General features: G+C 73.7%; 52 protein-coding genes, 1 tRNA gene and 1 pseudogene (2 of these 54 running past the window's edge). 13 read left to right on the top strand and 41 right to left on the bottom strand.

Annotation, left to right across the window (positions count from 1 at the left end; translation table 11 throughout):
- Positions 1–2,200, top strand: the 3' portion of a protein-coding gene (locus ACNHYB_RS00795; protein ID WP_418276485.1) for a cellulose binding domain-containing protein. It extends 143 nt beyond the left edge of the window; 2,200 of the gene's 2,343 nt are visible here — the last part of the coding sequence; its start codon lies off the left edge, out of view; the stop codon is at positions 2,198–2,200.
- A gap of 71 nt (positions 2,201–2,271) precedes the next feature.
- The gene (locus tag ACNHYB_RS00790) at positions 2,272–2,736 is read left to right on the top strand and encodes an N-acetyltransferase family protein (protein WP_418276484.1); all 465 of its coding nucleotides are present in this window, start codon (positions 2,272–2,274) and stop codon (positions 2,734–2,736) included.
- 6 nt (positions 2,737–2,742) lie between these two features.
- On the opposite strand, the gene ACNHYB_RS00785 is transcribed toward ACNHYB_RS00790, so the two are convergent.
- From ACNHYB_RS00785 to ACNHYB_RS00770, 4 genes are all read right to left on the bottom strand, one after another.
- The gene (locus ACNHYB_RS00785) at positions 2,743–3,804 is read right to left on the bottom strand and encodes a DUF2804 domain-containing protein (RefSeq protein WP_418276483.1); all 1,062 of its coding nucleotides are present in this window, start codon (positions 3,802–3,804) and stop codon (positions 2,743–2,745) included.
- A gap of 61 nt (positions 3,805–3,865) precedes the next feature.
- Complete coding sequence (locus ACNHYB_RS00780; RefSeq protein ID WP_418276482.1) at positions 3,866–4,858, bottom strand: NAD-dependent epimerase/dehydratase family protein; 993 nt, start codon at positions 4,856–4,858, stop codon at positions 3,866–3,868.
- A 58-nt stretch (positions 4,859–4,916) separates the two neighbouring features.
- The gene (locus tag ACNHYB_RS00775) at positions 4,917–6,245 is read right to left on the bottom strand and encodes an MFS transporter (RefSeq protein ID WP_418276481.1); all 1,329 of its coding nucleotides are present in this window, start codon (positions 6,243–6,245) and stop codon (positions 4,917–4,919) included.
- 80 nt (positions 6,246–6,325) lie between these two features.
- Positions 6,326–7,069, bottom strand: a complete 744-nt coding sequence (locus ACNHYB_RS00770; RefSeq protein ID WP_418276480.1) for a hypothetical protein — start codon at positions 7,067–7,069, stop codon at positions 6,326–6,328.
- Positions 7,070–7,237: 168 nt separating this feature from the next.
- On the opposite strand from ACNHYB_RS00770, the gene ACNHYB_RS00765 reads away from it, so the two are divergent.
- Positions 7,238–7,900, top strand: coding sequence for a pyridoxine/pyridoxamine 5'-phosphate oxidase (locus ACNHYB_RS00765; protein ID WP_418276479.1), 663 nt, complete (start codon positions 7,238–7,240; stop codon positions 7,898–7,900).
- A gap of 168 nt (positions 7,901–8,068) precedes the next feature.
- The gene (mqo, locus tag ACNHYB_RS00760) at positions 8,069–9,562 is read left to right on the top strand and encodes a malate dehydrogenase (quinone) (protein WP_418277960.1); all 1,494 of its coding nucleotides are present in this window, start codon (positions 8,069–8,071) and stop codon (positions 9,560–9,562) included.
- Positions 9,563–9,647: 85 nt separating this feature from the next.
- Here mqo and ACNHYB_RS00755 read toward each other — a convergent pair whose 3' ends face one another.
- From ACNHYB_RS00755 to ACNHYB_RS00705, 11 genes and pseudogenes are all read right to left on the bottom strand, one after another.
- The gene (locus tag ACNHYB_RS00755; RefSeq protein ID WP_418276478.1) at positions 9,648–10,220 is read right to left on the bottom strand and encodes a ketopantoate reductase family protein; all 573 of its coding nucleotides are present in this window, start codon (positions 10,218–10,220) and stop codon (positions 9,648–9,650) included.
- On the bottom strand, positions 10,121–10,546 hold the full coding sequence (locus ACNHYB_RS00750) for a ketopantoate reductase family protein (protein WP_418277959.1): 426 nt from the start codon (positions 10,544–10,546) through the stop codon (positions 10,121–10,123). The genes ACNHYB_RS00755 and ACNHYB_RS00750 overlap by 100 nt, the downstream gene beginning before the upstream one ends.
- Positions 10,547–10,571: 25 nt before the next feature.
- Positions 10,572–11,978, bottom strand: a complete 1,407-nt coding sequence (gene pntB / locus ACNHYB_RS00745) for a Re/Si-specific NAD(P)(+) transhydrogenase subunit beta (protein WP_418276477.1) — start codon at positions 11,976–11,978, stop codon at positions 10,572–10,574.
- Positions 11,975–13,549, bottom strand: coding sequence for a Re/Si-specific NAD(P)(+) transhydrogenase subunit alpha (locus ACNHYB_RS00740; protein WP_418276476.1), 1,575 nt, complete (start codon positions 13,547–13,549; stop codon positions 11,975–11,977). Before ACNHYB_RS00740 ends, pntB begins: the two co-directional genes overlap by 4 nt.
- Before the next feature lie 159 nt (positions 13,550–13,708).
- Positions 13,709–14,581 carry a formate/nitrite transporter family protein gene (locus ACNHYB_RS00735; RefSeq protein WP_418276475.1) on the bottom strand — a complete coding sequence of 291 codons (873 nt, stop codon included), beginning with the start codon at positions 14,579–14,581 and terminating at the stop codon, positions 13,709–13,711.
- 200 nt (positions 14,582–14,781) lie between these two features.
- Positions 14,782–15,201, bottom strand: a complete 420-nt coding sequence (locus tag ACNHYB_RS00730; protein WP_418276474.1) for a hypothetical protein — start codon at positions 15,199–15,201, stop codon at positions 14,782–14,784.
- 75 nt (positions 15,202–15,276) lie between these two features.
- Positions 15,277–16,740 (bottom strand): PepSY-associated TM helix domain-containing protein, encoded by a 1,464-nt coding sequence (locus ACNHYB_RS00725; protein ID WP_418276473.1) that lies wholly within the window; start codon positions 16,738–16,740, stop codon positions 15,277–15,279.
- A gap of 137 nt (positions 16,741–16,877) precedes the next feature.
- Positions 16,878–17,564 carry a hypothetical protein gene (locus ACNHYB_RS00720; RefSeq protein ID WP_418276472.1) on the bottom strand — a complete coding sequence of 229 codons (687 nt, stop codon included), beginning with the start codon at positions 17,562–17,564 and terminating at the stop codon, positions 16,878–16,880.
- Between the two features lie 89 nt (positions 17,565–17,653).
- A pseudogene (locus ACNHYB_RS00715) lies at positions 17,654–19,035 on the bottom strand (aldehyde dehydrogenase family protein).
- A gap of 11 nt (positions 19,036–19,046) precedes the next feature.
- Positions 19,047–20,270 (bottom strand): ectoine hydrolase, encoded by a 1,224-nt coding sequence (gene doeA, locus ACNHYB_RS00710; RefSeq protein WP_418276471.1) that lies wholly within the window; start codon positions 20,268–20,270, stop codon positions 19,047–19,049.
- 24 nt (positions 20,271–20,294) lie between these two features.
- A complete protein-coding gene (locus ACNHYB_RS00705; RefSeq protein WP_418276470.1) occupies positions 20,295–21,539 on the bottom strand; it encodes an aspartate aminotransferase family protein in 1,245 nt (414 codons plus the stop codon).
- 205 nt (positions 21,540–21,744) lie between these two features.
- On the opposite strand from ACNHYB_RS00705, the gene ACNHYB_RS00700 reads away from it, so the two are divergent.
- Positions 21,745–22,074: a cupin gene (locus ACNHYB_RS00700; protein WP_418276469.1), complete on the top strand. Its 330-nt coding sequence runs from the start codon at positions 21,745–21,747 to the stop codon at positions 22,072–22,074.
- 72 nt (positions 22,075–22,146) lie between these two features.
- On the opposite strand, the gene ACNHYB_RS00695 is transcribed toward ACNHYB_RS00700, so the two are convergent.
- The 5 genes from ACNHYB_RS00695 to ACNHYB_RS00675 form a co-directional block, all read right to left on the bottom strand.
- A complete protein-coding gene (locus tag ACNHYB_RS00695; protein ID WP_418276468.1) occupies positions 22,147–23,355 on the bottom strand; it encodes an MFS transporter in 1,209 nt (402 codons plus the stop codon).
- A gap of 180 nt (positions 23,356–23,535) precedes the next feature.
- Positions 23,536–23,608, bottom strand: a tRNA-Ala gene (locus ACNHYB_RS00690).
- Positions 23,609–23,645: 37 nt separating this feature from the next.
- A complete protein-coding gene (locus ACNHYB_RS00685) occupies positions 23,646–24,332 on the bottom strand; it encodes a histidine phosphatase family protein (RefSeq protein WP_418276467.1) in 687 nt (228 codons plus the stop codon).
- A gap of 4 nt (positions 24,333–24,336) precedes the next feature.
- Positions 24,337–24,777, bottom strand: a complete 441-nt coding sequence (gene rsfS, locus ACNHYB_RS00680; protein WP_418276466.1) for a ribosome silencing factor — start codon at positions 24,775–24,777, stop codon at positions 24,337–24,339.
- Positions 24,774–25,010, bottom strand: coding sequence for a hypothetical protein (locus ACNHYB_RS00675; RefSeq protein ID WP_418276465.1), 237 nt, complete (start codon positions 25,008–25,010; stop codon positions 24,774–24,776). The genes rsfS and ACNHYB_RS00675 overlap by 4 nt, the downstream gene beginning before the upstream one ends.
- A gap of 97 nt (positions 25,011–25,107) precedes the next feature.
- Between ACNHYB_RS00675 and ACNHYB_RS00670 the strand changes: the two genes are divergently transcribed.
- The gene (locus tag ACNHYB_RS00670; protein ID WP_418276464.1) at positions 25,108–25,821 is read left to right on the top strand and encodes a hypothetical protein; all 714 of its coding nucleotides are present in this window, start codon (positions 25,108–25,110) and stop codon (positions 25,819–25,821) included.
- A 204-nt stretch (positions 25,822–26,025) separates the two neighbouring features.
- Here ACNHYB_RS00670 and nadD read toward each other — a convergent pair whose 3' ends face one another.
- The 7 genes from nadD to rplU all read right to left on the bottom strand — a co-directional run bounded on the left by nadD (position 26,026) and on the right by rplU (position 31,644).
- Complete coding sequence (gene nadD, locus ACNHYB_RS00665) at positions 26,026–26,598, bottom strand: nicotinate-nucleotide adenylyltransferase (RefSeq protein WP_418277958.1); 573 nt, start codon at positions 26,596–26,598, stop codon at positions 26,026–26,028.
- A 46-nt stretch (positions 26,599–26,644) separates the two neighbouring features.
- Positions 26,645–26,797 (bottom strand): hypothetical protein, encoded by a 153-nt coding sequence (locus ACNHYB_RS00660; protein ID WP_418276463.1) that lies wholly within the window; start codon positions 26,795–26,797, stop codon positions 26,645–26,647.
- A gap of 57 nt (positions 26,798–26,854) precedes the next feature.
- A complete protein-coding gene (locus tag ACNHYB_RS00655) occupies positions 26,855–28,195 on the bottom strand; it encodes a glutamate-5-semialdehyde dehydrogenase (protein WP_418276462.1) in 1,341 nt (446 codons plus the stop codon).
- 10 nt (positions 28,196–28,205) lie between these two features.
- Positions 28,206–29,360, bottom strand: a complete 1,155-nt coding sequence (proB, locus tag ACNHYB_RS00650; RefSeq protein ID WP_418276461.1) for a glutamate 5-kinase — start codon at positions 29,358–29,360, stop codon at positions 28,206–28,208.
- Positions 29,361–29,384: 24 nt separating this feature from the next.
- Positions 29,385–30,908: a GTPase ObgE gene (gene obgE / locus ACNHYB_RS00645; protein WP_418276460.1), complete on the bottom strand. Its 1,524-nt coding sequence runs from the start codon at positions 30,906–30,908 to the stop codon at positions 29,385–29,387.
- A 112-nt stretch (positions 30,909–31,020) separates the two neighbouring features.
- Positions 31,021–31,272 (bottom strand): 50S ribosomal protein L27, encoded by a 252-nt coding sequence (gene rpmA, locus ACNHYB_RS00640; protein ID WP_418276459.1) that lies wholly within the window; start codon positions 31,270–31,272, stop codon positions 31,021–31,023.
- A gap of 63 nt (positions 31,273–31,335) precedes the next feature.
- Positions 31,336–31,644 carry a 50S ribosomal protein L21 gene (rplU, locus tag ACNHYB_RS00635; protein ID WP_418277957.1) on the bottom strand — a complete coding sequence of 103 codons (309 nt, stop codon included), beginning with the start codon at positions 31,642–31,644 and terminating at the stop codon, positions 31,336–31,338.
- A gap of 335 nt (positions 31,645–31,979) precedes the next feature.
- Between rplU and ACNHYB_RS00630 the strand changes: the two genes are divergently transcribed.
- The gene (locus tag ACNHYB_RS00630; RefSeq protein WP_418276458.1) at positions 31,980–34,079 is read left to right on the top strand and encodes a BCCT family transporter; all 2,100 of its coding nucleotides are present in this window, start codon (positions 31,980–31,982) and stop codon (positions 34,077–34,079) included.
- A gap of 55 nt (positions 34,080–34,134) precedes the next feature.
- Complete coding sequence (locus ACNHYB_RS00625; RefSeq protein WP_418276457.1) at positions 34,135–34,785, top strand: protein-L-isoaspartate O-methyltransferase family protein; 651 nt, start codon at positions 34,135–34,137, stop codon at positions 34,783–34,785.
- Here the strand turns inward: ACNHYB_RS00625 and ACNHYB_RS00620 are convergent.
- The 3 genes from ACNHYB_RS00620 to ACNHYB_RS00610 all read right to left on the bottom strand — a co-directional run bounded on the left by ACNHYB_RS00620 (position 34,775) and on the right by ACNHYB_RS00610 (position 40,315).
- The gene (locus ACNHYB_RS00620) at positions 34,775–35,623 is read right to left on the bottom strand and encodes a hypothetical protein (RefSeq protein WP_418276456.1); all 849 of its coding nucleotides are present in this window, start codon (positions 35,621–35,623) and stop codon (positions 34,775–34,777) included. The two genes, ACNHYB_RS00625 and ACNHYB_RS00620, sit on opposite strands and share 11 nt — an antisense overlap.
- A 164-nt stretch (positions 35,624–35,787) precedes the next feature.
- A complete protein-coding gene (locus ACNHYB_RS00615; protein WP_418276455.1) occupies positions 35,788–36,381 on the bottom strand; it encodes a thymidine kinase in 594 nt (197 codons plus the stop codon).
- A 43-nt stretch (positions 36,382–36,424) separates the two neighbouring features.
- Positions 36,425–40,315: an Rne/Rng family ribonuclease gene (locus ACNHYB_RS00610; RefSeq protein WP_418276454.1), complete on the bottom strand. Its 3,891-nt coding sequence runs from the start codon at positions 40,313–40,315 to the stop codon at positions 36,425–36,427.
- 484 nt (positions 40,316–40,799) lie between these two features.
- Between ACNHYB_RS00610 and ACNHYB_RS00605 the strand changes: the two genes are divergently transcribed.
- From ACNHYB_RS00605 to ACNHYB_RS00585, 5 genes are all read left to right on the top strand, one after another.
- Positions 40,800–42,299 carry a cytochrome ubiquinol oxidase subunit I gene (locus ACNHYB_RS00605; RefSeq protein WP_418276453.1) on the top strand — a complete coding sequence of 500 codons (1,500 nt, stop codon included), beginning with the start codon at positions 40,800–40,802 and terminating at the stop codon, positions 42,297–42,299.
- Between the two features lie 27 nt (positions 42,300–42,326).
- Positions 42,327–43,376 carry a cytochrome d ubiquinol oxidase subunit II gene (cydB, locus tag ACNHYB_RS00600; protein WP_418276452.1) on the top strand — a complete coding sequence of 350 codons (1,050 nt, stop codon included), beginning with the start codon at positions 42,327–42,329 and terminating at the stop codon, positions 43,374–43,376.
- 1 nt (position 43,377) lies between these two features.
- Complete coding sequence (cydD, locus tag ACNHYB_RS00595; protein ID WP_418276451.1) at positions 43,378–45,165, top strand: thiol reductant ABC exporter subunit CydD; 1,788 nt, start codon at positions 43,378–43,380, stop codon at positions 45,163–45,165.
- Complete coding sequence (gene cydC, locus ACNHYB_RS00590; protein WP_418276450.1) at positions 45,158–46,927, top strand: thiol reductant ABC exporter subunit CydC; 1,770 nt, start codon at positions 45,158–45,160, stop codon at positions 46,925–46,927. The genes cydD and cydC overlap by 8 nt, the downstream gene beginning before the upstream one ends.
- A gap of 156 nt (positions 46,928–47,083) precedes the next feature.
- Positions 47,084–48,028, top strand: coding sequence for an NAD(P)-dependent oxidoreductase (locus ACNHYB_RS00585; RefSeq protein WP_418276449.1), 945 nt, complete (start codon positions 47,084–47,086; stop codon positions 48,026–48,028).
- 1 nt (position 48,029) lies between these two features.
- On the opposite strand, the gene ACNHYB_RS00580 is transcribed toward ACNHYB_RS00585, so the two are convergent.
- The 11 genes from ACNHYB_RS00580 to ACNHYB_RS00530 all read right to left on the bottom strand — a co-directional run.
- Complete coding sequence (locus ACNHYB_RS00580; protein ID WP_418276448.1) at positions 48,030–48,350, bottom strand: hypothetical protein; 321 nt, start codon at positions 48,348–48,350, stop codon at positions 48,030–48,032.
- 89 nt (positions 48,351–48,439) lie between these two features.
- On the bottom strand, positions 48,440–49,417 hold the full coding sequence (gene mutM / locus ACNHYB_RS00575; protein ID WP_418276447.1) for a bifunctional DNA-formamidopyrimidine glycosylase/DNA-(apurinic or apyrimidinic site) lyase: 978 nt from the start codon (positions 49,415–49,417) through the stop codon (positions 48,440–48,442).
- Positions 49,410–50,132, bottom strand: a complete 723-nt coding sequence (gene rnc / locus ACNHYB_RS00570) for a ribonuclease III (RefSeq protein ID WP_418276446.1) — start codon at positions 50,130–50,132, stop codon at positions 49,410–49,412. Before rnc ends, mutM begins: the two co-directional genes overlap by 8 nt.
- A 2-nt stretch (positions 50,133–50,134) precedes the next feature.
- Entirely contained in the window at positions 50,135–50,329 is a 195-nt protein-coding gene (gene rpmF / locus ACNHYB_RS00565; RefSeq protein WP_418276445.1) for a 50S ribosomal protein L32, read from the bottom strand.
- Positions 50,330–50,331: 2 nt separating this feature from the next.
- Positions 50,332–50,883, bottom strand: a complete 552-nt coding sequence (locus tag ACNHYB_RS00560; RefSeq protein WP_418277956.1) for a YceD family protein — start codon at positions 50,881–50,883, stop codon at positions 50,332–50,334.
- Positions 50,884–51,038: 155 nt separating this feature from the next.
- Positions 51,039–51,590, bottom strand: a complete 552-nt coding sequence (locus ACNHYB_RS00555; RefSeq protein WP_418276444.1) for a hypothetical protein — start codon at positions 51,588–51,590, stop codon at positions 51,039–51,041.
- Between the two features lie 10 nt (positions 51,591–51,600).
- On the bottom strand, positions 51,601–52,092 hold the full coding sequence (gene coaD / locus ACNHYB_RS00550; protein WP_418276443.1) for a pantetheine-phosphate adenylyltransferase: 492 nt from the start codon (positions 52,090–52,092) through the stop codon (positions 51,601–51,603).
- Positions 52,093–52,114: 22 nt separating this feature from the next.
- The gene (locus ACNHYB_RS00545; protein WP_418276442.1) at positions 52,115–52,822 is read right to left on the bottom strand and encodes an RsmD family RNA methyltransferase; all 708 of its coding nucleotides are present in this window, start codon (positions 52,820–52,822) and stop codon (positions 52,115–52,117) included.
- A 20-nt stretch (positions 52,823–52,842) separates the two neighbouring features.
- Positions 52,843–53,838, bottom strand: a complete 996-nt coding sequence (locus ACNHYB_RS00540; protein ID WP_418276441.1) for an endonuclease/exonuclease/phosphatase family protein — start codon at positions 53,836–53,838, stop codon at positions 52,843–52,845.
- Between the two features lie 16 nt (positions 53,839–53,854).
- On the bottom strand, positions 53,855–56,122 hold the full coding sequence (locus ACNHYB_RS00535) for an ATP-dependent DNA helicase RecG (protein ID WP_418276440.1): 2,268 nt from the start codon (positions 56,120–56,122) through the stop codon (positions 53,855–53,857).
- On the bottom strand, positions 56,119–57,671 hold the 3' portion of the coding sequence (locus ACNHYB_RS00530) for a DAK2 domain-containing protein (protein ID WP_418276439.1). 256 nt of this gene lie beyond the right edge of the window; only the last 1,553 of its 1,809 coding nucleotides appear in the window; the start codon falls outside the window, past its right edge — the gene reads right to left on this strand; it ends in the stop codon at positions 56,119–56,121. The genes ACNHYB_RS00535 and ACNHYB_RS00530 overlap by 4 nt, the downstream gene beginning before the upstream one ends.

Here is a 57,671-nt window from a genome sequence, read left to right as displayed (position 1 = left end):
GGCCACGGGCCGCGCGGTGATCAGCACGCCGACCGAGAAGGGCAACGTCGTCAGCTGGCGCCTGCTGTCCACCGACGGCGCCGGCACAGCCTTCCAGGTGTACCGCGACGGCGAGGCCGTCGGCTCCCCCGTCGACGGGGCGACCACGTTCCTCGACACGGACGCCGCGGACGACGCCACCTACACCGTCGTGCCGGCGAGCGCCGGTTCCGGCGCGGCGCAAGCCTCAGTCCGGGCGGTCGCCGACTCGCTGACGTTCACCCCCGTCGCGGGCGCCGAGGCCGGCAGCCTCGACGTGCCGCTCGACCGTCCGGCCGGCGGGAGCACCCCCAGCGGGAGCTTCACCTACGCCGCCAACGACGCCTCCGTGGGCGACCTGGACGGCGACGGCGAGTACGAGATCGTCCTCAAGTGGGACCCCTCGAACTCCAAGGACAACTCGCAGTCGGGCTACACCGGCAACGTGCTGCTGGACGCCTACGAGCTCGACGGCACCCGCCTGTGGCGCATCGACCTCGGCCGCAACGTGCGCGCCGGCGCGCACTACACCCAGTTCCAGGTCTACGACTACGACGGCGACGGCAGCGACGAGGTGGCGCTGCGCACCTCCGACGGGACGGTCTCCGGCACCGGCCAGGTGATCGGCAGCGCATCGGCCGACCACCGCAACTCCAGCGGCTACGTGCTCAGCGGTCCCGAGTTCCTCACGGTGTTCCGCGGCACGGACGGCGCCGAGCTCGACTCGGCCGACTTCGCGCCCGCCCGCGGCAGCGTCGGTTCCTGGGGCGACACGTACGGCAACCGGGTGGACCGCTTCCTCGCCGGGACGGCCTACCTCGACGGCTCGCGACCCAGCATCGTCATGGGCCGTGGCTACTACGCCCGTTCTGCGGTGTCCGCCTGGGACTTCCGCGGCGGCGAGCTCACCCGCCGCTGGACCTTCGACTCCAGCTCGTCCACCAACGGGCCGGACTGGACCGGACGCGGCAACCACCAGCTCTCCGTCGCCGACGTCGACTCCGACGGGCGCGACGAGATCCTCTACGGCTCCATGGCCATCGACGACGACGGCAGCGGGCTGTGGCAGAACGGCACCCACCACGGCGACTCGTACCACGTGAGCGATCTGGTGCCGTCCAACCCGGGCCTCGAGGTGTTCAAGCCGTCCGAGTCCGGCAGCGACCCCGCCCACTGGGTGGCGGACGCACGCACCGGCCGGATCCTGTCCAGCGCCGACCCCGTCGGCAGCGACAACGGTCGCGGCGTCGCCGCCGACGTCACGGCATCCAACCCCGGCGCCGAGGTGTGGTCGTCGGCCGTGTCGCAGCTGCGCAGCGCCACCGACAACTCCCCGGTGGGCCGCAAGCCCGGGTCGACCAACTTCGTGATCTGGTGGGACGGCGACGGCCAGCGCGAGCTCCTCGACGGCACCCACATCGACGAGTACGGCGAGTCCGGCGACACCCGGCTGCTCACGGGCTCGGACGTGTCGTCGAACAACGGCACCAAGTCCACCCCGGCGCTGCAGGCCGACATCCTCGGTGACTGGCGCGAGGAGGTCATCTGGCGCACGAGCGACAACAGCGCGCTGCGGATCTACACCTCCACGATCCCGACGAGCATCTCGCACCCGTCGCTCATGGAGGACCACCAGTACCGCATGGCCGTCGCCTGGCAGAACTCCGCGTACAACCAGCCGCCGCACGCGAGCTTCGCGACGGTGACGGGCAGCGCGACGCCCTCCCCCACCCCGACGGCGAGCGAGGAGCCCAGCGACGACCCGTCGAACGAGCCCAGCGACGACCCGTCGAACGAGCCCAGCGACGACCCGTCGGACGAGCCCAGCGACGACCCGTCGGACGAGCCGACCGGCGAGCCCGCCGACGCCCGGTGCGCCGCCTCGTACGAGGTCGTCGGCCGGTGGCAGGGCGGATTCCAGGCCCAGGCGACCCTGGTGAACACCGGCGACGAGCCGATGACGTCGTGGGAGCTCACCTGGGAGTTCACCGGCGGCGAGACCGTCCAGCAGGGCTGGGGCGGCGGCCTGACCCAGTCCGGCACCACGGTGACGGCGACCGCGCCGGGATGGCACACCGACCTCGCTCCGGGCGAGTCGGCCTCCGTGGGGATCATCGGCTCCGGCACCCCCGCGGCCGTCACCGCGATGTCCGCCGGCGACCAGGAGTGCACCGTCTCCTGACGCCCGCCCCACGCCGTCGCGCACCGCGAGCGGCAACCGTCACGGTCCGGACCACTGGTACGGTCCGGACCGTGACGGTCCCCGCCCCCGCCGGCCTCGTCCTGCGCCCCGCGCTGCGCGCCGACCTGCCCCGCATCGTCGAGCTGATCGCCGACGACGCCGTCGCGGCGACGCGCACCGGCAGCTTCGGCCCCGCGCACGTCGCCGGGTTCGAGGCGATCCAGGCGAGCACCCAGGACGAGCTCGTCGTCGCCGAGCTCGACGGCCAGGTCGTGGGCTGCATGCAGCTGACCTTCGTCCCCGGCATCTCCCGCAACGGCGCGAGCCGCCTCCTGGTGGAGGCCGTCCGCGTCGCCGAACCGCTGCGCGGCCAGGGCCTGGGCCGCGTCCTGATGGAGCACGCGCACGCCCGCGGGCGCGAACGGGGGTGCAGCCTCGCGCAGCTCACGTCCGACAAGCGGCGTCCCGACGCCCACCGGTTCTACCGCGCCCTGGGGTACGCCCAGTCGCACGAAGGCTTCAAGCTCCCGCTCTGACAGCCCTCACCAGCGCTGCCGGACGTCCTCCGCCCAGCCCTCCAGCCGTTCCACGACCAGGCGCTCGCCGTCGTCCGTCTCGACGCTGCCGGACCAGGTGCCGAAGCACTGGTCGGTCGCCGAGGCCACCACGCCCAGGTTCGTGCGGGCCACGCGGTTGAAGAACGGCCGGAACGTCAGGTCGACCCGCGCGCCCCGCACCCGCCACGGGGCCAGGTAGTCGCGGCGGTCCACCTCCCACTCGAGCTCGTCGTGGATCTTGTGCAGCCGGCCGTCCACGACGAGGGCGTTCTCCGTCGTCGGACCCGCGGCCGTCCACGTGCCGCCGAGCTGCACCCCCAGGCTGCGGGACCCGCGCCCGGCGCGGCCCCCGTGCCCGGAGCGCCCGCCGGCAGGGACGCGGCCGAACCCGACTCCCCACTGCCACGTCGCCGAGTACGGCCATCGGCCACGCCCGTGGTCGAGGACCGCCCACGCCGGGTCCCGGACCTCGTGGGTCGTGCCGTCCACCCGCAGCGTGCCGGTCACGGGACGCCCGACGTCCTTGACCGTGTACTGAAACTGCCGGTCGGACCACGGCACGACCACGCCCAGCACCTCGTGACCCTCCGGCCTCGCCACGAGCACGTCGAGCTCGACGTGCTCGGTGCGCGCCCGCAGCCGCGTGGCCGCCGGGGCGTCGCCGCGCGCCACGAGCTCGTCGACCTCGATCGCGACGCGTCGCGTGCTGGCACGGACCGGCCCCGCGCCCAGCGACGCGGGCAGCTCGACCGAGCCGGACAGCGGCGCGACCACGAGGGCGCCGCGCTCGACACCGGTCGACTTCTCGAGGACGTAGACCTGGTGGAGCGCGGCGTAGTCGAGGGCCGACGTCGTGATCCCCACGACGTGGGTGGGGGTGACGACGGCCCAGTACTCCCAGCGCTTGGTCCTGCCGCGCCCGCGCATCCCCCGGCCGAGCCCGGAGGTGTCGTGCTGCGGGGTCCTCGACCACCCGACGGCGTCCGGGTTCAGCGTCCCGTCCGGTCGGCACAGCACGACAGCCTCGACGATCTCGCGCTCCGTCACTGATCGACCGTAGCCGGACATCCCGGCGGGCACGGCCCTGGACGTGCTCCGGCGTGCAGTTTCACCCGGCGGCGGCCTGCCGCAGCACCTCCGCCTCCTGCATCGCCGTCAGCCCGGTCACCGCTGCGTCCGGATCGGCCCGCAGCCAGTCCAGGACGTCGCGCGCGGTCTGCGCCACGGGTCGCACCCGGAGCCCCGCCGCGAGCGCCGGTCCCGCGTCGTGGGCGGCGAGCCCGTCGTACTGCGGCCGGGGCAGCCACAGCGGCAGCGACCGCTCCCCCGCCCAGGGCCGGACCTCCAGCGCAGCCAGGGTGGCCGCGTCGACCCAGCGCCAAGCGGGTGAGGTGCTGCAGCCGCGTGCCACGGCAGCCAGCACCTCACCCACGGTGGAGGTCGGGCCGACGGCGTCGAACGTGCCCGTGGTGCGCCGCTCGGCGAGCTCGACGACCCAGGCGGCCAGGTCCCGCACGTCCAGGACCTGGATCGCGTCGGCGGGGTCGTTCGGGGCGAGGACCGGCGCGGTGCCGTCGAGCAGGCGGCGCATCCGGTCCGGCCAGTAGGCGAACCGGCCCGACGGGTCCCCGGGTCCGACGATCAGGCCGGGCCGCACCACGGTCGCGCTCGTCGTGCCCGCGCGGACCGCCTCCTCGCACGCCACCTTCAACTCGCCGTACGCGTCGGCGGCCGCGGTGGGGTCGGCGTCGTCGTCGGGGAAGGCCGGTCGCAGGCGACCGACGCCCGGCCCGGAGGGGTCCGAGTCGTCGGCGTAGACGTTGAGGGTCGACACGAACACGTGGTGCGCGGCCGGGAACGCCGCGACGGCGGCGCGCACGTGCCCGGGCGAGCGGGCGACGTCGACGACGGCGTCGAACGGTTCGGCCGTCAGGGCGGCGGGCAGGCCCTCGTCCCGGTCCACCACCACGTGGCGCACGCCGTCGGGCACCGTCCCGGAGCGACCGCGGTTCGCGGCGACGACGTCGTGACCGCGGGCGGCGGCCCGTGCTGCGACCTCGCGGGACAGGAAGACCGAACCGCCCAGGACCAGGAGCCTCATGGGCTCACGCTGACCGACGACGCCCTGCGCGGGCAAGGGATTCTCCCGTGGGCGGAACTCACGCGCTCCGCTCGTCGCGGATCCCCACCAGGGAGACCAGGCCTCCGGCGACGAGCAGCGCGGCCGTGACGACCATCGCCCGGTGGAAGGAGTCCACGTCGAGTGTGGGGCCGATGATCACCCCCGCGCACGCGATGACCACCAGGCCCGCCACCCGGGAGACGGCGTTGTTCACCGCCGAGGCGATCCCGGCGTCGGACGGCGGCACGGCACCGAGGATCGCCGCGGTGAGCGGGGCGACGGTCATCGACAGCCCGAGGCCGAAGACCACCATGGCGGGGAGCACCTGGGTCAGGTAGTCGGCGCTCGCGTCGGTCGTCAGGAGCAGCAGGTATCCCACCCCGGCGACGACGGGACCGAGCGTCATGAACCGTCGCGGGCCGTACCGGCCGGCGAGCGCCCCGAAGCGCGTCGACGCCAGGAGCATCACGATCGTCGTCGGCAGCTGGGCGAGACCGGCGGCCGTCGCGGTGTACCCGGCGACCTGCTGCAGGAACAGCGTCAGCGCGAAACCGCCGAACGCGAGCGCGCCGTACACGGCGACCGTCGCGAGGTTCCCCCAGGCGAAGTTCCGCTCGGCGAACAGGCGCAGCGGCAGCATCGGGTCGGCGGCGTGTCGTTCGTGCCACCAGAACGCGACGAGCAGAGCGCCGCCGACGCCGCAGGCCCACCACTGCTCCTCGATGAGCCCGAACACCGCCGCGGCGAGCCCGACGGCCACGAGCACGGCCCCGAGGACGTCGATCCGTCGCCCGCCGGTGACCTCCTGCTCCGGTACGCCGCGCAGCAGCCACAGGGTGAGCGCGACCACGGGCACGTTGATCCAGAACACCCACCGCCAGGACACGAGGTCGACGAAGGCTCCCCCGAGGAGCGGCCCGACGATCATCGCCGTGCCCGTCCACGCCGTCCACGTGCCGATGGCGCGGGACTGCGCCGCCCCGGAGAACGTGGACACGATCATCGCGAGCGAGCTGGGTACCAGCAGGGCGCCGGCGACCCCCTGGAGCAGACGTGCCACGACCAGCACCGGCCCGGTGGGCGCGACCGCGCACAGCACCGACGTCACCGCGAAGCCCACCAGACCGACGGTGAGCACGCGACGTCGGCCGTGCACGTCCGACAGGGAGCCGGCCAGGAGGATGAACGCGCCGAGGGTCACGAGGTAGCCGTCCACGACCCACTGCTGCAGGGTCAGGGCGTCGGCCCCGCCGAGCTCGTCGGCGATCGCGGGCAGCGCGACGGTGACGACCGTCCCGTCGAGGAACGACACGAACGACGCGAGGATCGTGACGACGAGCACCCGGCGCTGCAGTGTCGTGTCCACGGGCCCACGCTACGGCGCGGAGCACGACGCGCGCGTCCGGCCGTGGCCCGCGCCGTCGTCCCGGCGGCCCCGGTCGTGCCTCAGCAGGTCGCGCCGAGGTCCTGACGCAGGGTCAGCGCCCAGCAGAGCACGCCGATGTCCTGGCGCACGTCGTCGACGGCGGTGCGCAGGCCGTCGACCTCCTGCCGCACGGCGTCCAGCTCCTGGGAGGTCGCCGCGCCGTCGTCCTCGGCGAGCTCGCCCTGGACGGCGGCCAGGCCGGTGCGCACGGTGCCGAGCCCGTCGCGCAGGTCGCCCTCCAGGCCGTCCAGGTCGAGCGCGACCTCCTGCAGGCGGGTGCCCAGGTCGGTCGTGCCGTCCGTGCCGTCGCCGGGCAGCCCGGTCCAGTCCTCCACTCCCTGCACCCGGGAGGCCAGGGTGTCGACCGTGTCCGCCGTCGGCAGCCCGTCGACCACGCCCTGCAGCGCGTCGGCGCGTTCCGTCGCGGCGAGCGCCTGGGCGGTGGCCGCCTCGACCTCGGCGGCGAGCTTGCGGTTGCCGGACCAGAGCACCGCCAGACCGGTCGTGGCGACCAGGGCCAGCACGGTCGCGGCGGCGAGCACGACGAGCACGATCCGGCGCTGCACCTCGGTGGTACCGGGTCCGGGCGACGGCGGGTGCGGCAGGTGCGACGCCGGGACGACCTGGACGGCGCCCGAGACGGGCTGCTCGTGCGGGAACAGGGTCGCCACGGAGGCCACGGGCCCGGTGGGCGTGCCGGGCCGGCGCGCGATCCGGCCGGAGGTGACCCCGGACGGGCTCTGCGTGCTCGTGTCGCGATCCATGCGGCCACCTCGACTCGACGAACCTGGTCGGGACATATCGTGGCGGTCATCGGCGACGGTGACAACAGGCACTCCAGGATCCGGTCCCGTCGCTGCCCGTCCGCTACGGTCGAGGTCGTCCCGACGCCCCGTGCACACCTCGTGCGCGACGCCCCCCGAGGAGCCCGCATGCCCAGCTTCCGCCGCCTCCTGCGCGACCTGCCCGTCCTTCCCGCGGACCTGCCGGGCTGGCACGTCGACGACCTGACCGCGCTCCCCGTCGATCCGCGCCGCCTCTTCGAGGACTGGTTCACCGAGGCGGTCGACGCCGGTGCCCGCGCGCCGCACGCGATGACCCTCGCGACGTCCGACGGCCAGGGTGCCGTGCACGCCCGCACCGTCATCCTCAAAGACCTCACCGAGAACGGTTGGTGGTTCGCCGGGCACGCGACGAGCCCGAAGGGACGCGACCTCGCGGCGGACCCGCGGGCGGCGCTGGTGTTCCTGTGGCGCGAGACGGGCTGCCAGGTCCGGGTCGTGGGCCGGGCGACCGACCGGCCCGACGTCGGCGAGCTCGACTTCCGGGACCGCCCGGCGCCGTCGCGCGCCTCCGGGCTCGTCGGTCACCAGAGCGAGGTGCTCGGCACGCTCGCCGAGCACCGGGCGGCCTGGGCCGCCGCCCTGGAGGACACGACCGCCGCACCGGACCGGGTCGCACCGACGTGGACGGCGTGGGTGCTCGAGCCCGACGAGGTCGAGTTCTGGCGGTCGGGGACCGGGACGGGACAGACGCGGGTGCGCTACCTGCGTCGGCCCGACGGCGCCTGGGCCCGTGACCTGCTGTGGCCCTGACGCGATGATGTGACCCACGTCACTGCAGGTCAGGCGCCTGTGACCTTCCTCTCATTGATTGTGACGGTTTTCACCAGCGTTTAGCATGGCGCTGTGACTACGCGTGCAACGACCCCCGGCAACGGCCCCTCCGACGCCGTGGACGTCGTCCTCATCGGCGGCGGCATCATGAGCGCCACGCTCGGCACACTCATCCAGCAGCTCGAACCGACGTGGTCCGTCCGCATCATCGAGCGGCTCGACGACGTCGCCCTCGAGTCCTCCAACCCGTGGAACAACGCGGGCACCGGCCACGCGGCGCTCTGCGAGCTGAACTACACCCCGGAGAAGGCCGACGGCACCGTCGACATCTCCAAGGCGGTCGGCATCAACGAGCAGTTCCAGACCTCCCGCGAGCTCTGGCACCACCTGCTCGCCACCGGCCGGCTCGAGAACAGCTCCTTCATCAACCGCACCCCGCACATGACCTTCGTGCGCGGCGCGAAGAACGTGGACTACCTGCGTCGCCGGCACACGGCGCTCAGCGCCCACCCCCTGTTCCGCGACCTCGAGTTCTCGACCGACCGCGACGAGATCGGCCGCTGGACGCCGCTGCTCACCGCCGGGCGCGACGACGAGCCCATCGCGGCGACCCGCTCCGTGGCGGGCACCGACGTCGACTTCGGCAACCTGACCCGCCAGCTCATCGACGGCCTGGTGGCCGGTGGCGCGGAGCTGCAGCTCGAGCACGAGGTCCGCTCGCTGAAGCGCACCAAGGACGGCCGCTGGCGCCTGCGCGTCAAGGACCGTTCCTGGAACGCCCGCCCGCGCACCTCCACCGTGACGGCGCGGTTCGTGTTCGTGGGTGCCGGCGGCGGCGCGCTGCCCCTGCTGCAGTCCTCGGGCATCCCCGAGATCAAGGGCTTCGGCGGCTTCCCCATCTCCGGGGAGTTCCTGCGCACCGACAACCCCGAGGTCGTCGCCCAGCACCAGGCCAAGGTGTACGGCAAGGCCGACGTCGGCGCCCCGCCGATGTCGGTGCCCCACCTGGACACCCGCGTCGTGGACGGCAAGAGCTACCTCATGTTCGGCCCGTACGCCGGGTTCAGCCCCAAGTACCTCAAGAAGGGCAAGTACCTGGGTCTGGTCACCTCGATGCGCGCCCACAACATCACCTCGATGCTGGGTGCCGGACTGAAGAACCTCGACCTCACCCAGTACCTGGTCGGCCAGCTCGCCGCCGCGCCGGAGACCAAGTTCCACACCCTGCAGCAGTTCATGCCGACCGCGCACCCCAAGGACTGGGAGAAGATCACCGCGGGCCAGCGCGTCCAGGTCATCAAGCGGGACGCCGACGGCAAGGGCGTGCTCCAGTTCGGCACCGAGGTCGTCACCGCGGCCGACGGCTCCATCGCCGGTCTGCTCGGCGCCTCCCCGGGCGCGTCGACCGCCGTCTCCGCGATGGTCGACCTCCTCGCCCGCTGCTTCCCGTCGGAGTTCCCGACCTGGCGCGGCCACCTCGCCACGATGATGCCGAGCCTCGACGGCGTGCCCGCCGACGCCCGCGAGATCGACGCCACCGTCGACGCCGCGTCCGAGGTCTCGGGAGCAGAGCTCGCCGCCCGCAACGGTGGCGTGCTCCCCGCGAGCGTCTACGAGTCGCAGGCGGACCTGCGCGGCTGACCGCGCCCGACGACGTCACGGCCCGCCGGCCCCGAGGGACCGGCGGGCCGTCGTCGTCCGAACAGGCCCGGCGGACCCGGTGCGCTCAGACGGATCCGGCGAGGCGCCGCACCACGGCGTCGACGTGCGGCGTGGCCACACCGTGCCGCACGCCGCGCCGCGAGATCGCGCCGCCGATAGCGTCGAGCTCGCCCGCCCGCCCGGCCGCGAGGTCCGCCTGCAGCGACGATCGCATCGTGGCCGGCAGGCCGCGCAGGATCTGCTCGAGCTCCGCGCCCGTCGTCTCCACGCCCTCCGCAGCGGCCACCGCCGCCACCTCGTCCAGCACGCCGGAGGTGAGCGCCGGATCCGCGTCCAGCGCTTCTCCGAGGCCGGCGGCGTGCACCGAGGTGAGCAGCGCGAGCGGAGCCAGGAAGCGCAGCTTGCTCCACAGCACCTCCGCCTCGGTGCCCCCGACGACGACCGGCAGGTCCGTGGACCGCAAGGTCTGGACCACGTGCAGTCCCGCCGCCTCGGCGGGCACGTTCACGCGCAGCAGCTCGCCGCGGTGCCGAGCCGTCACCGGGCCGTCGGCGTCCGTCTCGCGGGTGGTCTCCCCCGCGTAGGACGCACCGGCGACCGTCGGCCCGGCACCGGCTCCCTCGCGCAGCGTCTCCATGTGCTCGATGCCGTTGAGGAGCGAGACCACCTCCACGGGGCGGGCGGCGGCGATCTGACCGACGACGTCGTCCAGTCCCCCGCCTTGACCGTGACGAGCACGGACGCGCCCGTCGGGATCGTCGTCGAGGCGGGCACCGGGGCGTCCCACGTCCCGAAGGAGTCGGTGACGACCCGCAGGCCGGCGCCCAGGCGGTCCACGGTGCGCGGTCTGCCCACCAGGACGACGTCCGCCCCGGCTCGGTGCAGGAACCCTGCCACCAGGCATCCCACCGCACCCGGGCCGACCACGGCGATCGTGCGTGCATCCACGGTCTCGGTGCTCATGTTCATGCCCGCGACCCTACGCCGCTCAGAGCGCCTGGATGATCCTGTCGACCTGCTCCTTGGCGTCGCCGAACAGCATGGCCGTGTTCTCGCGGAAGAACAGCGGGTTCTGCACGCCGGCGTATCCCGTGGCCATGGACCGCTTGAAGACGACGACGTCGTGGGCCTTCCAGACCTCCAGCACCGGCATCCCCGCGATCGGCGATCCCGGGTCCTCCTGGGCGGCCGGGTTGACGGTGTCGTTGGCGCCGATGACCAGCACGAGGTCGGTGTCCGGGAGGTCGTCGTTGATCTCGTCCATGCCGAGCATGACGTCGTAGGGCACCTTCGCCTCGGCGAGCAGCACGTTCATGTGGCCGGGCAGCCGCCCCGCGACGGGGTGGATGCCGAACCGCACCTGGACGCCGCGGGAGCGCAGCTTCTCGGTGAGGTCGGCGACCGGGTACTGCGCCTTGGCCACGGCCATCCCGTAGCCGGGAACGATGATCACCGAACGCGCGTGCGTGAGCTGCTCGGCGACGTCCGCGGCGAACGTCTCCCGGTGCTCGCCCTCCACGTCTCCGGTGGCCGCCGTGCCCGGTTCGGCACCGAATCCGCCGAGGATCACCGAGACGAACGACCGGTTCATCGCCTGGCACATGAGGTAGGACAGGATCGCACCCGAGGACCCGACCAGCGCCCCGGTGATGATCAGCAGGTCGTTGCCGAGCATGAACCCGGCGGCCGCGGCGGCCCAGCCCGAGTACGAGTTGAGCATCGACACCACGACGGGCATGTCGCCGCCGCCGATGGAGGCGACCAGGTGCCAGCCGAGCGCGAGCGACACGAGGGTCACCAGCACGAGGGCCGTGAGCGCGGCGCCGTCCTGGCCGTCGCGTGCCGCACCGACGAACCAGACCAGCAGACCCGCCGCCACCACGAGCATCGCGAGGTTGAGCCAGTTGCGGCCCGGCAGCATCAGGGGTGCCGAGCGGATCCGGGCGGCGAGCTTCAGGTTCGCCACGATGGAGCCGGTGAACGTGACCGCACCGATGAGCACCCCGAGGAACACCTCGACGAGGTGGACCGTCTCGGCGTGGTCGGTGGTGAGGAACGAGCCGAACCCGACGAGCACCGCGGCGAGACCCACGAACGAGTGCAGCAGCGCGATGAGCTCGGGCATCTGCGTCATCTCGACGCTCCGCACCCGCCACGTGCCGACCGCGGCCCCGGCGAGGAGCACCACGAGGATCAGCGCACCGGTGACCTGCCACGGACGCTCGGAGGTCTGCAGCGCCAGCGCGACGGTCGCGACGAGGGCGAGCGCCATGCCCACCATGCCGAGCACGTTGCCGCGGCGGGCGGACTCCTGCTTGGACAGTCCCGCGAGCGAGAGGATGAACAGGACCCCGGCGACGACGTAGGTCGCCTGGACGACGGACAGGACGGTCATCGGGCCACCTCCCCCGCCGACGGGGCGCCCTTGCGGAACATCCGGATCATCCGGTTCGCCACGAGGAATCCTCCGAAGACGTTGATCCCGGCCAGGATCGCGGCGACGACGGCGAGGCTCGTGACGAGCCAGTCGTCGGTGCCGATCTGCAGCAGCGCGCCGACCAGGATGATGCCGCTGATCGCGTTGGTCTGCGCCATCAGCGGGGTGTGCAGGGCGTGGGACACGGACGAGATCACGTAGAAGCCGACGACGACCGCCAGCGCGAACACCGTGAAGTGCCCGACGGCGTCCGGCGGGGACGCGGCGATGGCCAGACCGCCGAGCACTGCACCGAGACCCGCGAGCACGGTGCGGCGGCGCGACCGACGCCGACGGCTCTCGGCCTGCTCCTGCGGGCTGGGCCCGGGCGGCGGCTCGGGCGCGGGCGCGGGTGCCGGCGCCGCGGAGACCTGCACGGGCGGCGGCGGCCACAGCACGTCACCGGCGTGGGCGACCGTCATGCCTCGCACGACGACGTCGTCGAGGTCGATGACGGCGCGGCCGTCCTTGTCGGGCGTCAGCAGGGTGAGCAGGTTGACGATGTTGGTGCCGACGAGCTGGGAGGTGTGCTGCGGCATGCGGCCGGGCAGGTCGGTGTAGCCGAGGATCACCACACCGTTCTCGCTGACCACGCGCTGCCCCGGCACGGTGAGCTCGCAGTTGCCGCCGCCGGGCGCGGCGAGGTCGACGACGACGGACCCCGGACGCATCGCGGCGACCATCTCGGCGGTGATGGTGGTGGGTGCGGTGCCGCGCACGAGCGCGGTGGTGATGACGACGTCGGCCGCGGCGGACTCCGCCGCGTAGGTCGCACGCGTCGCCGCCTCCTGGTCCGAGGTCAGCTCGCTGGCGTACCCGTCGGCGCTGACCTCCTGCGAAGCGCCCGCGGCCTGGACGAACACGGCACCCATCGACTCGATCTGCTCGCCGACCTCGGGCCGGACGTCGAACGCCCGCACCTTCGCACCGAGCGACGACGCCGTCCCGATGGCGGCGAGACCGGCGACGCCGGCGCCGATGACGAAGACGGTCGCGGGCGGCGTCGTGCCGGCGGCGGTGACCTGGCCGGTGAACATGCCGCCGTACTCCTCGGCCGCCTCGACGACGGCACGGTAGCCGGCCACGTTCGACTGCGCCGAGAGCACGTCCAGCGCCTGCGCCCGCGAGATCCGGGGCACGGCGTCCAGGGCCAGGGCCGTCACGCCCCGGGCCGCGAGCGCCGCGACGAGCTCGGGTCGTGCTGCGGGAGCGAGCTGGGCCACCAGCACCGCCCCGGGCCGCAGGAGCGCCTGCTCGGCGTCCGACGGCGCGCCGACGCAGGTGACGACGTCGCAGGCCCAGACCTGTTCGCGCCCTTCCAGGCGTGCGCCCGCCTCGGCGTACGCGTCGTCGGGCATGCTCGCGCGCGCTCCCGCTCCCGGCTCGACGACGACGTCGTAGCCGAGCGCGACGAGCTTGCGCACCGTGGCGGGCGTGGCGGCGACGAGGCGTTCCCCGTCACGCGACTCCCGCGGGACACCGATCTGCACGGGTCCGGACCCCCTTCGGTCGAAGACCCTCGCAACCTACCGGTTCGGTGGTGCGCCGACGACCACCGCCCGCGCAGCGAGACGAGGTCTCCCCGCGCGAGCGGTGGTGCGTGATGCCGGTGCCGGGGCCGTGCGCAGGCACCGCGTGCGCGGCGCGCCTCAGCGCCCGGCGCCCACGAGCTTCTCGTCGTCGACGTCAGGGACCGGTGTCGGCGCGACCAGGCCGGCGTTGCGCTTCGGCTTGGTGCGGTAGTGGGTGGTGTAGAGCATGAGTCCGACGAAGGTCAGCCCGCCCACGAGGTTGCCCACGACCGTCGGGATCTCGTTCCAGACCAGGTAGTCCATGATCGTGAACTCCCCGCCCATCAGCAGACCGGCCGGGAAGAGGAACATGTTGACGATGGAGTGCTCGAACCCCATGTAGAAGAACAGCATGATCGGCATCCACATGCCGACGACCTTGCCGATGACGCTGCGCGAGGCCATCGCGGCCACGACCCCGGTCGACACCATCCAGTTGCACATGACGCCACGGATGAACAGCGTGAGCATCCCGCCGGCGCCGTGCTCGGCGTAGCCGACGGTGCGGCCCTCGCCGATGTGCCCGATGGCCTGGCCGACCTCGCTCGGGTCCTGGGACCAGCCGTACGTGAAGTAGATGGTCATGAAGACGGCGACCATGAACGCGCCACCGAAGTTGCCGACGAAGACCAGGCCCCAGTTCCGCAGGACCGCCTTGACGGTGACGCCCGGGCGCTTGTCCAGGAAGGCGAGCGGGGCGAGCGTGAACACGCCGGTGAGCAGGTCGTAGCCGAACAGGTACAGCAGGATGAACCCGACCGGGAAGAGGACTGCTCCGAGGAGGGGGTTGCCCGTCTGCGTGGCGACGGTGACCGCGAAGGCGGCACCCAGGGTGAGCATCGCCGCCCCCATGAACGCCCGGATGAGCGTGTCACGGGTCGACAGGTGGACCTTGGACTCGCCCGCGTCGATCATCGCGGTCACGAGCTCGTTCGGCTTGACGTAGTCCACGCCCAGCTCCTTTCGTCGAGGTACCGGTCCCGGCACGACGGTGTGCGCGGGACCTTCCAGGACAAGAGTTTCCGGGTGGTCTTGCCCTGGCGATACGACGGCGTTACGTCTGTGGCGCGATTTCCTCACGGGCGGGGCCGGCTCCCGGTGAGGCGGGGACCGCAGGGGCGCGCCAGGTCGTCGCCCCCCTCGGCGCGGCGTCAGCCCAGGGCGGTCCGGCGTGCCTCGACCAGCAGGTCGTGAAGCACCGCGGTGTCGAGGTCGTCGACCGTGCGGAAGGTGATCGCCGCCGCCCCGACCTTGACCCGCCCGAGCCGTGGCGCGTAGCGGCGGACCAGGTATCCCCCGTCGTCGGCGGCGTTCACGTACAGGCTCAGATGGCGTGACTGCTCGGCGAGCCCGACCAGGAACCACTCCACGTCCGCGACCCGCGGACGGGGCTGGGCGATGTCGCCGTAGCCCACGATCGCCTGCTCGGTCCCGCCCCAGAAGACGCCCCGCCACAGGACGCGGGAGACATCCGGCAGCGCCCCGACGACCAGGGCGTCGACGGCCTGCAGGTCTGCCGCACTGCGCGCGCGCCGCAGGTGCTCCTCGACGTCGTCGTCGGTGCGTCGCATCGCCTGACCTCCCTGAGCGCGTCGGCCCGTGCAGGGCCGGTGGTCCCACCCTGCCACGGGCGGGACCACCGGTCGTCAGGGTCGCGGTGCCCGACGTCGGGCCAGGAGACCCGCCACGACGTCGACGACGAGGAACGCCGCCAGCGTGAGCCCGAAGAGCGGGACGTAGTACGCCAGTCCCGCCGCGACGACGAACAACCCGACCGTGAGCCACAGCGGTGCCCGGCGCAGGGCTCCCCGCTGCAGGAGCGGCCCGGGCCCGGAGGCCTGCTGCTTCGGGCGCCGCTGCCACCACATGCGGTAGCCGAGCACCACCAGCACGATCAGGGCCAGCGCCGTGCCGGCCAGGAACAGCAGGTTCGCCAGGCCGAACAGGTTGCCCAGGTGGAAGTTGATCCCCCAGGTGGTGAGCTTGCCCAGCAGCGGCTTGTCCGCGAAGTCGACCCGGTCCACCACCGCGCCGGTGTGCCCGTCGACGGCGATCGAGTCGTTGTCGGCCGGCCAGGACATCGCCGCCTCCGTCACCGTCCACGCCTGGTCGTGGCTCGACGGCGGCGTGACGTCGTACGGCCCCACGAGACCCTCGGCGGACGCGGCCGCCGTCATGCCGTCCCAGGAGGCGCCGTGCGCGAGGTCCGCGTCCGCCATCGCCGCGCCGACGGCGTCGTGGTCGTGCCCGCCGCCCTCGCCGCCGTCACCGGAGAGGCTGGTGTCCAGCACGGGCGCCGCGGGCGAGATCGCGGCCCGCAGGTCACCGATCCGGGCCCCGGCGTGCTCGGACCAGGTCAGGCCCGTGATCGACAGGATCAGCAGGCCCGTGGCGGCGAGGATGCCGACGACGCCGTGCCAGGAGAGCGTGCGCCGCCGCCCCGGCTTCACCTTCTCCGGGACGAGCAGCGCCCTGGCGGTGCGCTTCCTGCGCACGGCCCGGGCGATCCACATGGCCAGTCCGCCCAGGACGACGACGCCGAGCCAGGAGGCCGCGAGCTCGCTGTACAGGGTGCCCACGGTCCCCAGGTGCAGGGAGGAGTGCATCGTCTCGATCCACTCCCGGGCCGGGAGCCACGGGCCGTAGGTGAGCTCGGAGCCCGCCACCTGGGCGGTGTACGGGTCGACGAACACCGTCTGCGCGGCACCCTCGGGGAGCCCGTCGACGGCGAGCGTCACCCGGGTGGTCGTCTCCGGGTCGCCGGGGACCTCGACCACGGCGACGGTCCCCTCCGGGTGGACGGCGCGGGCGGCGGCCACCTGCTCCGACAGCGGTGCGACGGCGTCGCCCTGCTCGACCACCAGGAGGTCGTCGTACACGACGCGCTCGATCGTCGGGGCGAGGGTGTAGAGCAGTCCGGTCGTCGCGGCGACGACGAGGAACGGGCCGACGAGGATGCCGGCGTAGAAGTGCAGGCGCAGCAGGATCGGCTGCAGGGCGGCCCACAGGCGTGAGCCCTGCGGCGCGGGAGCCCCGGCGGGGCTGCCGGCAGGGTCGCCGGACGGGTCGGTGGGGACGGACGTCGTCGACGTCGGGGGTGCGGTGGTCACGACAGTGCCTCTCGTCAGGGCGCGCAGCGTCGCCGGACGTCGGTCCGGACTGCGCGGTGCTCAGGGGGTGACGGCGTGGCGGCCGGTCCGACGACGAAGTCACCCGCCGACGTCGCGACGAGAGGTCGAGCGGGGTGTCAGACGGCGCCGAGCACCGGCGGTGGCCCCCGCCGCGGGCGGACCGGCGTCGACCAGAGCGTGGCGCGCGGCATCGTGTCGGCGTCGGTCCACGCACGGCGCACGAGCGGGACGCGGACCGGCAGGGGCCGGACCGGACCGAGGAAGAGGCGGACGACCCGGCCGACGGTGCGGCCGAGCGCACGATCGGCGCCGACGGCCAGGACCGTGACGGCCACGACGGCGCCCAGGTGAGCCAGCAGCATCGCGACGTGCCCGTGGGTGTGCGCCGAGGCGCTCGGTCCGAGCGTGAAGACCTCGGGGTCCGCGCTCCACGCCGCGGCGGCGGCGCTCAGGTCGAGCTCACCGTGATGGGCGGAGTGACCCGGCAGGTCGCGCCCGCCCGCGGCCGGTCCCGTCCCATCCTCAGGTACCCCCAGCGCCTGGAACCCGAGGTGCAGGGCCGACTGCAGCCCGAGCAGCACCGGCACGAGGGTCCACGCGGAGAGCTGCCACCGGCCGAGGACGCTCGTGACCACCAGGGTGAGCGAACCCAGCAGCACCAGTCCGACCGTGGACGGCAGGGCTCCTCCGGCCATCGTGTGGGCCGCGGCGGAGAAACCCAGGGTGGTCGCCGCGAGCAGCACGGACCGGGCGACACGGACGGCACCGTCCGTGCCGTCGCGGCGGGCGCTCGGGCTGGTCACGCCCCGATCCTAGCGAGCGGTCGTGGGACGGCGTCCACCGAAACGTTTCGTGGACGCCGTCCGCCTCGCACCGCCGGGACCGGCGGACGTCAGGTCCGGGCGGGACCGATCCAGACCTGCTGGACGTTGACGAACTCCTTGATGCCGTGCGGGCCGAGCTCGCGCCCGTAGCCCGAACGCTTCACCCCACCGCTCGGCAGCCGCGGATCGGTCTTGACGATGCCGTTGACCGAGACCTGGCCCGCCACGATCCGTCGCGCCATCGCCTCGCCGCGCTCCGGCGTCGTCCACACGCTCGCCGCGAGGCCGAACTCCGTGCGGTTCGCGACGGCCAGCGCGTCCTCTGCGTCGTCGGCCTTCATGACGACCATCACCGGGCCGAACGTCTCCTCGCGGCACGCCGTCATCTGCTCGGTGACGTCGGCGAGCATCGTCACCGGGTAGAAGAAGCCCTCCCCGCCGGCAGCTCGCCGCCCAGCAGCAGGCGCGCCCCGGCGTCGACCGTCTCGGTCACCTGGCGGTGCAGCTCCGTGCGCAGGTCCTCCCGGGCGATGGGCCCGACGTCGGTCGCCGCGGACCGCGGGTCGCCCACGGTGAGCTTCTCCAGCCGCAGGCGCAGCCGCTCGACGAACTCGTCGTACACGGGTGCCTCGACGATGATCCGCTTGGCGGCGATGCACGACTGGCCGGCGTTGATGATGCGCGACAGCGTGACGGTGTCGGCGGCGGCGTCGAGGTCGGCGTCGGCGAGCACCAGGCACGGGTCGGACCCACCGAGCTCCAGCACCGTCGGCTTGATCTCGGCGGCCGCGACGGAGGCCACGGCGGCGCCGCCGCGCGCCGACCCGGTGAACGACACGGCGTCGACGCGCCGGTCCCGGATCACCGCCGCGACGTCCGGCGTCTCGAGCGGGAGGTTGACGAACACCCCGGCGGGCACGCCGTGCGCCTCCAGGACGGCAGCCATGACGTCGGCGATCCCCGCGGCGCAGCCCGGCACGTGCGGGTCGTGCTTCATGACGCACGTGTTGCCCGCCATGAGCGCCGGGGCGGTGAACCGCGACCACAGCCAGAAGGGCGCGTTCCACGGCAGCACGCCCAGCACCGTGCCCAGCGGGAGGTGCTGGACGTAGCTGGTGGCGGCGTCCGAGTCGATGCGCTCCTCGGCCAGGTACCGCGCCCCGAACTCGGCGTAGTGCTCGAACGCCCAGGCGGCCTTGACGACCTCGCCGCGAGCCTCGTTCGCGGGCTTGCCCATCTCCTCGGTCATGAGGGGAGCCAGATCGTCGACGTGCTCACGCAGGTGCGCGGCCACCGCGCGCAGCACCTGCGCGCGTTCGTCGAGATCACGTGCCTGCCAGTCCTGCCGCGCCGCGAACGCGGCGGCGAGGCCCTCCTCGACCTGCTCCGGACCGGCCGGCTCGACCTCTCGGATCGTGCGGCCGCTGCTCGGGTCGATCACCGTCAGCATCTGCTCTCCTCTCAGGCGACCTCGGGGCGCAGCGGCGTGGGTGCGTCGTCGGCCACCACCCCCGCGGCGTGCTCGGGCTTGCTCGTGAAGTCCTGGTCGAGGGTGAAGAACGACTCGCACCCTCGGTCGGTGACGTGGATCGTGTCGGAGATCCCGACCGTCTTGTCCCCGTCGACGCCCCACATCCACGGGATGATGTGGAACGTCATGCCCTCGCGCAGTATCGAGGAGTTCCCCTGGTTGAGGCTGGCGATGTAGCCCTCGTCCCAGCTCGGGGGGAACGCGATGCCGATCGAGTACCCCGACCGCGTCACCAGGCGGGCGCCGACACCGTTGTCCGTGATGATGCTGCGCACGATGTTGTCGGCGTCGGACACCGTCAGCCCGGGACGGATCGCCGCCTTGACCTCGGCCAGCGCCAGCTTCATGCGCTCCTGGGCCGTGACCATCGACGGCGACAGCTCGTCGAGGACGACGGTGCGCATCATGGCCGTGTGATAGCGCCGGAAGCAGCCGCCGACCTCGAGGAAGACGTGCTCCCCCGGCTGGACGACGCGCCCCTCCCAGGTGGCGTGCCCGATCATGCTGCGCGGCCCGGAGGTCACGTACGGCATCACCGCGGGGAACTCGCCGCCGGCGCGGAACATGGCCGAGCTGATCTCGGCGGCGATGTCGTTCTCCGTCACGCCCGCGGCGCACGCGTCGATGCCGGCCTGCATCCCGACCTCGGTGGCACGCGCGGCCCGCCGCATGACGTCGATCTCAACGGCCGACTTGCAGATCCGCCCTTCCTCCACGATGCCGAAGCAGTCGATGAGACGCCCCTCGGTCAATGCGGTGTGAATATAGTCCTGGTGATAGGCCGGGAAATAGTAGCTGTTGCGCTCGTAACCGATGTCCTTGGTGTGCAGACCGAACTCGCGCAAAGAGTGGACCAGCCCCTGGATGGCATCTCCGGTATCGGGGTACGGCCTGGTCAGGTCGACCCAGGTCCGCGCGACGACATTCGATTCCTCCATCGCCCGGGTGATCATGAACGGTTCGTCGGCGAGCGGCACCACGAGCGCCTGGAAGAACGAGTAGCCCGAGGTCTGGTAGTCCGTGAGGTACATGAGGTTCTCCGGATCGGTGATCACCACCGCGTCCAGCAACCGGTCCGCCATGCGGGCCCTCAGGTCGCCCAGCCTCCGCTCGTACTCCGCGAAGGGGAACGTCATGTCGTCGCGCTGCCTCATGCAGACCTCCGGGTCGTCGGTTCGTCAGACGGTGCGCCGCACCGCGGCGTCGAGGATGCCCAGACCTTCGACGAGGTCCTCGTCGTCGATCGTCAGCGGGGGGATGAGCTTGAGCACGCGTCCCCCGGTGCCGCAGGGGCCGATCAGCAGGCCGTCGTCGAAGCACGCGGCGGCGACCGCCTTCGCCAGGGCGCCGTCGCCGACGTCGAGGCCCTGGATCATGCCGCGCCCGCGCACGTCGAACCCGGCGTCCAGGTCGTCGGCCAGCCGGGTCAGCGCGGCGACCATGACCTCGGTGTGCGCGTGCACCCGGTCCATGAGGGCGTCGTCGTCGAAGTACGTGAGCGCCTCGCGCCCGGCCACGAACGACAGACCCTGACCGCGGAACGTGCCGGTGTGCTCACCGGGCGACCAGTGGGCGTCGTGCTCGGGCTTGGCCAGGTTCATCGCCAGCGGCGTCCCGTACCCGCCGATCCCCTTGGCCAGGCAGATGATGTCGGGGTCGAGCCCCATCCCGTCGAAGCTGAAGTAGCTGCCGGTGCGCCCGCAGCCCACCTGGATCTCGTCGATGACGAACAGCGCACCCACGTCGTGGGCGAGCTGCTGCACCGCCCGCAGCCACTCCGCCGTGGCGACGTTGACGCCGCCCTCGGCCTGGATCACCTCGACCACGAACGCGGCCGGCGGCGGATAGCCGCTGGAACCGTCGGCCAGCTGCGCCCGGAACTCCTCCAGGGAGCGCAGCCCGCCTCCGGCCGCCGTCTCGAACGGCAGCCGCACGACGTTCTCCAGCCGCACACCGGCGGCGTTGCGGAAGTACTCGTTGGCGGTCAGCGCGAGCGAGCCGAGCGTCATCCCGTGGAACCCGTGGGTGAACGCGACGACGTCGGGTCGTCCGGTCACCTTGCGCGCCAGCTTCAGCGCCGCCTCGACGGCGTTGGTGCCCGTCGGGCCCATGAACTGCATCCGCATGTTCATGCCGCGCGGCTCGAGCACCGTGGCGGCGAACTTCTCGATGAAGTCCCGCTTCGTGGTGGTGGCCATGTCGAGGCTGTGCGCGACGCCGTCGGCCTCGAGGAATTCGATCATGGCGCGCTTCATGCGCGGGTTGTTGTGGCCGAAGTTCAGGACGCCCGCGCCGCCGAAGAAATCGAGGAAACTTCGCCCCTGTTCATCGGTCTGCCGCGCGTTGGACGCTGAGGCAAAAACTGTCGGAAAAGTCCTGCTGTAGCCGCGGATCTCGGATTCCCACTTCTCGAACGCCTCCATCGTCCACTTCTACGTGTCCCCTGAAGGGCTGTCAAGAGCAGGGGTCCGGCAGGCGGTAACGAGTGTGTTTCCCGGGGCGCCCGCCGGGTCGGCGCGGCCGCCTGCGAGCGGCCACGACCGCCCGCCCTCGCGGCGCCCGACGGTGGCGGCTAGCCTCCCTGCAGGGCCCGACGGCGGACCCTCGACGCTTCGACCCGGAGGGCACATGGCCGACCTCGACAGCCTCACGGAGTACCACCTGGAGAAGGCGCGCACGACGGATCACGGGCGCAGCGCGGAGGTGCTCGTCCACGACGGCCCGCTGCGCCAGACGTTGCTCGCCCTGGCGGCCGGGGTCGAGCTCGGCGAGCACAACTCACCGCCGGCGGCGTCGATCCTGGCGCTGCGCGGCCGGCTGCGCGTGACGGCGCTCGACGGCGACGACGACGTCCCTGCGGGCCAGCTCCGGGTCCTCACCCACGAACGGCACGCCGTCACCGCGCTGGAGGACTCCGCGTTCCTGCTCACGACGGTCACCAGCATCCCCCGGCCCTGAGGACACCGGCACGCAGCTCGTGCCGAGCGGGCGGCGCGCGCCGGGCAGGCCGCCCGGTGGCGCGCACAGAAGTCACCGGTCGCGGCGCCGTCGGACCAGGTTCGCCAGGGGCAAGTACCGCGGGACCCAGCGCGCCAACGCCGCCGCCGAGCCGAACCCGAGCGCCGAGGTGGCCCACACCCCCGCGGCCAACGACCCCAGGGCGGCACCGGCGGACAGCACCAGCGGGCCGAGGGCGTCACCGGTGTCCTGGAAGAGGCGCCACACGCTGAGGAACGTGGGCCGCACGTCCGCGGGCGCGACGTCCGCGCCGAGCGTCATGATGATCCCCGAGCCCACGCCGTTGCCGATGCCGAGCACCACGGCCGCCACCGCGACCCCGGCGACCGTGTGCGTCAGCGGCAGGATCGCCAGCCCCAGGGCCACCATCACCATCGACGGCACCCCCGCCCAGAGCCGCCCGAACCGGTCCATGACCTTGCCCGCGGGGTAGAACAGCAGCATGTCCAGCGCACCGGACAGACCGAACAGCAGGGACGTCACCTCGGCCTCCAGGCCGAGGTGCTCGCCCCACAGCGGCAGCACGGTCTGCCGTGCTCCACGGACCGCGCTCACCAGCAGGATCGCGACCCCCAGCGTGGCGAAGAGGTGCCGGTGGTCACGGGCCACCCGCACGATCGAGACCTGCCCGGTCGCGCCCGACGGCCGGGTGGACCGGGAGGGGCCGGCCTTCTCCTCGGGCCCCGGGCGCACGGCCACGATCACGGCCACGGCGACCAGCGCCGCACCGGTCCCCAGCCAGTAGGCGCCCCGCACCGACGTCGCCGCGATGACCGCCGCACCGGCGAACGGGCCCAGGAACAACCCGATCCGGTGCACCCCGGCGAGCGTGGACAGCACCCGGGCGCGACGCAGCGGCGGGGTGATCTCCGTGAGGTAGGACTGGCGCGCCAGGTTGAACACCGCGTTCGCGCCGCCCAGCACCAGCGCACCGACGGCCAGCCCCCACAGGGCGGACGTCAGGGCGATGGTGGTGAAGGCCGCCGCGGCGACGACGCCGGCGACCAGCATGGCCGCCCGGTCCCCCGTCCGCTGCGCCAGTGCGCCGGCGGGGAGGTCGAACACGATCTTGCCGATCGGCAGCAGGGCCGTCACGAGTCCGGCGACGGTCAGCGTGGCACCGCGCCCGGTGGCCGTCGCCGCGACGACGGGCAGCATCGCGCCGACCCCGATCTCGAGCACCAACGTCGGCAGGAACGCGCCGAGCACGACGCTCCGCATCGGGAACAGGGGTGGAGGGGACGATGACGACACCCGCCATTCTTACCCCACGACCGTCCCGGCCCCGCCGCCGGCGGCGGGGCTCTCGGGTTGACCGGGCCCTCAGGCAGGCGGCGGGCCGTCGGGCAGGCCGAGCACGACGAAGGGCCCCGCCGTCCGGCGAGGCCCTTCATGTCGGGGTGGAGCTGAGGGGACTCGAACCCCTGACCCTCTGCATGCCATGCAGATGCGCTACCAGCTGCGCCACAGCCCCCCGAAGCGGCCTTGCGGCCCCTTGGAACGTCGATATCTTAGACAGACTTCGCCTCAGGTTCCAAATCAGCGTGCGGGCCGGCCTGCCACCGGTCCAGGGGGAATCCGGCCCCGACGTTGTGGGCCACCAGGCGCCACCCGGGCACCGCTCCGGGCGCGGATCGGTGCAGGTGGGACCAGTGCACGTTGTGCATCCCCGAGATGCCCCGCCACGTCGCGGCGTCCAGTCCGAGCAGGCCCGTGATCGCCAGGGAGATCGCCGCGCCGTGGGAGACGACGACCAGGCAGTCGCCGTCGGACAGGTCGGCGGCGTGGTCGATCACGGCGGCGGTCATGCGCGCCGCGACGTCCGCCTTGGCCTCGGCGTCCGTGCCCTGCGGGTCGGCCCCCCGACGCCACCGGGCGTGCTCGGCCGGCCATCGCTCGGCGATCTCCGCGGACGTCAGACCCTCCCACTGCCCGAAGGACCGCTCGCGCAGGCGGGTGTCGGTGACCAGGGGCACCCCGACGACGTCGGAGTACGCGCGGGCGGTGTCCACGGCCCGGCCGAGGTCGGACGACACGATGCGGGTGGCGCGGTGGGACGAGGCGAGAGCAGCGGCGCCCTCGAGCGCCTGCCAGTGCCCCACCTCGTCGAGCGGGATGTCGATCTGTCCCTGCAGGCGTGCCGAGGCGTTGTAGGCGGTGCGCCCGTGACGCAGCAGGACGATCGTGTCCGCCGGCACGCCCTCAGCGCCCCCCGTCGAGGCGGATCGCGCCGTCGTCGGCGCTGCCGTACTCGGCACGTGCCGCGTCGGGGTCCTCACCGCGGGCGTCCGCGGGCAGGTCGATCGTCGGGCAGTCCTTCCAGAGCCGCTCGAGCGCGTAGTAGACGCGGTCCTCGGCGTGCTGGACGTGCACGACGACGTCGCCGAAGTCGAGCAGGACCCAGCGGGCCTCGGTGCGGCCCTCGCGACGCAGCGGCTTGGCACCGGCGGCGATCATCGCCTCCTCGACGGCGTCGACGACGGCGACCACCTGACGCTCGTTGGTGCCCGAGACGATGAGGAACACGTCGGTGAGCACGAGGTGCTCGCTGACGTCGAGCGCGATGATCTCCTGCGCCTTGCGGCTCGCGGCCGCACGGGCCGCGACGACGGCGAGCTCGGTCGCCCGGGAGGTGGCGGTCATCGCAGGTCTCCCGTCCCGGCGCCCGGCAACGTGTGGATCTCCATGGCGGCAGGGGCCTCCTCGGTGGCGAAGTCGTCGTCCCGGTCGATGACGAGGTTCCAGACCAGCAGCCCCAGGACGAACGCGACCACCACCAGGATGATGTAGTGCAGCCACGTGTACGACGGTTCGGGCTCGTCCCACTCGTCCTCGTCGACGTCGTCGGGCTCCTCCAAGCGTGCCGGTGAGGCCACCACGGAACCGAACGGGGACCCGGCGCCGGCGGGCGGCACCGAAGCGGGTGGCACGGCCGACGGGGCCGCCGAGGAACCGGCCGCGGAGGGGTCCGCCGTGCCCCAGGGCAGGGCTGCGCCGGGAGAACCGACCGTCGTCGCCGTCGTCGACCCCGAGCTGCCCGGCCAGGAGGGGGCGGCCCGCCGGTCCGCGGACCCGTCGTCGGTGCCCGGCGCCCCGCCGAAGGGCGACGTCGTCCCGCCGGCCGGGGCCGAGGTGTCGGGCGCGGGCGGGGCGGTCGAGGCGAACGCCGACCGACGCCCGGGGCTCCCGCCGTCGAACGGGGAGGCGGTGCTCGGCGCGGAGGACGCCGACGAGGTGCCGAAGCCCGACGCCGCACCGAACGGTGAGGCGGGCGGAGCGCCGGAGGCGGGCGGCGCCGCCGCGGGTGCCTGTCGCTCGAAGGGCGACGGCGACGCGGAGCCGGAACCCGGTGACGTGGCCGGGGGCGCCGCCGGGCTCGACGGCGGGAAGGGGGACGGTGACGGCGAGGTCGCACCACCGGTTGTCGCCCGCGTCGTGGTGCGGCGCGGGGGCGAGGACGACGGCGCCCCGGACGTCCCGGTGCCGAACGCCGACGGGCGCGACGGCGCGTCCGAGGGGTTCACCGCGCGCGGGGCGTCGCCGGACACCGGCTGGACCGGGGTGAGACGCCCGGTCTCGTCCAGCCCGCGCACACCCGCGGAGTTGGAGGGCGGGCGCACCGTCGGCGCGGGGGCCGGCGCCGGGGCGCTCGGTTCGCGCAGCGAGCGGCGCGACGGCGCCGACTGACCGCCGTAGGCGGGCGGGGCAGCCGGAGACGGCGCGGGCGCCGGGGCACGGAACGCGCTGGCACCGGCGCCGGGCACCGGCGCGCCGGTGGACGGCGCTGCGGGCTGCGCGGCTGGCTGCGCGGCGGCGGCAGCGGCAGCGGCCGCAGCGGCCGCCTGCTCGCGTTCGCGGATCTCCCGACGCGTCAGCGGCCGGGGCGTGTTGTCACTCATCGAGACCTCGATACAGACCGTACTTGGCGATGTACTGTACGACACCGTCCGGAACCAGGTACCAGACCGGCTGATCCGCTGCTGCGCGACGTCGACAGTCCGTGGACGAGATGGACAGGGCCGGGACCTCGAGCGTCGTCACGCCGTCCGCGGGCAGACCGTCGACCTTGAGCTGGTGGCCCGGCCGCGTCACGGCGACGAAGTGGGCCATCGCCCACAGCTCGGTGGCGTCCTTCCAGCTCAGCAGCTGCTCGATCGCGTCGGCGCCGGTGATGAAGAACAGGTCGACGTCGGGTCGCGCGGCGTGCAGGTCGCGCAGCGTGTCGACGGTGTAGGTCAGGCCCGGGCGGTCGATGTCGACGCGGCTGACGGTGAAGCGCGGGTTGGACGCGGTGGCGATCACCGTCATGAGGTAGCGGTGCTCGGCGGCGGAGACGCGGGTGCCCTGCTTGAAGCTGGGCTTTCCCGTGGGCACGAACACGACCTCGTCCAGGTCGAGCAGCGACGCGGCCTCGCTGGCCGCCACGAGGTGACCGTGGTGGATCGGGTCGAACGTCCCACCCATCACCCCGATCCGGGGACGGCGCTGCTGGCTCACCGGTACGGCGGCGTCAGTGCTTGTTGTGGGCGTTGCGGAAGGCGTAGGTCGCCGCCAGCGCGGCGAGGAACCCGCCGAAGGCGACGATGCCGAAGACGATCGGCGGGACACCGGCGGCCGCGTGCTCGGCGGCCTCCTCGGCGACGAGGACGGCGTTGTTCAGCACGGGGTTCTCCCTCGGGTGGTCGGGTCAGATCGCTGGACAGTCTCTCACGAGGTCGCCTCAGGGCCGCACGTGCCCGTCGCCGTGCACGATCCACTTCGTCGTCGTCAGCTCGGCCAGGCCCATCGGTCCACGGGCGTGGAGCTTCTGGGTGGAGATCCCGATCTCGGCGCCGAGGCCCAGCTCGCCACCGTCGGTGAACCGGGTCGAGGCGTTGACCATCACCGCCGCGGAGTCGACCTCGGCGACGAACCGTTCCGAGGCGGCCAGGTCCCGGGTCACGATCGCCTCCGTGTGACCCGACGTCCACGTGCGGATGTGCTCGATGGCGTCGTCCAGGGTGTCCACGACCCGGACCGCGAGCTCGGCCGCGAGGTACTCCGTGGCCCAGTCGGCGTCGGTGGCGGGGACGACCTCGACGCTCTCCGGCGCGAGCGCCGCCGCCCGCTCGTCACCGTGCAGCAGCACGCCCGCACCGCCGAGCGCGGCGAGGGCCGCCGGCAGGAACGCGTCGGCGACGTCGGCGTGCACCAGCAGCGTCTCGGCGGCGTTGCACACCCCGACCCGCTGCGTCTTGGCGTTCATGATGATCCCGACGGCCGTGGCGACGTCCGCGCCGGCGTCGACGTACACGTGCACGTTGCCCGTGCCCGTCTCGATGACCGGCACCTTCGACTGCTCGACGACGGTGCGGATCAGGTCCGCCCCGCCCCGCGGGACGAGGACGTCCACCAGGCCGCGCGCCTGCATGAGCGCGACGGCGCCGGCGCGCCCGTACGCGTCGATCGACTGCACCAGGTCGGCCGGCAGACCGCGCGACTCGAGGGCCTGGCGCAGCACGTCGACGATCACCGTGTTGGAGGACGCCGCGGCGCTGCCGCCGCGCAGCACGACGGCGTTGCCGGACTTCAGGGCCAGGCCGGCCGCGTCCACCGTGACGTTGGGACGCGCCTCGTAGATCATCCCGACCACACCCATCGGCACCCGCAGCTGGCGCAACCGCAGCCCGTTGGGCAGCGTCTGGCCGCGCAGCACCTCCCCCACCGGGTCGGGCAGGCCGGCCAGCGCACGCAGCGCCTCCGCGATCGAGGCGATCCGGGCGTCGTCGAGGGCGAGGCGGTCCAGCAGACCGTCGCTCATCCCCTGCTCGCGGCCGCGCTGCAGGTCCTCGGCGTTGGCGGCGACGATCGGGCCGGACGCCGCGACGAGCGCGTCCGCGAGGGCGTGCAGCGTCGCGTCCTTGGTGGCGCGGTTCGCGGTGGCGAGCGCGCGCGACGCCGTCTGCGCGCGACGGGCGACCTGCTGCACGGCGGCGGTGACGTCGTCCTGCGGCAGCGGGCCACCCGGCGCGGCGGAGGTGGCGTCGGTGGCGCGGGGCGTCGGCTCGAACGTCGTGGTCATGCCTCCGAGACTACGACGCCGAGCCCGTGGTGGACAGGCCGTTCCGCCCTTCGAGCACGAGGTCGTCGCGATGGACGACCTCACGGTCGTAGCCTTCGCCGAGCTCGTCGCGCAGCGCGAAGGTGGAGCGACCGAGCAGCGCGGGCAGCTCGGCGGCGTCGTAGGCCACCAGCCCGCGGGCGACGACCGACCCGTCGGGCGCGACCAGCTCCACGGGGTCGCCCGTCTCGAAGGACCCCTCGACGCCCGTGATCCCGGCGGGCAGCAGCGACGCCCGTCCGCCCAGCACCGCTCGCGCGGCGCCGTCGTCCAGGTGCAGCCTGCCCTCGGTGCGCGCGGCGTGCGCGATCCACAGCCGACGTGTCGTCGTGCGGCGGGAGTCGGCGCTGAAGAAGGTGCCGACGTTCTCGCCGGCGAGCGCGGCACCGACGTTGCGGGCGCTGGTGAGCACCACGGGAACCCCGGCCTGGGTCGCGATGCGCACGGACTCCAGCTTGGTGACCATCCCGCCCGTGCCCACCGAGCTGCCCCGCGCGGTGACCTCCACCGCGGCGACGTCGGCGAGGTCCGCCACGTAGGGGATGCGGCGGGCGCCGGGGCGCTTCGGCGGCGCGTCGTGCAGCCCGTCGACGTCGGTCAGCAGCACCATCGCCTCGGCGCGGACCAGGTGGGACACGAGCGCGGCGAGACGGTCGTTGTCGCCGAACCGGAGCTCGTCGACCGTCACCGCGTCGTTCTCGTTCACCACCGGCACCACGCCGAGGGCGAGCAGCTTGTCCAGCGAACGCTGGGCGTTGCGGTACCGCGCACGGCGCACCGTGTCCTCCGCGGTGAGCAGCGCCTGACCGACCTGGAGCCCGTGCTCGGCGAACGCCTCGGAGTAGCGCGCCACGAGCTGACCCTGGCCGAGCATCGCGCAGGCCTGCATGGTGGCCAGGTCGCGCGGACGCGACACCAGGCCCGCGGGCCCGATCCCCGCCGCGACGGCGCCGGAGGTGACGAGCACGACCTCGCCGCCCGCGAGGCGACGCGCGGCCAGCACGTCCACCAGGGCGCGCAGCGCCGAGACGTCGAGATGGCCGTCCGGTCGCGTGAGCGAGGACGAGCCGATCTTGACGACGACGCGGCGGGCGGCGGGCAGTGCGGTGCGGGACGTGACGTTCACGGGTCCATCATCGCGCCTCGGGACTCAGTCGTCCGCGGGGTCCGCCCAGTGACCGGCCTCGCGCTCGGTCCAGAGCTCCTGGCGGGCGGCCGTCTTGGCGTCCATCCGCTCGGTGTACTCCTGGCGCTTGCGGCCGCGGGTCGGACGGTGGTCGTCCTCGAGCCGCAGGTCCGTGCCGCGCGCACCGAGCAGCTCGGCACCCGTGGACAGCGTCGGCTCCCAGTCGAAGACGACGGCGTCCTCGTCGGTGCCGATGCGCACCTCGTCGCCCGCGACGGCGCCGGCCTTGAAGAGCCGGTCCTCCACGCCGAGCTTGGCGAGCCGGTCCGCGAGGAAGCCGACCGCCTCGTCGTTGTTGAAGTCGGTCTGACGCACCCAGCGTCGCGGCTTGGAGCCCTGGACCAGGTAGTACACGCCGCCGGTGGTGCCGTCGGTGCGACGCGTGACCGTGAACCCGGCGTCGTCGACGGCGCGGGGACGCAGCACCGTGCGGGCGGGCTCCAGCGGCGGCGCCGCGGCACGCGCCTGCGCCACCAGCTCGGCCAGCGCGAACGTCAGCGGGCGCAGCCCTTCGTGCGACGCCGTCGAGATCTCGAAGACGCGCAGACCGCGCGCCTCGAGGTCGGGACGGACCATCTCGGCGAGGTCGCGGGCGTCCGGGACGTCGATCTTGTTGAGGACCACCAGCCGGGGCCGCTCGGTCAACGGCACACGCCCGCCCGCGATCCCGAGGTCGCCGGAGTACGCCGCCAGCTCCGCCTCGAGGGCGTCCAGGTCGGACAGCGGGTCCCGCTCGGTCTCCAGGGTGGCGCAGTCGAGCACGTGCACGAGCACGGCGGTGCGCTCGATGTGCCGCAGGAACTCCAGGCCCAGGCCCTTGCCCTGGCTCGCGCCCGGGATCAGGCCGGGCACGTCCGCGATCGTGAACCGGACGTCACCGGCCTGCACGACGCCGAGGTTGGGCACCAGGGTCGTGAACGGGTAGTCGGCGATCTTCGGGCGGGCCGCGGAGACCGCCGCGATCAGCGAGGACTTGCCTGCGCTCGGGAAGCCGACGAGGGCGACGTCGGCGATCGTCTTCAGCTCGAGGACGACCTCGCGCTCCTCCCCGGGCTCGCCCAGCAGCGCGAAACCGGGGGCCTTGCGCTTCGGCGAGGCCAGCGCACGGTTGCCGAGACCGCCCCGGCCACCGGCCGCGACGACGAACTCCGCGCCGTCGCCCACGAGGTCGGCGAGGACCTCGCCCGCACGGTCCTTGACCACGGTGCCGTCGGGCACGGCGAGCACGAGGTCGCCGCCCTTGGCGCCGTCGCGCTCGTCACCCATGCCCTGGCCGCCGCGCGGGGCGCGCCGGTGCGGCGAGTGGTGGTACTCGAGCAGCGTGGTCGTCTGGGCGTCCACGACGAGGCGCACGCTGCCGCCGTCGCCGCCGTTGCCGCCGTCGGGCCCGGCGAGGGGCTTGAACTTCTCGCGACGGATGGACGCGACACCATGACCGCCGTCACCACCGGCGGCGTGCAGGACCACGCGATCGACGAAGCTGGCCATGGTCAGATCCTCTCAGGACGACGGGCGGGAGACACGCACGAGGGGCGCACCGATCCGGTGCGCCCCTCGTGGGAAGCGTGCTGCGTGGAGCAGCGCGACGCTCAGCGAGACGTCACGCAGAGACGATGTCGACGACCTTGCGGCCGCGACGCGTGGCGAAGGCGACCTCGCCCGCCGCGAGCGCGAACAGCGTGTCGTCGCCACCGCGGCCGACGTTCTCGCCCGGGTGGAAGTGGGTGCCGCGCTGGCGGACGAGGATCTCGCCCGCGTTGACGACCTGGCCGGCGTAACGCTTCACGCCGAGCGACTTGGCGTTCGAGTCGCGACCGTTGCGCGAGGAGCTCGCGCCCTTCTTGTGTGCCATCTCAAGCCTGCTTTCTGGACGTACGAAGAATCGGGGACCACGCGGGCCGGGGCCCGCGGGGAATCACTTGATGCCGGTGACCTTGAGGCGGGTCAGCTGCTGGCGGTGACCCTGGCGCTTGCGGTAGCCGGTCTTGTTCTTGTACTTCTGGATCGAGATCTTGGGACCCTTGGCGTCCCGGACGATCTCTGCGGTGACCTTCACCTTCGCGAGGGCTGCAGCGTCGGAGGTCACCTTCTCCCCGTCCACGAGCAGGATCGCGGCGAGCTCGACGGAGTCGCCGGCCGAACCACCGATGCGGTCCATGACGACGATGTCGCCCACGGACACCTTTTCCTGACGGCCACCGGCCTTGACGATCGCGTACACCATGCTGATGCTCATCTCTCCTGGTCTTGGCGTGCTCGCACGACGTCGGTCACCGGCTTGATCGGGAACTCGGTCCGCCGCGGCGGTCGAGTGCGGTGCGCCGTGGGCACACGGGACAGGCACGCCGAGGGCGCGCCGACGATCTACTCTACGCGACCGCGCTGCGCCGGACAACCACGCCGACCCGCGAGGAGCAGTGACGTGCGGCACCTGACGGGAGGCACTGGTGACCCGCGCGTCACGCCGGGGGGCCGGGGGGCCGGGGGGCCGGGCCAGACTATCCTCGACGGTCGAACCGGCCGCACCCGGCCGCGACTTCCCCCTCGAGAGGACCGCGCATGGTCGACCGGACCACGCCCACACCCCCGCCCTCGTCCGGCGGCGATGCCGACGGCACCGACCCCGCCCAGGGCCAGCGGTCCGCGACCAGGACCCGCCAGGTGCGTCACCACGCCCGGTCGACGTCACGGCGCGTGGCCGCGGCCACCGCCGGCGTCGCCCGGCCGGCCAGCCGGATGCTGCGCGTGGTGACCGAGCGCAACACCACCGACGACGGCGTCCACCCCGCCCTGCTGCCGGGCATCGGCGTCGAGCGGACCGGCCGGACGTTCAGCACCAACTGGTACGTCTTCGCCTTCGCCGCGGCACTGGTGGTCGGCGTGCTCGCCTGGGGCGTGCTCGGCCCCGACTCGCTGGCCGCCGCCTCCGCGGCCGGCCTGACCTGGGTGACCGAGTCGTTCGGCTGGTGGTTCAGCCTCCTGACCATGGCCGTCTTCGCCTTCATGATGTGGCTCGGCTTCGGCCGCCACCGGCACATCCGGCTCGGCCAGGACGACGAGAAGCCCGAGTTCTCGAACGTCTCGTGGGTGGCGATGCTGTTCAGCGCGGGCATCGGCATCGGCCTGCTGTTCTACGGCCCGTACGAGCCGCTCGCGTACTTCCTCGACCTGCCCCCGATCTACGAGTCCCTGGAGGCGGGATCCGGCGCGGCGATGCACGCCGCCCTGGCCCAGTCGCTGTTCCACTGGGGACCCGTGGCCTGGGGCTACTACGCGCTCGTCGGCGGGGCCGTCGCCTACGCCTCGTACCGGCGCGGACGCAGCCCGTTGATCTCCTCGCTGCTCGAACCGATCTTCGGGCGGCGCACGCAGGGGCCGCTCGGCGCCGTCGTCGACTCGTTCGCCATCATCGTCACCCTGTTCGGGACCGCCGTCTCCCTGGGCATCGGCGCGCTGCAGATCGGCCGGGGCATCGAGATCGTCGCGGGCGTCGGCCCGCTGGGCAACGGGATGATCGTCGGCGTCATCGCGCTGCTCGCCGTCGCCTTCATCCTCTCCGCGGTGTCCGGCCTCAAGCGCGGCATCCGTGCCCTGTCGAACATCAACATGGTCGTGGCCGGCCTGCTCGGGATCTTCGTGCTCGTCGCCGGCCCCACCGCCCTGCTGCTCAACCTCGTGCCCGGCGGTCTCATGTCGTTCCTCGCCGACCTGCTGCGGCTGATGTCGCAGTCGGCCGCGACGAGCCCGGACGCCCAGTCCTTCATGGACTCGTGGACCACGTACTACTGGGCCTGGTGGATCTCCTGGACGCCGTTCGTCGGGCTCTTCATCGCCCGCATCAGCCGCGGGCGCACGCTGCGCGAGTTCGTCACCACCATCATCGTGGTGCCCAGCGTCGTGTTCCTGCTCTGGTTCGTCGTCTTCGGCGGCACCGCGATGTGGCTCGAGCAGACCTCCGGCGTCCTCGGGTCCATCGAGTCGCCCCAGGACACCCTCTTCGCGCTGCTGCGCGAGCTGCCCGCGGGCACCCTCACCTCCGTGGTGGCGGTGATCTCCATCATCATCTTCTTCGTCACCAGCGCCGACTCCGCGTCCGTGGTCATGGCCAGCCTGTCGCAGCGCGGCGCGCCGCAGCCGGCACGCTGGGTGACGATCGTCTGGGGCATCGCCCTCGCCTCGATCGCCGCCGTCCTGCTGGTCGCCGGCGGCTCGGGCGCCCTCAGCGGCCTGCAGAGCCTCGTCATCATCACCGCGCTCCCCTTCTCCCTGGTGCTGGTCCTGATCATGGTGGCGTGGGCCAAGGACCTGGCCCGTGACCCCGTCACGCTGCGGCGCCGCTACGCCCGCGAGGCGCTCGTCCAGGGCGTGCGCAGCGGCATCGAGGAGCACGGCGACAACTTCGTCGTCGGGGTGGTCGCCACCGACCCGAAGGACGACGACTCCGGGGCGGGCGCCTGGTTGGACACCGAGGACCCGGCCCTGACCGACTGGTACCAGCCCGAGGAGGGCACGCAGGAGGCCGACGACGACGCGGCGGACGGCCCGTCGGCCGCCACGCCGTCAGCCGCCACCGTCCCCGTCGGCGACGGTGGCGGCGACGGTGGCGGTGGCGGTGGCGGTGGCGGTGGCGGGCAGCCGGAACCCGGCGGGAGGCCCTGACGGTCACCTGACGGGCTCGTCCGGAGGGGTGCGAGCCGCCTCGGCCCGTCGCAGGATGGGTGGGGTGGACGCACCCGACGCCGTCGAGGCGGCCTTCCGCGCCGTCGACCGGCGCGACTTCCTGCCGCGCGCCCGACGGTCCGAGGCCGACGCCGACCGCCCCCTGACGATCGGCCACGGGCAGACGTGCTCCCAGTCGTCCACGGTCGCCGCGATGCTGCGCCTGCTCGACGTCAGACCTGCGGCACAGGTTCTCGACGTCGGCGCCGGATCCGGATGGACCACCGTGCTGCTCGCCCACCTCGTGGGGCCCGGTGGCGAGGTCCTCGGCCTGGAACGGGTGCCCGACCTCGCGGCATGGGGCGGGGCGAACGTCGCCCGGGCCGGGCTCCCCTGGGCCCGCCTGGTCCGGGCCGTCCCGGACGTGCTGGGCGCGCCGCGTGCCGGAGGCTGGACGCGCATCCTCGTCTCGGCGTCCCCCGACCACCTGCCGCCGGCGCTCGTGGACCAGCTCGCCCCGGCCGGGCGCATGGTGATCCCCGTGGCCGGCACGATGCTGCTGGTCGAACGTGCCTCCGACGGCTCACTGCACGTCTCGGAGCACGGGACCTACCGGTTCGTCCCGCTCGTCGAGGGAGCCGCGGACGACGGCGCGGCCGCCGGACCCCACGACGGGTCCGGCGGCCCGCCACCAGCTACTTCTTGACCTTGACCGCGTCCGAGGCGCGGTCCGCGGTCAGGGTGGACGTCCCCGCGTACTTGACGATCCAGGTCCCTGACGTGGTCTGCTTGAACTTCCTGCTGAACGTGCCCTTCGACGTGACCTTCGCCGACCCCTTGTAGGTAGGGCCCTTCGCTCCCTGAGGGTCGAAGTAGATCTTCACCGTCTTGCCCTTGAGCGCGCGCTTGGCGCCGTCACCGTAGTGGTAGTCCGAGTCCCAGTACTTCAGGGTCCCCGCCACGGTGACCTTCTTGCCCTTGCGCACAGGTTCCGGCGAGGCGTTGACCTTCAGGTAGGTCGCCTGCTTGAAGGTGAACGAGTCCGAGTACGTGAGATCGGGGAGGTCGCAGAAGTGCGACCACTCCCAGCCCTCGTCGTCGACACCGTGGACGACGAAGGCGCGGGACACGGTGGCCCGGGCCGTGTACTTGCCGAAGCCCTCCCAGTCGTACCACCGCGAGGACGTGACCTTCCCCGATGCCGCATGAGCATCGGAGTAGCGGTACGCGCCGCCACCGAGGTAGTTGCCGTACCGGTCGAAGTACTCGACGTCCGTGCTCCAGAGGAAGTCTCCCCACCCGGTGTACGTCTCGCCCCACTCCGCATAGCTCTGGTCGTCGAAGCAGGACTCGATCTGGGCCGACGTCGGCTTCTTCACCGAGTAGGAGATCTTCGCCGTCTTGTTGTGCTGCCCCGTGTAGAGCACGATGTCGGGGTGGCTGACGCCACCACCCGATCCGCTCGACGCCGCCTGCGCGGGAACCGCCGCCAGGCCCGTCATCGTCACAGCGGCCACGACGAGCGCCGCGATCCTTCTCTTCATCGCCATGTCCTTCGAGATCGTGCTACCGGCGGCGCACGCACCTCGCTCAACGACTTGTCGCCACGCTGAGAACCGCCCACCGGGCGGTCTTCGGACGACCGCAGGAGAACAGTACGGCCGGCCGCTCCCCGGACTGCCGTCGATGGTCGTCCGCCGTCAGGAATTCACCCGGTGGACCAGACCTTGCGGTGTGCCCGGCAGCGCGCAGCATAGGACTCCGCTCCCCCGACATGTCCGGGCGCGGCCCGCAAGGGGTCGCCGCCGACGGGAGTGAGGGCGTCCGCGAGGCGCACGTGGAAGGCGGCGTCACGGCCACAGACGGTGCACACGGCGGTGAGCCGGGTGACGGACTCCGCCAGCGCCATGAGGCTCGGCAGCGGCTCGAAGGGACGTCCGTCGAAGGTCACCGTCAGACCGGCGACGACCACGTCGGTCCCGCCGTCGGCGAGCCTGGTCACGACGTCGACGAGACCGGGCCCGAAGAACTGCGCCTCGTCGATCGCGACCAGGTCCGTCGTCGGTCGGACGTGCGCCTCGACGGCGGTCGGTGTGTCGACGGGCACGGACTCGACGGCGATCCCGGTGTGGGTGGCGATCCGGGCGGGGCCGCTGCGCACGTCGAGCGCGTGGCCCACGACGAGCACCTCACGTCCGGCGATCCGGGCGCGGTCGACCCGACGCACCAGCTCGGTGGACTTGCCGGCGAACATGGGGCCGCCCACGACCTCCAGGCGGCCGGGAGCGCGGTCGTGGTCCATCGGACCAGTCAAGCACTCCGGCGGCCCGGAGGTCGGCGGCGGGTCAGCCCTGCTCGGTCAGCGGCGAAGTCTCGTCAGGAGCCTGTTCAGGAGCCCCTTCGGCTCCGGCTCCTTTGGTCGTCTCCGCGGGGCCTTCCGACGCGGCAGGTGCGGCCGGCTCCGTCGGCTCGACGGGGTCGGCCTGCTCGGCCTCCACCGGCGACCCGGACTCCGCGGCGTCCCCGGCCGGTGAGCCGGGCCGTGCGGCCGGTTCGGCCGGTTCGGCCGGCTCAGCTGCCGCCGGTTCGACGGGCTCGGCCGCGGCCTGCTCGACGCTCACCGGCTCGTGCGTGCGCGCGTCCTGCGCCGGTGCGCCGCTCACGGACTCCTCGTGGCCGTGCTCGTGCTCGTGCTCGTGCTCGTGACCGTGCTCGTGCGCGTGCGCCGCAGCGGCGGCGATCGTGGCCAGCGTGGCCTTGACCGCCTTGCGGGCCTCCGACTCGTCGTCGGGCAGCTTCGGCACCTCGGGCTGCGGCTGGTCGTCCTTCTTCGTCGGACGCTTGCGCCGGCTGCCGCGCTTGGCGGCGTCGGGCTCGGCCTGGGCCGCGCCACCACGCTCGATGGGCTCGTCGTGGACGATGAACCCGCGGCCCTTGCAGTGCTCACAGGTGGACGAGAACGCCTCGACCAGACCCTGGCCGACACGCTTGCGCGTCATCTGCACGAGGCCGAGCGAGGTGACCTCGGCGACCTGGTGCTTGGTGCGGTCCCGTCCCAGGCACTCGACCAGCCGCCGCAGCACCAGGTCGCGGTTGGACTCCAGCACCATGTCGACGAAGTCGATGACGATGATCCCGCCGATGTCCCGCAGCCGGAGCTGGCGGACGATCTCCTCGGCCGCCTCCAGGTTGTTGCGGGTGACCGTCTCCTCGAGCGTCCCGCCGGTGCCGGTGAACTTGCCCGTGTTGACGTCGATGACGGTCATCGCCTCGGTGCGGTCGATGACCAGCGACCCGCCCGAGGGCAGCCAGACCTTGCGGTCCATGCCCTTGGCGAGCTGCTCGTCGACACGGTGCTTGGCGAACACGTCACCCGTCTCGGTCCAGCGCGTGACCCGCTCGCGCAGGTCCGGCGCCAGCTCGGCGACGTAGGTGGAGATCTCCGACCACGCACGCTCGCCCTGCACGACGAGCGAGGAGAAGTCGTCGTTGAAGATGTCGCGGACCACGCGGATCGACATGTCGGGCTCGCCCTGGAGCAGGCTCGGCGCGCTCGTCGAGGACTTGCCGACCTTCTCCGAGATCGACTCCCACTGCGCCTGCAGGCGCTCGACGTCGGCCCGCAGCTCGTCCTCCGAGGCACCCTCGGCGGCCGTGCGCACGATGACGCCGGCCCCGTCGGGGACCACCTCGCGCAGGATCTTCTTGAGGCGGTTGCGCTCGTTGTCGGGGAGCTTGCGGCTGATGCCCGTCATCCCGCCACCCGGCACGAAGACGAGGTACCGACCCGCGAGCGTGATCTGGGAGGTGAGGCGGGCGCCCTTGTGGCCGATCGGGTCCTTGGTGACCTGCACCAGCACCGAGTCGCCCGACTTCAGCGCCTCCTCGATGCGGCGCGGCTGCCCTTCGATGCCGGCGGCGTCCCAGTTGACCTCGCCGGCGTAGAGGACCGCGTTGCGCCCCTTGCCCACGTCGACGAAGGCGGCCTCCATCGAGGGCAGGACGTTCTGCACCCGGCCGAGGTAGACGTTGCCGACCATCGAGGCCTGTGCCTGGGCGGACACGTAGTGCTCGGTGAGCACGCCGTCCTCGAGCACGGCGATCTGCGTGCGACCGGACTCCTCGCGGACGATCATCGAGCGGGACACGGCCTCGCGGCGGGCCAGGAACTCGGCCTCGGTGATGATCTGGCGACGACGGCCTGCGTCGCGGCCCTCGCGGCGACGCTGACGCTTGGCCTCCAGGCGGGTCGACCCCTTGAGCCCGACGACCTCGTCGTCGCTGCTGCGCCCGGTGCGTGCCTCGCGCTCACCGCTGCGGCCCCCGCGACGGCGGCGCCGACGACGGCGGCTCGAGGACGACGGCTCGTCGCCCTCGTCGTGCTCGCCGTCGTCCGACCCCTGCGTGTCCGCGGCCGCCTCGGCGGTCGCCTCCGCGGTCGCCTCCGCGGAGTCACGGCCGCTGCCGGTCGCCGCGGCGTCGGAGCCGGCGTCGGGGCGGCCGGAACCGGAACGGTTGCCGGAGCGGGAGCGGGATCCGCCGGTGCGGGTGTCCTCGGACTCGGAGTCCTCGGAACGGTCGTCGGAGTCCTCGTCACCGGAGTCGGCCGAGGTCTCGTCGTCGTCCTCGAGCTGCGCGTCGACCTTGCGGCCCCCGCGACGGCCTCGACCTCCGCGCCGACGACGGCGACGGGGACGGATGTCCGCCTCGTCACCGTCCTCGGTGAAGTCCTCGGGGCCGAGCTCGATCAGCTCGACGCCCTCGGCGACCAGCTCGGTCTCGATCTCCGCGATCTCGCCGACGGCTTCCTCGTCGGCGGCCGTCAGCTCGATCGGGGCGGGCGCCTGGCTCGCCGCCGTGTCGTCGAGGCCGGACTCGGACGCGCGTCCGGTGGAGCCCTCCTGCGCCTGCGGCTCCTCGGCGGTCGATCCCGAGGTCGACTTCGCAGCCGACTTCCCCGTCGACCTCCCGGTCGACCTGCCGGTCGCGGACTTCGCACCCGCGGACCTCGAGGCCGACCGCGTGCTCGACGACCGCCCGGAGGACTGCGTCGAGGTGTCCTGCTGCGCCGCTGCCTGGTCGTCGACGATCTCGGCGACCTCGGCCGCGGTGGGGTCGGTCGCGGCGGGGGCGTCGTGGAAGCGCGGCGGCCCGGCGGGCGCCTGGGCGCGCCGGGACCGACGCCCGGTGCTGAGGTCGGGCGCCTGGAACAGCAGCGCCGTCGTCGCCAGTCGCGGCGTACCGCCACCGGGCTGCTTGGCCGTGTCGTCCTGGGTCGTGGCACGGCGAGCGCCCTGGGCGGTGTCGGCGCGCCGGTTCGCCGAACCGGCCGTCTCCTCGGTGTCCGCGGCGGACCGGGCGCCCTGGGCACGTCCTGCGGCGCGAGACTTCCGCGGCGCCTTCTCCGCGGTGGGCTCCGCGACCTGGTCCGTGGGTCCGGAGTCCTGGCTGGCCTCGGCCTCGGCGGCCGCTCCCGAGGTCGCACCGGTGGTGCGCGAGGCGCGGCGACGCTTCGGGGCCGCGGCCTTCGCCTCGGGCTCGACGACGTCCGCGTCGGCGGTGTCGGCCGGGGCGTCGGTGGCGGCCGGGGCGTCGGCGGCCGCTCGAGGCGCCGCGGCCTTCGTGGCCCGGGTGGACCGACGACGCCGCGGGGGCTCCGGCTCTGCCGTCTCCTGCGCGCTCCCGGGGCCGTCGGGCAGGACGATGTCGTCCAGCGAGAAGGACGGCGTGGCGGCCTGCCGGCGGGCGCTCGCCTCGGGCAGGCCACCGACGTCGGGCAGCAGGTTCTTCGCCGCGTCCGCTCGGGCGGGCTCGGACTTCACGGGCTGGGACTTCACGGGCTCGGACTCGACCGGCTCAGCCGTGCCGGTCGCGGGCTCCTCGGCGGCGTCCGGGGCGGCCTCGTCGGCACCAGCGGCGGGTGCGGCGTCGTCGGCCTGCGGCGCCGGTGCGGACGTGGCCGGGCCCGCCGTGCCGCGGGTGGCCCGGCGCGAGCGGCGTGCGGGAGCCGCGGGGGCCTGGGGCTGCGCCGTCCCGGCTGGCGGCGCGGCCGGTGCGCTCGTGTCCTGCTGGTCGGCGACCGGCTGGGGCGCGTCGTCCGAGGCCCGTGCCGGGACGACGATGGGCTCCGGCGCGGGCTGCGGGGCGGAGGTGGGGCGGGTCACCCGGCGGCGGGTGCTGCGGCGCGGTGCCGGACCGTCGGTGGTGCCGGCCTGGTCGGGAGTCTGAGAGGTCACGGAGGGTGCTCCTGCTCTGCGACTGCCGGCCCACACCTGCCGGCCGCCGCAGCGGTCGTTCGTCGGCTGGCAGCGCTGCAGAGCGCGCAGCCCGGACGGAAGTCTCGGTCTCGGCCGCGGCTCCCCCGTCTTCGCGGACGCCGACCGACCGGTCCCCTCACGACCGGCCGCGGCACCGCGTGCGGACGCGGGAGCTGCAAGCTCGCAGGCCGCCCGGGGATGTGGGTCCCTGGCAGCCTCCGGCCAGTATCGCACCCCCGGGCAACCTGAGCCGAACCGGCACCCGTCTGGCGTGGCGTGGCCCACGTCACGCCGGACCGGGTTGACTTGTGAAGGGCTTCACGAGAAGGTCGTGAAAGTCTTCACAAACCCTCCCGCCAGCCGTCGCTCGCCGTGCGGACCTGCGGCGTCGGACCTACCGTCGTGAGAGCAGGTCCCCGGTCGGCAGCGGCGCCCCGCACCGGCACGTACCCAAGGAGTCCGCGTGGAAGCGCTCGACCTGGCTCGGTGGCAGTTCGCCATCACCACCGTCTACCACTTCATCTTCGTGCCCCTGACGATCGGGCTCGCCCCCATCGTCGCCGGGATGCAGACCGCCTGGGTCGTCACCAAGAACGAACGCTGGCTCCGGCTCACCAAGTTCTTCGGCAAGCTCCTGCTCATCAACTTCGCCCTCGGCGTCGTCACCGGGATCTGGCAGGAGTTCCAGTTCGGCATGGCGTGGAGCGAGTACTCCCGCTTCGTCGGGGACGTCTTCGGGGCCCCGCTGGCCATGGAGGCGCTCGCCGCGTTCTTCGTCGAGTCGGTCTTCCTCGGGGTGTGGATCTTCGGCTGGGACCGGGTCTCCAAGAAGATCCACCTCGCGGCGATCTGGCTCTTCGCGCTCGCCACCAACCTGTCGGCGTTCTTCATCCTCGCGGCGAACTCCTGGATGCAGCACCCGGTCGGCACCGTCTACAACCCCGAGACCGGCCGCGCCGAGATGGAGTCCATCTGGGCCGTGCTCACCAACAACACCCTGCTGGCCGCGTTCCCCCACACCATCACCGCCGCGTTCCTCACCGCCGGGACCTTCGTCGCCGGCATCGGCGCCTGGTGGATGGTGCGCCTCGCACGCACCAGGAAGGACGAGCACGTCGAGACCGCCCGCAACGTCTACCGACCCGCCGTGCTGGTCGGGGTCTGGGTGATGATCGTCGCCGGCCTCGGCGTGGCGATCTCGGGCGACGTCCAGGGCAAGCTGATGTACGAGCAGCAGCCCGGCAAGATGTCGTCGGCCGAGGCCCTGTGCCACGGCACCGAGTCCGCCGAGTTCTCCATCCTCGCCATCGGCCCCCTGCAGGCAGGGTGCGAGGACGTCAGCCACGTCATCTCGATCCCCGGCCTGACCAGCTACCTCGGCACCGGGCACTTCACGGGCGAGGAGTCCTACCTGCCCGGCGTCTACGACGTCCAGGAGGAGTACACCGAACGGTACGGCGACCTCACCGCCGACGGCGAACCCGTCACCTACACCCCGCCGCTGGCGATCACCTACTGGTCGTTCCGGCTCATGATCGGGCTCGCCGCCGGGTCCGTCGCCCTCGCCCTGGCCGCCCTGTGGCTCACGCGCAAGGGCAGGGTGAGCGACAACGTCTGGCTCGGACGGCTCGGGATCATCGCCATCCCCATGCCGTTCCTGGCGTGCTCCTTCGGCTGGATCTTCACCGAGGTCGGCCGTCAGCCCTGGGCGGTCGCCCCCAACCCCACCGGGATCGACCAGGTCCGCCTCCTCACCGAACGCGGCGTCTCCACGGCGGTCCCGCCCGGCATGATGCTGACCTCGATGATCGTCCTGACCGTCATCTACGCGATCCTCGCCGTCGTCTGGTACCGCCTCATGCACCGCTACACGATCGAAGGGGCGCCCGCCTCCGTGCGGGACGAGTCGCCCGAGGCGCAGGACACCGACGACACCGACCGCCCGCTGTCCTTCGCGTACTGACCGCGCCCCGAGACTGGAGACCCTGACGTGGACCTCGCGATCCTCTGGTTCGTCATCATCGCCGTCCTGTGGACCGGCTACCTCGTGCTCGAGGGCTTCGACTTCGGCGTCGGCATGCTGCTGTCGGTGCTGCCCCGCGGCGACCGCGAGCACCGGGAGAAGGAACGCCGCGTGCTCGTCAACACCATCGGCCCGGTGTGGGACGGCAACGAGGTGTGGCTGCTCACCGCCGGTGGCGCCACCTTCGCCGCGTTCCCCGAGTGGTACGCCACCATGTTCTCCGGCTTCTACCTGCCGCTGCTCATCATCCTCGTGGGGCTCGTCGCCCGCGGCGTGGCCTTCGAGTACCGCGGCAAGATCGCCGACGCCACCTGGGCCCGGCGCTGCGACTGGGCGATCCAGCTCGGTTCCTGGATCCCGGCCGTCATGTGGGGCGTCGCGTTCGGCAACCTCGTGCGCGGCCTCCTGCTCGACGACGCCCACCAGTACGTCGGCGGCTTCTGGGCGCTGCTCAACCCGTTCGCCCTCGTCGGAGGCCTGACGACGACGGTCCTGTTCCTCCTGCACGGCGCGGTGTTCGTGGCACTGAAGACCGACGGCGACATCCGGCAGCGCGCCGCCCGCCTCGCGTCGGGACTGGCCGTCGTGGCGCTCGTCGTCGCCGGCGGCTGGGCGATCTGGGCCCAGGTCGCCTACTCCGTGGCATGGACCTGGGTCGCCGTCGTGGTCGCCGCCGGCTGCCTGGTCGGCGTCGTGCTCGCCACGCGCGCACGCCGTGAAGGCGTCGCGTTCACCCTGTCCGCCGTGACGATCGTCGCCGCCGTGGTGCTCATCTTCGGGTCCATGTACCCCGACGTCGTCCCGGCGCTCGACGGCGGCAACGCCCTGACCGTCGCCGAGGCGTCGTCGACCGACTACACCCTGACCATCATGAGCTGGGTCGCCGTCGTCCTGACGCCGCTGGTCATCGCCTACCAGGCGTGGACCTACTGGGTGTTCCGCCGGCGGCTGTCCACGAAGGACATCCCCGCGCCCGCGGGGCTGAGCTGGCAGAAGATCAAGGACGCGGCGTTCTGAGGTGAGACCGCTCGACCCACGGCTGCTGCGCCAGGCCGGCGCGGCACGCTCCTACGTTCTGCTCACGACCGCCCTGGGCATCGCCTCCGCCGCGCTCGTCGTCGTCCAGGCCTTCGCGATCGCGCACGCCCTGGGTCCCGTCGTCGTGGCCACCAGCCCGCAGGGCGACGGGGTCGTCGACCGTGAGGCGATCACCCGGTGGCTCGTCGTCCTGGCGTGCGCCGTCGTCGGACGCGCCGGCGTGGCCTTCGCGCAGGAACGGTACGGCCGCCGCGCGGCCGCCCGGGTGGTGGCCGACCTGCGCGAGCAGGTCGTCACCCACGCCGTGCGGCTCGGGCCGCGCCCGCCCGCGGGGGCCGCGCCGTCGGACGTCGCCACCCTGGCCACGCGCGGCCTGGCCGACCTCGAGCCCTACCTCGTGCGCTTCCTGCCGCAGCTGCTGCTCACCGCGATCGTCACCCCGGCGGCCGTCCTGGTGGTCTGGGGCCTGGACTGGGTCTCGGCCGTCATCGCCGTCGTCACCATCCCGATCGTGCCGTTCTTCATGTGGCTCATCGGCACCATGACGGCCGGCACCTCCGAACGTCGCCTCGCGACGGTGGAGAGGCTCGGATCCCAGGTGCTCGACCTCGTGGCCGGCCTGCCGACCCTGCGCGCGTTCGGACGCCAGATCGGCCCCGGGGCGCGCGTGCGCGCCCTCGGCGAGTCCTCCCGGCGCGCCACCATGGGCACGCTGCGCGTCGCGTTCCTGTCCGGGGCGGTGCTGGAGCTGCTGACCACGCTGTGCGTGGCGATCATCGCCGTCGGCGTCGGGCTGCGCCTGGTGCACGGCGGGATGGAGCTCGTGCCCGCCGTCGCCGTCCTGGTGCTCGCCCCGGAGATCTTCCTGCCGCTGCGACGCGTCGGCTTCGAGTTCCACGCCTCCACCGACGGCCTCGCCGCCACCTCGCGCGCGTTCGCCGTCCTCGACCTGCCCGCTGTCGGGGACGGCGACCGGCCCGCGCCGTGGGCCGCCGGGGCCACCCTCGTGCTCGACGACGTCACCGTCCGCGCGCCCGGCCGCGGCCTCGACGCCCCGGCACACCTGACGGCGCACGTGCCGTGCGGCACCGGCCGGCCCGGAGGCGGCCGCGTGATCGCGCTGCGCGGGCCGAGCGGCGCCGGGAAGTCCACCCTCGTCCTGGTGCTGCTGGGCCTGCTGCGGCCCGACGCCGGACGGGTCCTGGTCCGCTCCCGGGCCGCGGGAGGACCGGCCGGCGCCGGGCCCACCGACACCGATCTGGCCGACATCGACCTGGCGCACATCGACCCGACAGGGTGGTGGGACCAGGTCGCCTGGGTGCCGCAGCGCCCCGCGATCGGCCCGGGCACGGTGCGCGACGTCGTGACCGACGGCGCCGTCCACGACGACGCGACCCTCTCCGCCGCCGCCGCGACCACCGGTCTCGACACCGTGCTGGCCGACCTCCCGGACGGCTGGGACACGCCCGTCGGTCTGGGCGGCACCGGGCTGAGCGTCGGCCAACGACAACGCGTGGCGCTCGCCCGGGCGCTCGTCGGCGCTGCCGACCGACCCGTCGTCGTCCTCGACGAACCCACCGCCCACCTCGACGCCCGCGGCGAGCAGGTCGTGCTCGACACCGTGCGGTCCTGGCGGGAGGCCGGTCGCACCGTCCTGGTCGTCGCGCACCGGTCGTCGCTGATCACGCTCGCCGACCAGGTCGTCGACGTCCGCGCCCAGGAGGTCCACGCCCAGGACGTCCACACCCAGGAGGCCACCCGTGGCTGACGACCACCGCACCGCCCGGGACCCGCTGCTGTCGGTCCTGCCGCTGCTCGAGATCCGCTGGTCGCGGGTCGCCCGCGCCGTCGGCCTCGGCACCCTGACCCTGGTGTGCGCCATCGGCCTGGCCGCGGCCGCGGCCTGGCTCATCGCCCGCGCCTCCCAGATGCCCCCCGTGCTCACCCTGTCCGTCGCCACCGTCGGGGTACGAGCGTTCGGCACCGGCCGCGCGTTCTTCCGGTACCTGGAGCGCCTCGCCTCCCACGACGTCGCCCTGCGGGGCATGGCGGCGCTGCGCGCCAACCTCTACGACCGGCTCGCCCGCGGCGGCGCCGACGTCGTCCCCCTGCGCCGCGGCGACCTGCTCGCCCGCGTCGGCGGCGACGTCGACGACGTGGGCGACGTCGTCGTGCGCGCCCTGATCCCCGCCGCGGTCGCCGTCGTGGCCGGTCTCGGTGCGGTGGCGCTCGTCGGGGCGTTCCTGCCGGCGGCGGGCGCGGTGCTGCTGGCGTGCCTGCTGCTCACCGGTGTCCTCTCGCCGTGGCTGGCCTCGCGGGCCGCCCGGACCGTCGAGCTGCGCGGCGCCGCCGCCCGCGGCGAGGTCTCCGCCCGCACGCTGGAGCTGCTCGAGGACGGCCAGCAGCTCCGGGTCGCCGGACGGCTCGACGACCGGGTGCAGGGCCTGCGGCACGCCGACCAGCGGCTCTCCGCGGTCGCGGACGACGGCGCGCGCATCTCGGGGGCCGCCTCCGGGATCGAGGCCGGCACGCAGACGCTCGCCGTGCTGGGGTGCTTGCTGCTCGGCATCCCCGCGGCGCTCGCGGGCGATCTGGCGGCCACCGAGCTGGCCGTCGTCGTGCTGACCCCGCTGGCCGTGTTCGAGGTGACCTCCGCGCTGCCGGGCGCCGCCGTCCAGCTGCGACGGTCCCGCGAGGCCGCACGACGCCTGGTCGAGCTGCTGCCCACCGACGCGCCGACCGGAAGGCCGGCCGACGGTCCAGCCGACGACCGGACCACGAGACGGCCGGCACCGGCATCACCGTCCCGACCGGGGCTGCACCTGGAACAGGTCGCGGCCGGCTGGCCGGGCGGCGCACCCGTCGTCCTCCGGGACGTCGATCTCGACCTGCCGCCCGGATCCGTCGTCGCGCTCACCGGTCCGTCCGGCGTCGGCAAGACGACGCTGCTGCTGACGGCGGCCGGGCTGCTGCCCGCCCTGGCGGGTCAGGTCCGGGGCAGCGGGCTCTTCGTGGCGGAGGACGGGCACGTGTTCGGCACCACCGTGCTGGAGAACCTGCGGGTCGCGCGGGCGGACGTCGGGCGCGCCGAGGCGGTCGCTGCGCTGGAGGCGGTCGGCCTCGGCGGGTGGCTCGCCGGGCTCCCCGAGGCCCTGGACACACCGCTGGGCACGGGCGCCACGGACGTCTCCGGCGGCGAGCGCCGTCGGCTCCTGATCGCGCGCGCGCTGCTCGCCCCGCAGTCCGTGCTCCTGGTGGACGAACCGGCCGAGCACCTCGACGGCGCCACCGCCGACGCGCTGGTGGCCACGCTCGCCGATGTCGCCCGGACCACCGGCCGGTCCGTCGTGGTCGCCTCCCACCGGCTGACGCCGCTGGACGTCGTCGACGAGGTGCTGCTGCTGGGTCACGGCCACGACGCCGGTCCCGCCCGGGTCGTGGCACGGGGCACCCATGCCGACCTGCTGCGGGACGTCGCCGCGTACCGCTGGGCCGCCGCCCAGGAGGACGCCGCGCTGCCGACGACCTGACGGCTCCGAACCCGGCCGGGTCGCGTTCCGCGCCGGCCCTGCGTCACCGGGCTCCGCGCCGCCGACGGCGCCGGGCTGGAGTACCTGTTCCTGCCCCTCACCGCCGATCCGCTGAGGGACCTCGACGCGCCGACCGGCTCGGGTAACGTCGCCCGGGTGAAGATCCTCGTGCCGAGCAACGTCCCGTTCGACCTCCGTCTCCACGTCGAGGGCGTCGACGTCGCGCCCTACGTGATGCGCGACCCCGTGCCCGAGGAGCACACCGACGCCGAGGCGATCGTCACCTGGGCCAGCCCGCAGCGCGTGCTCGACGACGCGGCCGAACGTCTGACCGCCCTGCGCTGGGTCCAGACCCTCAACGCCGGGCCGGACCAGGCGCTCGCCGCCGGGTTCGCCCCCGACGTCGTCATCGCCTCGGGGCGCAGCCTGCACGACGCGACCGTGGCCGAGCACACGCTCGCCCTGGTGCTGGCGTCGGTGCGTCGGCTCGACCGCACGACGCGGGCCCAGCAGGAGCACCGCTGGGACCGCGACCTGGGCCGTGAGCAGGCACGCGACGAGCACGCGTTCACCCTCGCCGGCGCGCACGTCGTGCTGTGGGGCTTCGGGTCGATCGCCGCGACGCTGGCGCCGCTGCTCACGGCTCTCGGCGCCCGCGTGACCGGGGTGGCGTCGTCGGACGGCGAACGCCACGGCTACCCGGTGGTCGCGGCGGAGCGGCTGTCCCAGGTGCTGACCACGGCGGACGTGCTGATCTCGTTTCTGCCGGCGACGCCCGCGACGCACCACGCCCTGGACGCCGCGACGCTGGCGCTGCTGCCCGCCCACGCACGGTTCGTCAACGTCGGCCGCGGCGCGACGGTCGACGAGGTGGCCCTGGCCGCCGCGCTGCGCGCCGGGACCCTCGCCGGTGCGGCGCTGGACGTCACCGAGACCGAACCGCTGCCCGCCGACTCCCCCCTGTGGGACGCCCCGGGGCTGATCCTCACCCCGCACGTCGCCGGCGGGCGCCCCCAGGGTGCCGCCGCGTTCGTCACCGCGCAGGTCCGCGCCTGGCTGGCCGACGGTGCGGCCGGCCTGACCAACGTCGTCGCCCGCTGACTCAGGGGGTCTGCGGGGCTGCCTCGCCCCTCTCCGGCGGAGGCTCGCGCCGCGCGCGGCGCCGGTGGCGGCGCTCCTGCAGCGCCGTGGCTCCGACGAGGATCGCGAAGAACAGCACGACGGCGCCCACCCGGTCCTCGGGGGCGGTCGTGGCGAGCACCCCGGCGACCATGACGAGCACGGCCACCAGGTAGACCACGAACCACAGGTGCCGCCGCGGGTCCGCGGCGTCACGGGCGGACCAGTACCGGGTCGTCAGGAACGAGGCGCCCGCCGGCACCAGCCAGAACATGACCGTGCTGAGACCGTCCCCGTCGAGCACCGGACCCCCTCGTCGTGCGCCTTGGTGGCGCCCGTCCGGACGCCGCGGCCGAGACTAGCGAACCGGGGCCGGACCCGGAACCCCGGGTGCTACCAGCGACCGTGGCGAGGACGTGGCTGGCAGCGCGGGCACGTGAACGACGACCGGTTCATGAACTCGTCGCGCCGCAGCGGCGTGGCGCAGCGCAGGCACGGCTCGCCGGCCCGGCCGTAGGCGGCCAGCGACCGTGAGAAGTAGCCGGACTCCCCGTTGACGTTGACGTACAGCGCGTCGAAGCTCGTGCCGCCCTGCGCGAGGGACTCCGCCATCACCGCGGTCGCGGCGTCCAGGACGGCGCCGACCACCGGCCGGGTCATCGTGTCGGTCGCGCGGGCGAAGTGCACCCGCGCCCGCCACAGCGCCTCGTCGGCGTAGATGTTGCCCACCCCGGACACGACCGTCTGGTCCAGCAGCGCTCGTTTGATCCCGGTCCGACGACGGCGCACGGCCGCGATCGTCGCGTCCCGGTCGAACGCCGGGTCGAGCAGGTCGCGCGCGATGTGCACCACGGGCTCGGGGACGGCCGCGAGCCCGGCACCGTGGCCGCCCGGCGCGCCGTCCGGCGTCGGCGCCAGGTCCGTGACCGCGAGGTGCCCGAAGGTGCGCTGGTCGACGAAGTCGAGGTAGCGGGCGCCCGACGGCGCACCCGTCAGGTGCAGCCGTACCCGCCGGTGCGGGTGCTCCCAGGTTCCCGTCGCGGCAGGGTCGCGCACCAGCAGCTGCCCCGACATCCCCAGGTGGGCCAGGAGAGCGGCGGCGGGGTCGTCCGCGGCCCGATCTTCAGCGGCGGGGTCGTCGGCCGTAGGGGTGCTGACGGCCTCCGGCGAGAGCGGCAGCCAGAGGTACTTGCCGCGCCGCACCGCGGCGAGGATGCGCCGGCCGCGCAGCTGGTCCGCGAACCCGACCGGACCGCCGTCGTGACGACGCACGGAGTAGTCGCGGAACACCTCCACGTCGCGCACGAGCGCACCCACGACCAGCCTGTCGAGACCCTCACGGACGGTCTCGACCTCGGGCAGCTCAGGCACCGGCTACCGGCGGGACGGCCAGCGCCTTGATCGCGCGGTAGGCCTGCTCGGCGGCGGCCTGCTCGGCGTGCTTCTTCGCGGTTCCCTCACCGAGGCCGATCACGGGCCCGGCGGTCACCTGCGCGGTGAAGCGGCGGGCGTGCTCGGGGCCCTCGCCCGTCACGGCGTAGACCGGCGCGGTGAAGCCCTGGCCCGCGGCCGCCTCCTGCAGGGAGGTCTTCCAGTCGAGGCCGGCGCCCAGGTCGGCGGCCTGCTCGAGGGTGCCGTCGACCAGCCGGTGCACCAGTCCACGGGCGGTCTCCAGCCCGTGCGACAGGTAGGTGGCGCCGAGGAGGGCCTCCACGGTGTCCGACAGGATGGAGTCCTTCTCGTACCCCTTGGTGCGCATCTCACCCTTGCCGAGCAGCACGTAGCCGCCCAGGTCCAGGTCCCGCGCGACCTTCGCGAGCGACCGCTGCGAGACGGTGGCCGCCCGCATCTTGGCCAGCTCGCCCTCGGACTTGTCCGGGTGGCGCCGGTACAACGCCTCGGTGACGACCAGTCCCAGGACGGTGTCCCCGAGGAACTCGAGGCGCTCGTTCGTCGGGATGCCGCCGGCCTCGTGGGCGAACGACCGGTGGGTCAGGGCAAGCACGAGAAGCTCGGGATCCAGATGGACCCCGAGCTTCTCGAGAAGAGCAGTCGGCTCCGGACGTGCGGTGCCGCGCGGGTGCATTGTCAGCCCGCGTGCTCGGTACGCAGCGCCTCGGCGTACTGACGGCCCTTGTAGGTACCGCACGTCGGGCACGCTGCGTGGGACAGCTTCTGCCCCTTGCAGTTCGGGCACGTCGCGATGGGCGCCGCGGTGGTCTTCCACTGCGAGCGGCGCGCACGGGTGTTGCTGCGCGACATCTTGCGCTTGGGAACAGCCACGGTCAGCTCTCTTTCGTCTCGTCGGACACGCTCGACTCCTCGAGCATGGTCTGCAGCGCCGCCCATCGAGGGTCGACGACGTCATGGTGGTGCTCGGGGTCGTCCTCGAGTCGTGCCCCGCACTCGGGGCACAGTCCGGGACAGTCCGGCCGGCACAGCGGTTGAAATGGTAGTGCAGTGACCAGCGAATCCCGAACCGCGGGCTCGATGTCCGCCAGGTCGTCGGTCAGCACGGGCTCGTCCTCGGCGTCGTCGTCACCGGCGTCCTCCGCCGCATCGGCGCGCTCCGGGTACACGAAGAGCTCCTGCACGCGGACCGTGACCTGCTGGGACACCTCGTCGAGGCAGCGCACGCACTCCCCCACCGCGGTACCCCGCACGACGCCGGAGACCAGCACGCCCTCCATCACGGACTCGAGCCGCAGCCCGAGCGTCAGGTCGGCGCCCTCGGGCACACCGATGACCGCCGTCCCCAGGTCGGCAGGTGCGGCGACGACGCGCGCGACCTCCGCCATGGTGCCGGGTCGCCGCGAGAGCTCGTGCGTGTCCAGCACGAGCGGCGAGCGCTTGTCGGTGGTGATGAGGTTCTCCAGGTCGACGGGCGCGACGAGTCGCGCCGACAGGTAGGTGGGACGGCCCAGGGGCCAGCGACCCAGTCTACGCGATGCGCCGACGTGCGCCAACGGCCCCGCCAGGTGACGTGCGCAACTCAGGCGTCCTGGTCGCCGCCCGGCCAGTGCGGGTCCTGCACGGCGTCCCACCGCACCCGCGGCTTGGCGGCACCGGACTCCAGCCGCTCCGCCAGCCGCGCGCGTCCCGCCCGCACCTGGGAGGTCGCCTTGGCGAGATCGTCCTCGAGCTCGGCGAGACGCCCGTCGCAGTACTCGTCGGCGTCGGCCTGCAGGCCCGCGGCCCTGCGCTGCGCCTCGGCGACGATCTCCGCCGCCCGGGACTCCGCCTGCACCACCACCTGCTCGTCCTGGACGAGCTCGATGGCCCGGGCGCGCGCCGTGGCCAGGATGTCCTCCGCCTGGCGGTGCGCGTCCTGCAAGGACTGCTCGGCGTCGGCGAGGACCTCGTCGGCACGCGCCACCTGTGTCGGCAGGTTGTCCCGCAGCTCGGCCACGAGGCCGAGCGCCTGGTCGCGGTCGACCTTGACGTTGGTCGACAGCGGGGAGGTGCGCGCGTTCTCGATCAGGGCGGCCAGGTCGTCGATGATCTCGAGCAGCCCGGCGGTCGGGTTCTGGGTGGTCTGGGTCATGGGTTGCTCCTCACGCACGGTGCGCGACGGCGGCGCGCACCGCCTCGGCCGCCACGGGCGGCACGAGGTCGTCGATCGGTCCGCCGTGGCGGGCTATGTCCTTGACGAGCGACGACGCCACGTGGGCGTACCGCTGGTCCCCCGGCAGGAAGACGGTCTCCAGCCCGGTCAGGTGACGGTTCATCAGCGCCATGGGCTGCTCGCCGTCGAAGTCGGCACCGCCCCGCAGCCCCTTCACCACGGCGACGGCACCCACGTCACGACAGAAGTCGACCAGGAGGCCGGGGACGACCTCCACCCGCACGTCGACCAGGTCCGGGTCGTCGTCGAGCGCTGCGCGCACGACCTCGACCCGCTCCTCCGGCAGCAGCAGGGCGTTCTTGGCGGCGTTGCGGGCAACCCCCACCACGACGACGTCGAACAGGCGGCGGGCCCGCCGCACGACGTCGAGGTGACCGAGGGTGATCGGGTCGAACGACCCGGGACAGACGGCGATGCTCACGTCGCCACCGTAGGCGGGCCGATCAGGAATCGGCGGGATTTGGCTCGGCGTCGCGCGGTTCCGCGTCGTGGTCGCGCGGTTCCCCGTCGTGGTCGCGCGGTTCCGCGTAGTGCACGACCGTGTCCCCGTAGGACTTCGCGGCGAACCCCACCAGCCCCGGCGGCCAGGCCGGCTCCCCGCTGCGCTTGCCACGCTCCACCACGACCACGGCGTCACGCGCCAGCACCCCGGGCGTCGCGAGGTCGGCCAGCACGCGGTCGAGGGTCGCGACCGGCAGGTCGTACGGCGGATCGACGAGCACCAGGTCCACCAGGCCCCGGGCCGTGTCCGTGCCGCTCGCGGTGTTCTCGGTGTTCTCGGTGTCCCCGGGGGTCCCGGCGGCCGCGGCCTGCGCGGTCTCCGCGAGCCGTCCGGTGCAGCGCTCCGCGGGCTCGGCGAGCACCCGCACGGTGCCGCGCAACCCGAGGTCGGCGACGTTGCGGCGGGCGACGTCGGCGGCCTTGCGCGCCGAGTCCACGAGGGTGACCTCCGCCGCGCCGCGGCTCGCCGCCTCGATCCCGAGCGCACCGGACCCCGCGAACAGGTCCAGCACGCGGGCACCCTCGACGACACCGAGGTGCTCCAGCCGGGAGAACACGGCTTCACGCACCCGTTCGCTGGTGGGTCGGGTGCCCGACGGCGGGACGGCGAGCGAACGTCCCCCGACGGTTCCCGCGACGATCCTGGTCATGGCGTCGAGCGTAACGGCCCTCACCCGTCCGGGAGGTCGACGTCGGCCACGACCGGCAGATGGTCGCTGCCCGTGCTCCCGAGCGCGGAGACGCCCGTCACCTCGGCACCGCGAGCCAGCACGTGGTCGATGCGGACCAGCGGCACGGCCGCCGGAAAGGTCCCGCCGAACGAGCCGGCGGGCGTGGTGACCTCCCGCAGGACGGGGGCGAGCGCACGATCGAGCAGGGTCGTGTTGAGGTCGCCGCCGAGCACGACGACGGACCGCGGGTCGTCGGCCAGCACGTCGCCGAGCAGACCCAGCGCCCGGTCCCGCGTCGAGGACGTGAAGCCTCCCCGTGGCACGAGCCGCACCGAGGGGGCGTGGATCGCGTAGACGACCGGGTCCACGCCGTCGGGCCGGTCCACGACCGCACGGATTCCTCGCTGCCACTGCGCGACCACGCCGGTCGGGCGGAAGTCGACGCTCTCGACGTCCGCCAACGGGTACCGCGACCAGATCCCGACGGTGCCGAGGACGGCGCGGTACGGCAGCTCGTCGGAGACCTCTGCCGTGATCGCGGCGTCCAGCGCCGGCGTCACCTCGACGAGGGTGAGGACGTCGGGCTCGGCGGCGAGCAGCACCTCGGCGGTGCCGAGCGGGTCGGTGTTCTCGTCGGAGACGTTGTGCTGGACGACGACGAGGTCACCGGCACCTGTGGCGTCCGGGGCCGTCAGCGGCCAGCAGACCCACGCCCACACGCCCGCGGCGAACGCGACGGCGACGACGGCGGCCCAGGAGCGGCGCAGCGCGGCCACGCCGGCGAGGACGAGCAGGAGCACCCCTGACCACGGCAGGAAGGACTCGACGAGGCTGCCGATCCCGTACACGTCGGGCACCTGGCCGTGCAGGGCGAGCAGGAGCGCCGTCGCCACCGCCACCAGCGCGACGAGCACGGCGAGCGGGCCCCCTCGGCGCCGCGGACGCGGCGCGGGGGCGGTGATGACGCCACCGACGGGCGCTACCTCGGTGTGCACCGGTCGAGCCTATCCGTCAGGCCCGTTCGAGGAACTCCTCCTGGGCGGCGTCGAGCTGTGCGGCGATGGCGTCCGCGAGCCGCGGGTGCCCCTCCAGCGACGGGTCGGCGTCCACGACGCCGGTCGCCTCCGTGCGGGCCTCGGCGATGAGGTCGGCGTCCTTGACGACGCGCAGCAGCCGCAGCGAGCTCGCCCGGCCGGACTGCGCGGCCCCCAGCACGTCGCCCTCGGACCGCAGCTCCAGGTCGAGGGTGGCGAGCTCGAACCCGTCGGTGGTGGCGGCGAGCGCCTCGACGCGTGCCGCCGCCGGGCTGCCGGGCTGAGCCGTCGACACCAGCAGGCACAGGCCCGGGTCGCTCCCCCGGCCGACCCGGCCCCGCAGCTGGTGGAGCTGGGAGATGCCGAAGCGGTCGGCGTCGAACACCACCATCACGGTGGCCTCGGGGACGTCCACCCCCACCTCGACGACGGTGGTGGACACGAGCACCGGGGTCTCGCCCGAGGCGAAGCGCGCCATCGCGGTGTCCTTGTCCGCCGGGGCGAGCTGACCGTGCAGCACCCCGACCCCGACGCCGTCCAGCGCCGGAAGCCCGCGCGCCTCCTCGGCGACCTCCAGGACGGCGCGCAGGGGCGCCCGCCCGTCGGCGCCGTCGTCGGCGGGGTCCCCACCCGGGTCGACGCCGAGGAACTCGGGCATCTCGTCGAACTCGCCCGCCCCCCGCGCCGTCGACGCCTGCGCACCGTCCGGGTCGTCCGGGTGGATGCGGGGGCAGACGACGTACGCGCGCCGGCCGGCGTCGACCTCCTCGCGGATCTTCTGCCACACCCGCTCGGTCCACCGGGCGTTGCCCGCCGGGACGACGTGCGTGGTGATGCCCGAGCGGCCTGCCGGGATCTCGGTGAGCGTGGAGGTCTCCAGGTCGCCGAAGACCGTCATCGCGACGGTGCGGGGGATGGGCGTGGCGGTCATGACCAGCAGGTGCGGCGCCACCCTGCCCTTGGCGCGCAGGGCGTCACGCTGCTCGACGCCGAACCGGTGCTGCTCGTCGACGACCACCAGGCCCAGGTCCGCGAACTGGACCTTGTCCCCGAGCAGGGCGTGGGTGCCCACCACGATGCCCGCCTCGCCGCTCGCCGCGGCCAGCAGCGCCTCCTTGCGCGCCGCGGCCCCGAGCGAACCGGTGAGCAGCGCGACCCGGGTGCCGTGCGCGGCACCACCGAGCAGACCGCCCTCGGCGAGCGGGCCGAGCATGGCGCGCAGGGTACGGGCGTGCTGGGCGGCGAGCACCTCGGTGGGGGCCAGGAGCGCGGCCTGGCCCCCGGCGTCCACGACCTGCAGCATGGCGCGCAGCGCGACCACCGTCTTGCCGGACCCGACCTCGCCCTGCAGGAGTCGTTGCATCGGCCAGGGCTGGGCGAGCTCGCCCGCGATCTGCTCCCCGACGGTGCGCTGACCGGCTGTCAGGGTGAAGGGCAGCGCGGCGTCGAAGTCGGCCAGCAGTCCGTCCGTGCCGCGGGCCGGACGGGCCGTCGCGTCCTGCGCGCGGGCACGACGCCGCCGTTGGGCGAGGGCCGCCTGCAGCACGAACGCCTCCTCGAACCGCAGCCGACGTCGGGCCGCCTGCCAGGTCGGTGCGTCCTCCGGCACGTGCACGGACCGCAGGGCCGTGAGCCGCGTGGGCAGCCCGAGCCGCGCCCGCACCTCGTCCGGGACGGGGTCGGGGACGTCGTCCTCGGTGAGCGGGTCGAGCACGGTGCGCACGGCCCGCTGGATGCGCCAGGTCGGCACCGCGGCGCTGGCCGGGTAGATCGGGATGGGCCGGGACGCCTCGATGATCGCCTCGGTGTCGTCGTCCGCGTCGACACCGACCAGGACGTAGTCGGGGTGGGTGAGCTGGCGGGTGCCGCGGTACTCCGAGACGACGCCGGTGAAGAGCCCCGACCGTCCGGGACGCAGCTTGTCCTCGTGGGGTCGCAGCGCTCCCGGCCGCTTCGCGAAGAACGTCAGCGCCAGCTCGCTGCGCCCGTCCGTGACCCTGGCCTGCAGCATCGCACCGCCACGACTGCGCATCTGCCGCACCGTGGCGCTCGCGATGCGCGCCATGACGGTCACGTGCTCCCCGAGCTGCAGACGGTCCATGTCCGTGAGCCGGCCGGGCTCGCCGTACCGGCGGGGGTAGTGGCGCAAGAGGTCGTCGACGGAGTCCAGCCCCATCTTCGCCAGCGGACCGGCCGCGCGTGCACCGAGCGTGGCCGCGAGGGGTTCGGCCAGGCGGTCGCTCACGACGCGACCTCGCCGGTGCGGGCGGCACGGGCGGCTCCTGCGGCGCCGGTCGCCGGCGGGTCAGCGGCGTCCTGCTCCGCGGGCTCGACGCCGATGCCGATCTCCGAGCCGGGCCGCCCGGTGGGCAGGACGACGGCGTCGACCTCCGGCACGAGCCGTTCCGCCTCGGCGGCCAGCGACTCGGTCAGCGACTCGGGCACGTCGGCGTCCGGCAGGATCGCCACGAACCCGGGGTCCGGGCACGTGCCGAGCAGGTGGGCGAGCAGCGCGGGCGCGGCGTCCGCGGAGGTCCGGTCGGTGGCGAGCCTGTCGAGCGCGGCGCGCACCACCGAGGGCACGTCGAGGTCGTCGTCGTCCGGTCCGGCGGCGTCGAGCGCCCCCGCGAGGGCGGACACGGCGGTGACCAGGTGGACGTCGTCGTCGGCGGCCACGACGACGACGTCGGGGAGGTCGCCGCCGCCCGCGCCCGTCACGTCACGGGCGAGCAGGACGGCGGTCTCGGCCGCGAGCGAGGCCTCGTCCAGCACGTGCGAGGGCGCGAGCACCAGCACGTGATCGGTGCCGGCGCCGAGCACGGTCTGCGCGACGTCCGCCACCGTGGGGGCGGTGTCGAGGTCGAGCAGCACGACCGCACCGCCGGTCGCGAGCTCCGCCGCCAGCACGGGGGCCGACGTCGTCACCACCACCGCCCAGTCCGACGGAGCCACGGCCAGGTGGCGCACGTACACGTGCGAGACCGTGCCGCGCCCGGCCCAGCGTCGCGGGACCTCCAGGGCCGTCGCCAGGTCGGGGGTGTGCACGTGGGCCTGCCACACCGCGTCGACGTCGTCGCCCGACTCGCCGCCGCCGCCCACCACGACCACCGAGTTGCCGACCTCGTCCAGGTCCGCCCGCAGCGCGTCCGCGACCGCGCCCCGCCGGAACCCCTCCGCCGCCGGCGGGCGGTGCAGGACGAACATCAGCTCGACCTCGTCGGCACCGTGGACACCGTGGACGCCGTCGTGGCCCTCGTGGCCCCCGTGGCCCCCGTCGTGAGCAGGCGCCGGCTCCGCGCCCGCGCCCGTCGCGGCGACGCCGGGTGCGGGCTCTGCGAGCGGCGGCGGGCGGTGTCCGCGCAGGTCCAGGTCGAGCAGCACGAGGTCCATGCTGTCGTCCGCCTCCGACAGCCCCTCGCCGACGTGCCGGTGGGACGCGGCGAGCGCGTCGAGCACGAGCACGAGCCCGCACGCCCCGGCGTCGAGCACCCCCGCCTCCCGCAGCGGCGCGAGCGCGCCCACGCTGCGCAGGGCCGCCTCACGGGCGCCGCGCCGTGCGGCGTCGAGCACGGTGAGCCGGGCCGGCGCGCCGAGCGGGCCGACCATGCCGCCCGCCTCGGCGTGCCGGGCGGCGGCGGCGGCGGACTCCGCGGCCGTGAGGATCGTGCCGGGCGCGGGTCGGGCGACGGCGTCGCGCGCCGAGCGCGCCGCGACGTCGAGCGCGATCCCGAGGCTGTCGCGGCGGCTGACCGCCACGGCGAGCCCGCGCAGCCACTCGCTGAGGATGACCCCGG

Origin of the sequence: Isoptericola jiangsuensis (assembly GCF_048320105.1) — a bacterium.
Lineage (GTDB): Bacteria > Actinomycetota > Actinomycetes > Actinomycetales > Cellulomonadaceae > Isoptericola > Isoptericola jiangsuensis_A.
Note: the sequence above shows the minus strand (reverse complement) of the source record. Positions and strands in the feature narration are given on the sequence as shown.

What these genes read in the sequence shown, in the direction of transcription:
- ACNHYB_RS00780 (WP_418276482.1), bottom strand. Translation starts at nt 4,858, where the DNA reads ATGAGGCTCCTGGTCCTGGGCGGTTCGGTCTTCCTGTCCCGCGAGGTC.
- ACNHYB_RS00770 (WP_418276480.1), bottom strand. Translation starts at nt 7,069, where the DNA reads ATGGATCGCGACACGAGCACGCAGAGCCCGTCCGGGGTCACCTCCGGC.
- ACNHYB_RS00765 (WP_418276479.1), top strand. Translation starts at nt 7,238, where the DNA reads ATGCCCAGCTTCCGCCGCCTCCTGCGCGACCTGCCCGTCCTTCCCGCG.
- mqo (WP_418277960.1), top strand. Translation starts at nt 8,069, where the DNA reads ATGAGCGCCACGCTCGGCACACTCATCCAGCAGCTCGAACCGACGTGG.
- ACNHYB_RS00755 (WP_418276478.1), bottom strand. Translation starts at nt 10,220, where the DNA reads ATGGAGACGCTGCGCGAGGGAGCCGGTGCCGGGCCGACGGTCGCCGGT.
- ACNHYB_RS00750 (WP_418277959.1), bottom strand. Translation starts at nt 10,546, where the DNA reads ATGAGCACCGAGACCGTGGATGCACGCACGATCGCCGTGGTCGGCCCG.
- pntB (WP_418276477.1), bottom strand. Translation starts at nt 11,978, where the DNA reads ATGACCGTCCTGTCCGTCGTCCAGGCGACCTACGTCGTCGCCGGGGTC.
- ACNHYB_RS00730 (WP_418276474.1), bottom strand. Translation starts at nt 15,201, where the DNA reads ATGCGACGCACCGACGACGACGTCGAGGAGCACCTGCGGCGCGCGCGC.
- doeA (WP_418276471.1), bottom strand. Translation starts at nt 20,270, where the DNA reads ATGAGGCAGCGCGACGACATGACGTTCCCCTTCGCGGAGTACGAGCGG.
- ACNHYB_RS00705 (WP_418276470.1), bottom strand. Translation starts at nt 21,539, where the DNA reads ATGGAGGCGTTCGAGAAGTGGGAATCCGAGATCCGCGGCTACAGCAGG.
- ACNHYB_RS00700 (WP_418276469.1), top strand. Translation starts at nt 21,745, where the DNA reads ATGGCCGACCTCGACAGCCTCACGGAGTACCACCTGGAGAAGGCGCGC.
- ACNHYB_RS00695 (WP_418276468.1), bottom strand. Translation starts at nt 23,355, where the DNA reads ATGCGGAGCGTCGTGCTCGGCGCGTTCCTGCCGACGTTGGTGCTCGAG.
- rsfS (WP_418276466.1), bottom strand. Translation starts at nt 24,777, where the DNA reads ATGACCGCCACCTCCCGGGCGACCGAGCTCGCCGTCGTCGCGGCCCGT.
- nadD (WP_418277958.1), bottom strand. Translation starts at nt 26,598, where the DNA reads ATGGGTGGGACGTTCGACCCGATCCACCACGGTCACCTCGTGGCGGCC.
- ACNHYB_RS00655 (WP_418276462.1), bottom strand. Translation starts at nt 28,195, where the DNA reads ATGACCACGACGTTCGAGCCGACGCCCCGCGCCACCGACGCCACCTCC.
- obgE (WP_418276460.1), bottom strand. Translation starts at nt 30,908, where the DNA reads ATGGCCAGCTTCGTCGATCGCGTGGTCCTGCACGCCGCCGGTGGTGAC.
- rpmA (WP_418276459.1), bottom strand. Translation starts at nt 31,272, where the DNA reads ATGGCACACAAGAAGGGCGCGAGCTCCTCGCGCAACGGTCGCGACTCG.
- rplU (WP_418277957.1), bottom strand. Translation starts at nt 31,644, where the DNA reads ATGGTGTACGCGATCGTCAAGGCCGGTGGCCGTCAGGAAAAGGTGTCC.
- ACNHYB_RS00630 (WP_418276458.1), top strand. Translation starts at nt 31,980, where the DNA reads ATGGTCGACCGGACCACGCCCACACCCCCGCCCTCGTCCGGCGGCGAT.
- ACNHYB_RS00625 (WP_418276457.1), top strand. Translation starts at nt 34,135, where the DNA reads ATGGGTGGGGTGGACGCACCCGACGCCGTCGAGGCGGCCTTCCGCGCC.
- ACNHYB_RS00620 (WP_418276456.1), bottom strand. Translation starts at nt 35,623, where the DNA reads ATGAAGAGAAGGATCGCGGCGCTCGTCGTGGCCGCTGTGACGATGACG.
- ACNHYB_RS00615 (WP_418276455.1), bottom strand. Translation starts at nt 36,381, where the DNA reads ATGGACCACGACCGCGCTCCCGGCCGCCTGGAGGTCGTGGGCGGCCCC.
- rnc (WP_418276446.1), bottom strand. Translation starts at nt 50,132, where the DNA reads ATGCACCCGCGCGGCACCGCACGTCCGGAGCCGACTGCTCTTCTCGAG.
- ACNHYB_RS00555 (WP_418276444.1), bottom strand. Translation starts at nt 51,590, where the DNA reads ATGACCCAGACCACCCAGAACCCGACCGCCGGGCTGCTCGAGATCATC.
- ACNHYB_RS00545 (WP_418276442.1), bottom strand. Translation starts at nt 52,822, where the DNA reads ATGACCAGGATCGTCGCGGGAACCGTCGGGGGACGTTCGCTCGCCGTC.